We start from the raw sequence: 54,492 nt of genomic DNA on the forward strand, positions 1-54,492 counted from the left end.
TCGTCGGCACCGGCGCCGCGGTCGTCATCGCCTCTGGACGCGCAGGGAGTCGTCTGCTCGCCGCCCTCGGCGCGACGACCGTGACCGTGCCCCACCTCATCGGAGCCGCGACCATCGGACTCCTGCTCTCGGACGCGGGAGTGCTTCCGCGGCTGCTCGGCATCCCGCCCGAAGCGTGGGCGCCGTGGGTCGGCGGCCCCCTGTGGGGTGCGGCCATCGCGGAGTTCGCCTGGAAGGAGTCGGCGTTCGTCGCGCTCGTGGTCACCGGCACCCTCGCGACCCGCATCGCCACCTACGACGAGACTGCCGCGCTGCTCGGCGCGGGCCGGTGGCGTCGCTTCCGTCACGTCCTGCTGCCCTTGACCGCGCCGACCATCGTCATCTGCGCGGCGATCAGCTTCGTCTACGCGCTCGGATCGTACGAAGTGACCTGGCTGCTCGGCCGCACCTATCCCGAGCCTCTGCCCGTGCTGGCCGTTCGGCTGTTCCAGGGCGTGTCGCTGGCATCTCGTCCCGAAGCGGCCGCGGTGGCGCTCGTCACCTGCGCGATCTCGCTCGCTGTCGTGGCGTTGACCTTCGCTGCGCTCCGACGCACGGCCGTCTGGCGGTGAACGGATGACGTCGAGCACCCTCAACACCCCTCGCGGCCCCGGCCGCGTCATCCGTCTCGCCGTCACCGCACTGCTGATCGTCTGGTTCGCCCTGCCCTTCCTGCCTCTCGTGCTCTGGGCGTTCGCCGACGGCTGGTCCTTCCCGTCTCCCCTGCCCACAGCCTGGGGAGTCCAAGGCATCGAGGATGCGCTGGGCTTCGGCCTGCTTCCTGGATTCGCCCGTTCCGTGCTGCTCGGGCTGGTCGTCGCCGCGATCGCCACACCGCTCGGCGCCCTCGCCGCACGAGCGCTGACCTTCGGCGCCGTTCCCTTCCCCCGCGCCGTCTCGGCGCTGCTGCTCGCGCCCATCGCATTGCCGCCGTTCGCTGCGGTCCTCGGCGTCAACGTCCTGCTGTTGAGGGCGTACATCCCTCCCGTCCTCGGAGTGGTCCTGGTGCTCGTGGTCCTGGCACTGCCCTACACGACGTTCGTGATGCGCACAGCGTACGGAGCCTACGACCTCTCCTACGAAGAGGAGGCGCGACTGCTCGGCGCCACCCCCTCCCAGGTACTGCGCCGCGTGCACCTGCCCATGATCGCCCCCGCACTCGCGAGGGCCGGGTTCCTGGCGTTCCTCGTCGCATGGAGCGACTACATCGTGACCGTCATCGTCGGCGGAGGCGAACTCGTCACCCTTCCACTGATCGTGGCAGGAGCCGCCGCCGGACTCGGCAACGATGCCGCCGTCGCCGTCATGTCGCTCGGGGCGGTCATCCCCCCGGTGCTGCTGCTCATCTCCGTACTGGCCGTGCGCGGATCCGGCCGACCCACCGCCGGAAGGCGCCGCCGGTCATCCGCTCCCCCGGACATCGCCTCTTCCGCCTCGTCTTCCCGCCCCACGATCTCAGGAGCATCCGCGTGAGCGCCGACCTCGTCCTCGATGGACTCGACAAGAGATTCCCCGGCTCTCCCACCCCGGCACTGCGCGGGTTCTCCCTCACCGTGGCAGCGGGAACCTGCACGGCTGTTCTCGGCCCCAGCGGCTCGGGCAAGAGCACCCTGTTGCGGGTCATCGCGGGGCTGGAGGAGCCGGATGCCGGAGAGGTCCGCATCGACGGAACCGATGTCGCGGGCGTGGCGGCAGAACACCGCGGAGTCGGCATGGTCTTCCAGCGCTCACTGCTGTTCCCCCACCTCACGATCCTCGACAATGTCGCGTTCTCCGACCGGGTCTCCGGGATGAACCGCCGGGCCGCGCGTTCTCGCGCCGGCGAGTACCTCGAGATGGTGCAGCTGCAGGGCTTCGGGGATCGGCGGGTCGGCGAGCTGTCGGGCGGACAGGAGCAGCGGGTCGCGATCGCCAGGGCCCTTGCCGCCGAACCGGCGGTACTCCTGCTCGACGAGCCGTTCAGCGCGCTCGACCCCGCGCTCCGGAGCGACATGCACGATCTGCTCGACTCCGTGAGGCAGGCGGTCTCGCCCACGATCGTGCTCGTCACCCACGACCGCGACGAGGCCGCTCGGGCCTCGGATCGCATCGCCCTTCTCGAGCACGGCGTGCTCCTGCACGAAGGCACGGTGCTCGACGCGTACAGACGCCCCCAGAACGTGCGGGCGTCACAGATCATGGGGGGTCGCAACGCGGTTCCGGGCGTGGTGCGAGACGGCAGTCATCACAGCGCGCTCGGAGCGGTTCCGGTGCCGCTCGACACACCGACAGGGTCAGGGACGCTCGTGATCCGGCAGGAGGATGTGGCGGTGCTCGACGGCGGCGTCGGGCCCGCGGATACCGGTTCGATCGCCGGGGTGGTCGAGTCTGTCCGGGTGACCGGCGCGCGCTCCGAGATCGCCGTCCGCTGCGGCGACGCCCTGCTGCATGCGGAGGCGCCGCCGACGCAGCGGTGTCAGCTCGGCGATCGGATCCGTCTGATGCTGCCGACGACCGCCGTGCACATCGTCGCCGACTGATCCCGCCACCCGAGGCAGGGGATCGGCCACGACGAACCGCGCGGATCAGCGAGTGGCGGAGCGGGCCGCGCCGGTCTCCCTGACGCCCGTGAGACCCGAGGGCCGGGAGACGACCTGGGGTTCGGCACCGTCGCGGACGGAGGGGATCGGCAGTAGACGCCGCAGTTCGACGTTCTCGATCGGGTCGAGCACGGAGTGCTGCACGCACGCGGGAACCAGGCGTCCGTCCTCCGGATGCGCCATCGCGTACATGCACGAGCCGAGGCGCTCCTGAGTCTCCTTCAGCAGCGGATCGTCGGCGACGATGCCCTGTTCCATGAGCTTCCACGCCGGATCGACCTGCTCGGCATCCATGAAGTTGTGCACCACGAAGGTCTTGAAGGACACCTTGCCCCGACGCGCCTCGCGCAGCACGCGACGCAGTCCGCCCGCACGGCGGAGCACGCGTCGGGCGAGGCCGATGAGAGGAGGGATGTCACCCGGATGGCCGGCGACGGCACGGACCACCTTCACGACGAGCACCGGCTTCGGAATACCGCCGAAGATCATTCCGCCGAAGTGATCGAGGAATCGGTCGCGTGCAGCGATGTCCTTCGGATCGTCGGGGTCGAGCAACGCCGCGAACCCGCCGCCGACCCGCACGCCGACCGTGGAGCGGTTGCATCGCGGGTCGCCGAACTGGGTCGCCTGCCAGGGCAGCTTGTGACCGGCGCCCGCCTCGATCCGCTCCCACACGGCGTCGATGGTCACCTCGCCGAAGTCCTCGCGCCAGCGTCGGTCGTCGCCGATGAACGCGGCAGGCTGGAAGGACATCATGTCGAACGGCATGTCGAGCACGTCGCGGGTGACCTGCTCGACCTCGTCGACATTCGACGGTGTCACGGTCATGTTGTGCGCGAGGTAGCTGTCGACTCCGTGATCGCGCTTGAGATCGATGAACATCTGCGCGAACTTCTCGCGGAACGGATTGAGCTCGGCTTCACTGTGCGGGCGGACCGCACCCTTCCGACCTCGCATCAGCGAGTCGAAGTGTGCGGCGAAGGACACCTTGTCGAACCTCGGCTTGCGATCCTCGTCGAGCACCACATCGAGCAGATAGTCGTACTCGAAGTCGCCATGGGTCATCGACATCGGCTCGCGGCCGACCGCGCGCATGGCGAGAAGCGCCTGGGCATGATCCTCCGCCGAGAGCAGGCTGACCTCACCGCCGATCAACTGCGCATGCGCTCGCGGCCCCCGTACCTGACGCAGATAGGACATCTGACGCTCGACGTTGTCGACCGTGTGGTCGCCGTCGATGCGCACCTTGTTGGCGTCAGCCGAGTGGTAGCAGGGCGAACACGTGAGGTTGCACTTCGGGAAGACACCATGGGTTCCCTCGCATCCCACCGCACAACGACCGAGCAGCTGATTCGGCGTCTTCGCGTGCTCGGGCAACTCCGACCAGCGGATGGCGAGCGCACGTCGCGTCTCGGGATGTATCGGTCGCGTCTCGAGTTCGATCCGCTTGAGTGTCGTGGCGAGTCCCATGGCATCCTCTCGACTCCGTGAGCATCCGCATCGTCGACGGGCTCGATGTCCGAGAGTTGTTCGACGCCGACGGCATCCCGGATTGCATCGATTGTCGCACCCCTGCACGCGCGCGGCCAGAGCTTCCGATCGACCCAACGAGATCCATTCAGGCGCATCCATCCCCCCTCTTCCGGGCGTAGGCTGGAACCCTAGGACGGAGCGTCCGAGAAGATCTCCCGGCACCGCGATCGTCCGGAAGAGGAGTCACTCGTGGCTCAGTACGACGTCTCGAACCGCTCGGCGATCGTGACGGGAGCAGGCAGCGGAATCGGACGCTCGACCGCTCTGCTGCTCGCCCGGAACGGCGCATCCGTGGTCGTCAACGACCTGAACGCGGAGCACGCGAACGCGGTCGTCGACGAGATCCGCGCCGCCGGCGGCACCGCCGAGGCATCCGTCGGAGATGCGACCGACACCGCCTGGATCGCCAGCTCGATCGAGCTCGCGAACACGCTCGCCCCGCTGCGCATCGGCGTCAACAACGCCGGCATCGGCGGAGCATCCGCTCCCACCGCCGAGTACGACGACGAGGCCTGGGACAAGGTCATCTCGATCAACCTCAACGCCGTCTTCCGCAACATGAAGGCGCAGATCCCCTCGATCCTCGCGAACGGCGGCGGCTCGGTCGTCAACATCGCGTCGATCCTCGGAAGCGTCGGCTTCGCCGGCTCCCCCGCCTACGTCGCCGCCAAGCATGCGGTCGTCGGCATGACCAAGTCGGCCGCCCTCGAGTACTCCGCCCAGGGTGTGCGCGTGAACTCCGTCGGCCCCGGCTTCATCGACACCCCGCTGCTCGCCACCATGGGCGACGAGGCAAAGGACTTCCTGATCAGCAAGCACCCGATCGGACGCCTCGGCCAGGCCGACGAGGTCGCGAACCTCATCGCCTTCCTCGCGAGTGACGCCGCGAGCTTCATCACCGGCAGCTACCACCTCGTCGACGGCGGCTACACCGCCCTCTGAGGTTCGATCGCTGCGCGCGCCCGCCGCGCACAGCACACCTGCAGGACGAATGCACGGATGCAGGGCCAGATCACCGATCTCGCCCTGCATCCGTGTTTCGGCCCTGCATCCGGCACCGACCTACGCCTAGAGGCCTTCCGCGATCTCCTTGATCGCCGCCAGGCGGCGGTCCCATCCACGGCCGATCGCGTCGAGCTTCTTCGCCGTCGCCTCGAGTTCGGCGCCGATCGCGCGGAAGCGCACCTCGCGGCCGACCCGCACGGGTTCGACGAGTCCGACTTCCTGCAGCACGGCGAGATGCTTGGCGATCGCCTGGCGCGTGACCGGCAGCCGCCCGGCGAGGGCGGATGCCGAAGCATCCTCCTCACCGAGTGCGGTCAGGATGCTCCACCGCGTCTCGTCGGCGAGCGCCGCGAACATCGGCAGCAGCGTCGCGGCGGTCACGCCTCGGCCTCGACCAGCGCCACGAGCTTGTCGAGCTCGAGGTCCCAGCCGGTGCGGTGGTCCTCCATGTTCGCCGCGGCATCGGACGTGCGGTCGAACCCGGCCTCGACGACGGTCAGCAGCGTGCCGCCATCGACGGGCTCGAGCGTGAAGGTGAACACCGTGGAGGTCTCTTCGTCGAGCTCGGCCGGACGATGACCGAGCGCGTCGTCATTGCTCCAGCGGTATGAGATCAGTCGCGGCTCGTCGATCTGCTCGACCCGCAGGGGAATGACGTCATCCGGCCCGAAGGTCATCGTGCCGGTCGCGCCCACCCCTGTGCCGTCGAGCTCGGTGCGGCCGAACCACCGAGACACGTGCTCCGGCTCGGCGACGGCCCGCCAGACCTTCTCCGCCGGTGCGGCGATGCGGATCGACCGTCGGACGGTGAAACCCGCCGCGTCGATGACGGATGCTTCTTCTGTCCTGCTGGCCATGATGACTCCTTCGTCTAGCTGCGCGGTGTGGATCAGTGCAACTACAGGATTGCACTTAGTCACCACTAGCGCAACCCCCGGGTTGCAGATTTCCCGGGGCCTCCCGGTTCCCCGAACCTCTAGTCCCGAACCTTGCGCTTCTCGAGCACCCCGGCGAGCAGCACCGCGACGAGAGCGGCGGCCGGCGCCACGATCAACCCGGCCCGCAGGCTCTCGGTGTCGGCGATGAATCCGACGAACGGCGGCGAGAGCAGGAAGCCCAGACGCAGCAACCACGACACGATCGTGAGACCCACGCCCGGCTTCAGGCCCGGCAGCTCGTCGGCGGCGTGCATGGCGGCGGGGATGAGCGTCGCGATGCCGAAGCCGACGGCGGCGAAGCCCGCGATCGTTCCGGGGACGCTCGGGAAGATGAGCGCGAGGGTCATACCGCCCGCGGCGATCAGACCGCCGACCCTGGCGACCGCACGCTGGCCGAACCGGTCGGTCATGCCGTCCCCCAGCATCCGTCCGATGAACTGCGCGCCGACCAGGGCGATGAATCCGAGGGGTGCGATCGCGGCTGCGGCGCCGAGCGACTCGCTGAGGTACAGCGTGGCCCAGGAGTTTCCGGCGTCCTCGGCGATCGCGCCCGCCATCGCGATGAGCGTGAGGGCGATGACCATCATCACGGTGCGCGGGCTCACGCCGCGACGCACCGCGGTCTGCAGCTCGACGGGTTCGGCGGTGGCCTCGGCATCCGCCTCCTCGTCGCGTCCGGGCAGGCAGAACCAGAGCGCGGTGAACGCCACAGCCGCGAACACCGCGGTCGAGATGCCGAGGTGCACGCCGAGCGGCAGCTGCAGCGCGATCGCCGCCGCGGCCATTCCACCGCCGAGCACCGCGCCGATCGACCAGATGGCGTGGAACGAGTTGATGATCGAGCGCCCGTAGCGGCGCTGCACGCGAAGACCGTGCGCGTTCTGCGCGACGTCGGTGATGGCATCGGAGGCACCGCCGAGCAGCAGGGCGACGGCGAAGAGGATGCCGGAGGGCGCGACCGCGGCGGCGAGCAGACCGAGCCCGGTGGCGATCGTGCCGAACACGGCGATGCGCGCGGAGCCGAACCGACGGATCAGCACCGCGGCGAGAAGTCCGGCGGCGATCGCTCCGGCAGGGAAGGCGGCGATCGCGAGGCCGTATCCGACGTTGTCGAGACCGAGGGCGGCTTTGATCTCGGGGTAGCGCGGAAGGATGTTGGCGAACAGCGCGCCGTTCGTCAGGAACAGCGCCGAGACGGCGATGCGCGCACGTCGGGAGGCCCGATCCGGCGCGGGTCGTCGAATCGATTCGATCGAAGTCATAGCAACGACCGTACACGCCGATCGGCGGCGTCCGGAAATCGCGACGAGCCTCAGCAGGAGAGACGCGGCCCGACTGTGCCGGACTCAGCTCAGCTGCGGCTCCGCCTCCGGAGCGACCACCGTGCTCGACGCCGCCGCAGCCACGGCCGCCTTCGCCACGTCGAGGTCGTCGAAGAGTCCGACGAAGTCAGACTGCGGGCCGAAGGCGCGGAAGCCCTCGCGGGGCGTTCCGGTGATCGAGCCGAGGAACTGGCGGCGGTCATTGCCGACATGGAAGCCGGGGTCGACCTCGACCCAGAGGCCCCGAGGCCGGGATACCGAGCGGACGCGCGCGGCGGTGACGGCTTTGGCCGCATTCCTGATCCGAGTCGACATGCGTCACGCACTCATCGCGTGCAGTCTGCGAGAACCGCCGGCCGACCGCGCGAACTCCTCGCGCGTGACATCGAGACCGCCGGACGAGCTCGCGGCGTTCATCATCGCGACCACCAGGGGGCGATCGATCGGCGCCTCATCCTCGATCGCGAAACGCAGCGGGATGGATGCATGCAGCCAGAGCGTCTCGGCCACGCCGTCACCCAGGGGGAGCGTGAGCGGGAACGCCTCATTCCGCCGCAGCTTGGTCACGATCACGAGGCGCAGATGCGTCAACAGCTCGTCGTCGACCTCGATCGGTGCTGCGGTGTTGCCGTATGTCAGGTAACCCATGATCTCTCCTCAAGCCAGACTTCGCTTGATAGATAGATTACTAGGTTACCTAGCTAAATGACAGTCGGGACTCAGGGCAGGTCGCTGATCTCTTCGGTGAGCCGCCGCAGGAAGCGGGTCACTGCCTCGGTCTGCTCCGGCGTGAACTCGCTCGCGAGAGACTCGATGCGCTGGGTGAGCTCGTCGGCGGGCGAGTGCAGATCGCGCAGTGACGGGCGCAGAACCTTCGATCGGGCGTCGGCCGGATGCGGGGCGATGACGATCTGCCCACGGTCCTGCAGGCGACGCAGCAGGCTCGTGATCGCGGCCGTGCTCACATTCAGGTGTGCGGCGAGGCTGCCCGGCGTCGCCGGTGCGTCTGAGGGGGCATCGGTGATGAACCGCATGGCTTCACGATCGGTGTCGTTCGGCGCACGCATGGCGGCCAATCGACGCCCCAGCTGCGCCTCGGCGCGACGAAGCTCATCGACTCGCGCGACGAGTTCGGTGGCCGTCGTCTGCAGCTCGGTTCTGGTTGCCATGTGTCACCCCCTGACGCTCCCATGATACTCGATGGAAAGGTAACCAGGTTGGCTAGTGAAATCCAATGCGACCTGGGACTCTCTTCGGATGCGAAGATGGATACCTGCGGGAAGGACAGTCATGGTCGAGCGATTCACACTCGGGGATGCGGGGTACATCATGTACTCCGACATGCTCGACCGCCTGCGGGAACGCTTCCCGTCCGTTCCCGAGTGGCGACTCGACCAGATCGTCACCGCCGAGCACGATGCCATCACCGGCGGCATCCTGCAGATCGTTCCCGCCGAGGTCGAGTCGGGCGCGATCGAGATGCTCTCGCGCGAGACCGCCGAGCGCGAGCAGCACGACGTTCTGAGCGACGATGGCGAGGTGGCGTGATGGAGCGCTCTGAGGACTTCGGCCGATCCGGCTACTGGTACCCCGAGTCGAGCACCGCCAGCACGGTCGACGTGCTGAACATGCTGCGCCGCTACCGTGCGGCCGAGACCGCGATGCGCGCACGCACCCGGGCGTCGATGGGTATGAATGAGACCGATCTGGTGGCCCTGCGCTTCCTGCTGCGCGAGCAGCGGGCCGGACGCATCGTGCGCCCGATCGACATCGCCCGCATGCTCGACATCTCGACCGCATCGACGACCACTCTGATCGACCGGCTCGAGAAGGGCGGTCACGCGAAGCGTGAGCCGCACCCCACCGACCGACGTGCCGGCGTCGTCGTGCCGACCGTCAGCAGCGACGACGAGGTGCGCGAGACCCTCGGGGCGATGCACCGACGGATGCTCACGCTCGTCGACGAGATGAGCGACAAAGAGCGCGGCATCGTCACGCACTTCCTCGCCGGCATGACCTCGGCGATCGAAGAGGCATCCGATCTCGATCAGGAGCTGCGCGACGTCATCCGCTCGCACGAGGAGTCGGAGTCCTCCGGCGAGTGACCGCCGAGGGCCGGCCATGAATCGGCCGGCCACCCGACAGGTCGATCAGGCCTTCTCGACCTGACCCTCGGTCTGCTCATCGGCCTGCGCATCCTGCTCGGCCTGCGCAGCCAGCTCGGCCACGTACTCCGCATTCTCGAGGCGCTCGGGGAAGAGCTCGTCGAGATCGAGGTCGGGGTTCTCCTCCTGCGTCTCGACCAGCTCGACGGCCTCTTCGTGGGTCTGCACGCTCGGCATCGCACCGGGCAGCGGCCTGCGCGCCGACTCCTTGAGCACGACCACGGCGATGAAGCCGGCGATCGAGGTGCCGATCACGTAGAACGCCGGTGCGAGCGACGACCCGGTCATCTGCACGAGCGCCTCCATCACCACCGGAGCCGTACCCGCGAACAGTGCGACCGCGAGGTTGTACGAGATGCCCATGCCGCCGTAGCGGGACGAGGTCGGGAAGAGCGCCGGCAGCGACGACGCGAGGTTCGCGACGTAGAACGTCACCGGGAACGCGAGCAGCACGAGGCCGAGCAGAGTCGACCAGATCTCGCCGTGCATCATGAAGAGGAACGACGGCACGGCCAGCACGATCGCCGAGATCGAGCCGATGAACAGCACCCTCTTGCGTCCGATGCGGTCGGAGAGCTTGCCGGTGAGCGGGATGCAGAGGGCCATCGCCACGAGCACCGGGAGCGTGAGCAGCGTGCCGTGCACCTCGTCGTAGCCGAGGGTTCCGGTCAGGTACGTCGGCATGTAGGACGTGAGGGCGTAGCCGACGGTGTTCGCGGCGGCCACGAGAACGAAGGCCGTGAGCAGCTCGCGCCAGTACGCGCGGATCAGCGCGATGACGCCCTTCGGGGCATCGACGGCTTCCTTCGCGTCGTCGGCCGCGCGCTGGGCGGCATCCTGAGCCTCCTGGAAGGCGGGGGTGTCTTCGATCTTGAGTCGGAAGTAGATCGCGATCAGTCCGAGCGGCAGGGCGACGAGGAACGGGATGCGCCACGCGAAGCCCTGCATGACGTCGGCCGAGAGAGTGAGCTGCAGGATCGACACGAACGCGGCGCCGATGGCGAAGCCCATGTACGAGCCGAGGTCGAGCAGCGAGGCGTAGAAGCCGCGGCGCTTGTCGGGCGCATATTCGGTGATGAACGTCGTGGCACCGGCATACTCGCCACCGGTCGAGAAGCCCTGTGCGAGCTTGAGGACGATCAGCAGGATGGGCGCCCAGACGCCGATCACCGAGAAGTCGGGCAGCACGCCGATGAGGAACGTCGCCGCGGCCATCATGATGAGCGTGAACGCGAGCACGCGCTGGCGGCCCATGCGGTCACCGAGCTGGCCGAGCACGATGCCGCCGAGCGGGCGCGCGACGAACGTCACGGCGAAGACGCCGAGCGAGAACAGCGACTGCGCACCGGCCGATGCGTCGGGCAGGAACGCGCGCCCGATGATCACGGCGAGGTAGCCGTAGACGCCGATGTCGTACCACTCCATGAGGTTGCCGACCACGGTGCCCGCGACGGCGCGGCGGAGCATCGGACGGTCGACCACCGTGACGTCCTCGACGGTGAGGCGCCGCAGTTCATCTGCCTTGACCGGTCGTAGGCGACGGATCAGTCGCTGCCACAGGGTCAGATTCTCGGTCTTCAATGGATCGGACATGCAGTCATCTTCTCTCTCGTGCCGGATCAGCCTCGCAGGCCGGGCCGGACAGACGACGGGGAGGCGGCTGTCGCCGCCTCCCCGCACTGTGTGGCTGTTCTCAGCTGTTGAAAGCGTCCTTGACGTTCTCGCCGGCCTTCTTGACGTTGGCCTTCGCCTGGTCGGCGCGGCCCTCCGCCTCGAGCTTCTCGTTGTCGGTCACCTTGCCGGCGGCCTCCTTCGCCTTGCCGGCGAGGTCCTGTGCGGCGTTCTTGATCTTGTCATCGAGTCCCATGGGGGATCCTTTCTCTTATCAGCGGTGGTCTTCAGTCGGTCTACGAGTGCGGCTCTGCGCTCACAACGGGAGCGAGAGGATCTGCGCGATCAGCGGCAAGGTGGCGGCGGCGACCACGGCGATGAGTCCCACGATGCCCGCGGCCTGCCAGAACGGAGCGCGCGACGAGGGAGCGGCGACGCGGTCGATGCCGGTGCGCCTACCCACAGCCTCACGAGCGGACAGCGGGGTGAGGGTGACGGACGAGGCCTCAGGGCTCACGATCCGGCGCGACCGGAGATCCCGGCGCGTGGGGGCTTCTGCTGCTGTCGTCATGGCGTCTCACCTTCCTCCGCACAAAGATTACTAGGTGAACTAGTGAATTGCCACCCTAGCGAAATATTCAGGCATTCCGCTTACGCTCAAGGCATGACCGAGCTCACCCAGCCCACCGGGCACGAAGAGGCCCTGCGCGCCCTCCCCCGCGAGGACGGATCGGCGCCCCGCGCGCTCGTCCTCGGAGCCACCGGATACATCGGCGGCCGCCTCACCCCGCGCCTGCTGAACGCCGGATACCGGGTGCGAACGCTCGCCAGAGACGCCGCGCGCGCGGCATCCTTCCCCTGGGGCTCGGACTGCGAGATCGTCGAGGGCTCGGCCGACGACGCGGATGCCGTGGCCGAAGCCATGAAGGACGTCGATGTCGTCTACTACCTGATCCACTCGATGACCGCGGGCAAGGGCTTCGAAGAGAGTGACGAGCGCGCGGCGACGACGGTGGCGGATGCTGCCGCGAAGGCCGGCGTGCGTCGCATCGTCTACCTGGGCGGACTGCATCCCGAGGATGCCAAGCTGTCGCCGCACCTGCGCTCCCGCGTGCGCGTGGGCGAGATCTTCCTCGAATCCGGCGTGCCGTCGCTGGTGCTGCAGGCCGGTGTCGTGATCGGTTCGGGGTCGGCCTCCTTCGAGATGATCCGCCACCTCACCGACGTGCTGCCGTACATGCCGGCGCCGAAGTGGGTGCGCAACCGCATCCAGCCGATCGCCGTGCGCGACGTGCTGCACTACCTGCTCGGAGCCGCGCGGGTGGATGCCGACGTGAACCGCGCGGTCGACATCGGCGGCCCGGACGTGCTGCGGTACGGGCAGATGATGAACGGGTATGCGCTCGAGGCGGGTCTGCGTCAGCGGGCGATCGCCGCCCTGCCCGTGCTGACCCCCGGCCTGGCATCGCACTGGGTGAACCTCGTGACGCCGGTTCCGCGGTCGATCGCTCGTCCGCTCGTCGCCTCGCTGCAGAACGAGTGCATCGTGAAGGACCATGCGATCGACGATCTGATCCCGAAACCCGAAGGCGGGCTGACGCCCTACCGGACGGCGGTGTCGATGGCACTGGGCCGGGTCGATGCCGACACGATCGAGACGAGCTGGCAGGATGCCGAGGTCTCGGGCGCCCCGAGCGATCCGCTGCCGAGCGACCCCGACTGGGCCGGACGCACCGTCTTCACCGACACGCGCAAACTGAAGACGGCCGCACCGGTCGATGGGCTCTGGCACGTGATCATCGGCATCGGCGGATCGAACGGCTGGTATTCGTCGAAGTTCCTGTGGGCGGTGCGCGGGTGGATGGACCGCCTCGTCGGCGGCGTGGGCCTGCGCCGCGGACGACGCAGCAAGGTCGAGGCCCGGGTCGGCGACGCGATCGACTTCTGGCGCGTCGAGGCCGTCGAAGAGCCGGGGCGTGCGACCGACTCCTCCCCCGCGAGCGGCGGGCTGCTGCGCCTGCGCGCCGAGATGAAGGTGCCGGGCGAGGCGTGGCTCGAGCTGCGGGCGCTGCCGGACGGCGACGGATCACGCTACGAGCAGCGCGCCGTGTTCTTCCCCCGCGGGCTCGCCGGCCGCCTGTACTGGCTCGGCGTGCTGCCGTTCCACGGGTTCATCTTCGCGGGCATGGCCGCCAGGATCACCGACGCCGCTGCCGTTCCGGTAGAGACAGTCGCGCCCGGTGCTCCGGGTGCTGGTGCGGCCACGGCATCCGTCGCCTGAGCCGCGGCGGCCGTCCGCCCCACCGGTCCCGCCCCACCGGTCCCGCCCCGCCGGTCCCGCCCCACTGGTCCCGGAGCCGGGGCCACTTCCGCACCGCAACCCCAGCCGGGGCCACTTTCGCACCGGAAACGGCCGATTCGGATGCGCAACTGACCCCGCACCGGGCCGAAACCCGTGCGGGGCCACTTATGCACCCGGCGTCAGGACGAACGCTCGGCGAGTCCCGCGGGGTCGGCGCCGGGATCCGTTCCGGCACCCGCATCCGCACCCGCACCCGCACCCGATTCGGCATCCGAGCCCTCGATCGCCCCGGCGTCCGGGATGATGTCGATCGCCTCGGTCGCGGTCGCGTAGACCTCGGCGAGGCTGTCGTCGACGTCTGCTTCGTCGATCCAGGCGAGGTCGTCTTCGGAGTGGTCGTACTCGACCGGCACGAGGGCGAAGTCGTCGCCGTACTCCTCGAGGCCCGCCATGACGCTGTGGCGCACGGCCATGCGGGCATACCGGTCGCGCAGGATCAGCGGATCGCGCCGCAGATCCTTCATGAACGCGACCATCATGAACGCCATGATCACCGCGAACGGCAGCGCGGCGATGATCGTGACGTTCTGCAGTGATCGGAGTCCGCTGCCCTCCTCACCGGTGACGAGCAGCACGGCGGCGATGACGCCGACCAGCACACCCCAGACGACCGCGACCCAGCGCGACGGCTCGGGCCGCCCCTGCTGTGACAGCGTGCCCATCACGAGCGAGGCGGAGTCCGCTCCGGTGACGAAGAAGATCGCGATCAGCAGGATCAGGACGATGCTGGTGATCAGCGGGAACGGCAGGTTCTCGAGCACGCCGAAGAGCACTTCCTCGGGCGGATCGACCGTGAGGTTGGCGCCGTCCATCTGCTGCTGGATGGCCGTGGTCCCGAAGATCGCGAACCAGATGAGCGAGATGACGGCGGGCACGACGATGACGACCGACACGAACTGGCGGAGCGTGCGGCCGCGCGAGATCTTGGCGATGAACATGCCGACGAACGGCGACCACGAGATCCACCATGCCCAGTAGAAGATCGTCCAGCTCGACAGGAACACCTGCGCTTCGTCGCCCTGCGAGGCCGAGCGGGCGACCATCTCGGGCAGGTCGCCGAGGAACTGCACGGCGACCGAGGGGATGACGTTGAGGATCAGCAGTGTCGGGCCGACGAAGAACACGAAGAAGGCGAGCAGCAGGGCGACGACCGCGTTGATGTTCGACAGCGCGCGGATGCCCTTCGAGACGCCCGACACAGCCGATGCGATGAAGCACGCGGTGAGCACGGCGATCGCGGCGATGAGCACGCCGTTGCCGAGCTCGCCGATGCCGCTGACGATCTCGACGCCATGGCCGATCTGCAGGGCGCCGAGCCCGAGCGAGGCCGCGGTTCCGAAGAGCGTGACGATGATCGAGAAGATGTCGATCGTGCGGCCGAGGGGCCCGGTCGTGCGGCCCTCTCCGAGCAGCGGGGCGAAGATCGACGAGATCAGAGGGGTGCGACCGCGACGGAACGCGCCATAGGCGATCGCGCCACCGACGAGCGCGTAGAACGCCCAGGCCTGCGGGCCCCAGTGGTAGAGAACCTGCGCCTGCGCGGTGTGCATGGCCTCGAGTGTGTTGGCCTCGACCGTTCCGGGCGGCGGGTTCTCGAAGAAGGTGAGCGGCTCGGCGGCGCCCCAGAAGACGAGACCGATGCCCATGCCGGCGGCGAACAGCATCGAGATCCACGAGAACATCGAGAACTCGGGCTCTTCGTCGTCGCGGCCGAGCGGGATGCGCCCGTAGCGGCTGAAGCCGATGAACAGCATGAAGACGAGGATGACGGTGGCGATCGTCGTGAAGAAGAAGCCGAAGTACTCCACGACCCAGGCGAGCACGGTCGAGGTGGTGCCCGAGAGGTTGTCACCCGCGAACACACCCCACGCGATGAACGCGACGGTCAGCGCGACGGCGAGGCCGAACACGAGCGGATCGGTGCGGTAGGTGCGGCCGGTCTCTTCGACCGCGACGCCGGGAACGAGCGCCGGATGCACGCCGCGCGGCGGCACGGCGGCGATGTCACGGACGATCTTCTGGGCGGTCTCGGTGGCCTTCGCGGCCTGCCGGACTGCGGCTGTGGTGGTCTTCGGAGCGTCGTTCCTCGGGGGCGTCTTATCGTCCGGAGTGTCCATGAGAACCCATTCTCCCATGCCGGCATACTGCGGCCGGGACGGGAAAACCCAGATCACTCGGTCGATCCGCGGCGCGTCGGGGTCGGACGCGCCGCGCCGATGCCGGACGCTCCGGGTTTTCCGGGCGCGTCAGCGCGGGCCGGCCGCGGGGGCGGGGCGGGACGTGCGGGCGCTCGTCAGCGCGAGCGACGCCCACCGAAGACCGCGTGCAGCAGGGGCAGGGCCGAGACGCAGAGGAGGGTGATGCCGAGGGGCGGGATCGAGGGGACGAGCAGCGCTCCGCCGACGAGCATCGCGGCGAACAGCACGCCGGATCCGATGCGGCGGGCGATGCCCTCGAGCCGGTCGAGGCGACGCTCGAGGCGCGACGTGTCGAAGGTGACGTTGCCGTCGTCGACGCGGGTGATGATCGCGTCGATCCGCTTGGGAAGACGGTAGGTGACGGCGGCGGTCTCCATGGCCTGCTGGGCCATCTCCTGCATGAGGTTGCCCGACTCGTCGCGCAGCAGACGCCCGGCGTAGGGCTCCGCGGCATCCCACACGTTGAAGGTGGGATCGAGGCTCGAGCACATGCCCGAGGTCAACGAGACCGCGCGGATCAGCAGCAGCATGTTCTCGGGCAACTGCAGCGGGAGCGAGCGCACCATGTCGCCGAACTCGTCAGCGAAGTCCGCGAACTCCCGCGGGTCGACGGTGCTGAGCTCCGCGAAGCCCATGCCGCCGAACCGGGCGAAAAGCGCCCGCAGTGCCCGCTCGAGCTCGGCGGTGTCGGCCGACGGCAGCAGAACCCCGATCTCCTGCGCGGCGGCCACGAGCCCCTTGCTGTCTCGGCCGGCGACCGCGATGAGCAGTGTGCGCAGACCGTCGCGGAGGCTGGCCGGCACCTCGGCCATCATGCCGAAGTCGATGAAGGTGAGCCGGAAGTTCCGGCCGGTGGTGGATGCGGGTTCCGGCGTCACGAAGATGTTGCCGGGGTGCGGGTCGGCGTGCACGAAGCTGTGCGTGAACACCTGGTCGAACATGACCTCGGCGAACACGTCGGCGACCTCCGACGGATCGATGTCCGCTGCGCGCAGAGCATCCGTGTCGTTGATCTTGATGGCCGTGACGTCCGACAGCGTGAGCACGCGGCGGGTCGAGCGCTCCCAGACGATCTCGGGGGCGTCGACGCGGGCGTCTCCCGCGAAGTTCTCACGGAACCGCTCGGCGCTGGCCGCCTCGTGCAGGTAGTCGATCTCCTCGAGGCTCGTCTGCGCGAACTCCTCTACGAGGCCGGGGGCGTCGACGCGGTCGGCGACCAGGCGCACGCGCATCGCCCAGCGGGCGACGCGGCGGAGCGCCGCGAGGTCGACCGCGACGATCTCGTCGATGCCGGGGCGCTGCACCTTGACGACCACGTCGCCGAGTCCGGTGTCGACGGCATCCTGAGCCGAGAGCCGGGCGCGATGCGCCTGCCCCAGGGATGCCGCGGCCACCGGCGCCTCGTCGAACCAGGCGTAGGCCTGCTCGAGCGGCATGCCGAGCTCGGACTCGGCGGCCGCCCGGATGCCGGCGAACGGCACTGCGGGAACCTCGTCCTGCAGGCCCTCGAGCTCTTTCGTGATCTCGGGTGGCAGCACGTCGAGGCGCGACGACATGAACTGGCCGACCTTGATCATGAGGCCACCGAGCTCGACCGCGAGCACGTGGAACCGCTTCGCGAAGCGTTGCATGCGCGGCGCTCGGGTGCGCTCCGAGACGGAGCGCAGACCGAACTTCGGCAGGACGAGCTCGAACCACCAGATCTTGAGGAATTCACGCGCCGCGAACGAGAGGATGCGGCGGTACCGGGCACGATGGGCGCCCTGCGCCGCAGCATCCGTCATGTGTCGTCCCTGGGTCGTGTGCGATCAGTCCTGAGCGAGGATCGAGTACAGCCTACGACGGGCGTCATCGAGGATCTCGATCGCCGCCTGCACCTGCTCAGGCGATCCGCTGCGGCCCACCTGCGCGGCTGCCGCTGCGAGGTCGACGCCCGCCTTGGGCAGAGTCGTGAAGCGGGGATCGTTGCGGTGACCGTCCTTCGTCGAGCTCGACTCCCAGGGTGCCGGTGCCTCGGTGGTCTCGGTCGCGACCGCACGACCGGCCTCGGTGAGCGAGTAGGTCTTGCGACCGTTCTGCTCTTCGGCCTCGATCAGGCCCTCGTCGGCGAGCAGCTGCAGCGTCGGGTAGACCGAGCCTGCGCTCGGCTTCCACGAGCCGCCACTGCGCTCGGCGATCTCGTTGATGATCTGGTAGCCGTGCATCGGCTTCTCGGCGAGGAGCGAGAGCACCGCCGCGCGAACGTCGCCCTTGGCCATGCGGGTGCCGCCGGACGGACGCTGCTCGAACGACTTGCGCAGTTGGTCGAGTGCGTCGAAGAGGGTGCCGGCCGGGCCGTTGGATCCGCCGAAGCCGCCGGATCCGAAGATGCCGCCCAGCGGGTTGTCGGTGTTGCCTGCGCCGTTGCCTGCGCCGGTGCCGAAGGGGAATGCGTTGTTCATGATGACCTCCCGGAAGTGGTGAGCGATAGTCAACGATATATCGTTAAGGCTGAGTGGCGGGNNNNGATTCGAAACCGGGTGGGAGATTTCTTCGGCGGATGTGTCGATCGACCTGATACTCGATCGTCATCCCTCTGTACGCTGACCGTCGAACAGTGAGGAAGAGACCATGCGCTACACACTGCTGTTGCACTACGAAGAGCTCGACGCCGAGACTCTGGGCGCCGACGCGCTCGCAGAAGGACAGGCCGCATTCGCGAGCTACGCCGCCACCCTGCAGTCGGCGGGGGTGCTGATCTCCGCCGAGGTCCTGCAGCCGTCGACCGTGAGCACCACGGTGCGGGTGCGCGACGGAGAACTGCAGGTGCAGGACGGCCCGTTCGCCGACACCAAGGAGCAGCTCGGTGGGACGGTCGTGATCGACGTCGCCGATCTCGACGCGGCGATCGGGTTCGCCCGACAGGCGCCTCCCGCATTCTGGGGCACGGTCGAGGTGCGGCCCGGCGCCGTCTTCACCGTCGACGGCGTCTGGATGCCGAACCGATGATCCCCGAGGAGGTCCGGGCCGCCGCCGAGAGCGCGGCGCGGACCTCCTATGGCCGGCTCGTCGCGCTGCTCGCTGCCCGCTCGGGTGACCTCGCACTCGCGGAGGACTCCCTGTCGGGAGCGTTCGAAGAGGCATTGCGACGCTGGCCGGATGCCGGCGTGCCCGACAACCCGGAAGGGTGGCTGTTGACCGTGGCCAGGAACAGACTGCGCGACGTGTGGAAGTCGGCTGCGGCGAAAGCATCCGCTCCTCTCGACGAGGAGAGTGCCCGCGACGATCCGTTCGCCGAGCACGATCCGCTGGCGATCGGCGACAAGCGGCTCGAGCTGCTGTTCGTGTGCGCGCATCCGGCGATCGATCCGGCGATGCGCGCTCCGCTGATGCTGCAGGCCGTGCTCGGCTTCGACTCGGCCGACATCGCCCGCGCGTTCGCGGTGCCGCCCGCCGCGATGGCGCAGCGGCTGGTGCGGGCGAAGAGGCGCATCAAAGACGCCCGCATCCCGTTCGCTGTTCCCGATCGGCGAGCGATGCCCGAGCGGCTGCCCGCGGTGCTCGAAGCCGTATACGGGTGCGCCGCGCTGGCGTGGAGAGGAGACAGCGATTCGCTCGCGGGCGAGGCGCAGTATCTCGCCGCGACCCTCGCCGGACTGCTCGAGGACGAGCCCGAGGCGTGGGGTCTCGCGGCTCTCACGACGCTGACGCTGGCGCGGCGATCGCCGGAGTTCGTGCCGCTGGACGAGCAGGATCCCGGGTCGTGGGATGCCGCACTGATCGCCGAGGGCGAGGCGTATCTGCGGCGAGCGCAGCCTGCGGACGCGCCGGGGAGGTTCCAGCTGGAGGCGGCGATCCAGGCGGTGCACTGCGACCGTCGCCGAACGGGCCGCACCGATTGGGAGGCGCTGCGGATGCTGTACTCGGCGCTGCTCGCGGTCGCGCCGACTCTCGGAGCCCGGGTGGCGGCCGCCGTGGTGACGGCGCGCATCGAGGGGCCCGAGTCGGGACTCGACGCGCTTCCGCCCGATGCCGAGGGGTTCCAGCCCTACTGGGCGGCGAGAGCGGAGCTGCTCGCAGAGGCGGGCCGAGATGCGAGGGATGCGTACGCGAGGGCGATCGCACTCGCCGACGATCAGGATGTCGCGGCGTTCCTACGTTCTCGCGCAGAGGCGCACGAACGCGGCCACTGACTCTCCCTGCATGCATTCGCGCCTGAGCGCAAGCCCCGTGCACCGCATAGCTCTCAGTGTTTGACTGCCGTCGATGTCGAATTCGTCTGCCGTTCCGCCCGCGTCCACTTCGATCCGAGTGAGCGTGGTCGTCCCCGTGTTCAAGCCGGGTGCGGCGTTCGACGAACTCATCGCCTCGTTCGACGCCCAGACGCTCGATCACTCGCGGTTCGAGGTGCTGCTGTGCGACGACGGATCGGGCAAGGAGACCGCAGCGCGGCTGGTCGAGGTCGCCCGCGATCGGGACTACCTGCACGTGGCGTTCCTGCCGCATTCCGGATGGCCGGGAACGCCTCGCAACCACGGCATCGATGAGGCGCGAGGGACCTACATCCAGTTCGTCGACCAGGATGACTGGCTGTACCCCGGTGCGCTCGAGGCGCTGTGCGACTACGCCGACCAGCATGCATCCGACGTCATCGTGGGCAAGGAGGTCGGGATCGGGCGCCCGCTGCCGAGCCGGATCTTCCGTCGCGATGTGCCCCGGGCGAAGCTCGGCGAGGATCCGCTGCTCGAGATGCTCACGCCGCACAAGATGTTCCGCACCTCGTTCCTGCGCGAGAATCGCATCCGCTTCCCCGAGGGCAAGGTGCGCCTCGAGGATCATCTGTTCGTCATGCGCGCGTACTTCGAGGCGTCGACGATCTCGATCCTCGCGAGCCAGCCCTGCTACGCGTGGGTGAAGCACGCGGGCAGTGCGAGCTCGTCGCGGATCGATCCGGAGTCGTACTTCCCGCATCTCGAGGCCGTGCTCGACCTGGTCGAGCGGTACACGGAACCCGGGAGACTGCGCGATCGGCTGCTGCGGCACTGGTTCCGCGGCAAGATCCTGAAGCGGCTGACGGGTAAGAAGTTCCTCGCGTACCCCGACGAGTACCGCGAGCGGCTGCTCGATGTGGTCGGCCCGCTCGCGCAGCGCCGCTTCGGACCGGGAGTCGACGGAGGCCTGTCGTTCCCGAATCGGATCAGGGCCGCGCTGCTGCGGGCCGACCGCCGTGCGGATCTCGTGACGTTCGCGCGGTTCGAGGTCGAGACGACCTGCCGCGCCGTCGTGACGTCGGCACGCTGGTCTCGGGGCGGAGGGCTGTATCTGACGGTCGCCGTGTCGATCACCCGCGATGGACAGGATGCTCTCGTCGTCGAGCCCGGCACCGGTGTGCTGACATCGCTTCCCGTGGCGATGGACGGCCTGCCGACCGGCCTGCTCGAAGCCGGCCGCGAACTGCAGAACGACCGGGTCGAGCTGGTGCTGCGCGACAAGGCCGCGGGAGTCGAGCGCCGCGTAGCGCGCGTGAAGCCTCGGAATCTCGGCTCGATCGCTCTCGCGATCGATCCGCTGAAGGTCTTCGGTCCCGATGACGAGTCGCGCGGCGCGAGGCTGTTCGTGACCGTCCGGAGGGCCGGATGGACGTTCGACGTTCCCCTCACGGCGGATGCGGCGACGCTCGCCGCCGCCGGACACTCCCCGCTGCTCGCCGGGCGCACCTGCACTCCGGTCGCGGGCCGCGGCGGCGCGGTCGAGCTGCGGCGGCAGTGGCCCGGCGGACGGTTGAAGGATCTCGCCGGGCGCGCGGTGCGTCGGGTGCGGGGTGGTTCGCGGAGCGCCTCGCGCACGAAGTGAGCCTGCGATTCTCGGCGGTCGCGGGCGTGTGCCGGCTCGTCGTCAGCGCGGGAGCGTGAGGATCTCTGCTCCGTCTTCCGTGATCGCGATCGTGTGCTCGGTGTGGGCGGTGCGGCAGCCGGTCGCGCTGCGCAGAGTCCAGCCGTCGGCGTCGGTGATCAGCTCGTCGGTGTCGGCCATGACCCACGGTTCGAGGGCGAGCAGCAGGCCGGGGCGCAGCTTGTAGCCACGACCGGGGCGTCCGTCGTTCGCGACGTGCGGATCCTGGTGCATGGTCGAGCCGATGCCGTGACCGCCGAACTCGAGGTTGATCGGGTATCCGGCGGCGGTCAGCACCGTGCCGATCGCGTGCGAGAGGTCGCCGATGCGAGCGCCAGGACGGGCGACGGCGATGGCCGCGGCGAGCGCGCGTTCGGTCGCGTCGATCATCGCGAGATCCTCCGGCGCCCGGGTGGTTCCGACCACGAAGCTGATGGCGGCGTCGGCCGAGATCCCCCGCAGCGTGACGGCGAGGTCGAGTGTGAGCAGGTCGCCGTCGGCGAGGGCGTAGTCGTGCGGCATCCCGTGCAGCACCGCGTCGTTCACGGCGGTGCAGACGTAGTGACCGAAGGGTCCACGGCCGAACGACGGGGCGTAGTCGACGTAGCAGGACTCGGCTCCGGCATCCTCGATCATCTGCTTCGTCCAGCGGTCGAGGTCGAGCAGGTTCACGCCGACCTTCGTGCGCTCCTTCAGAGACTGCAGGATGCTGCCGACGAGCGCGCCGGCATCCCTCGCCCTGGCCAGTTCGTCGCTGGTGAGGATCTCGATCATGGTGCTCTCCGCATCCGGCTCCGCGCCGTTCCAATAACTATCCCGGTAATACTATCCCGGTATTAGAATCGGCACATGATGGTTCGGATGCCGCTCACCCCCGCCGAGGTCGAACGAGGCGAGCGTCTCGGCGCGCTGCTGCGGCGGGCACGTGGCGAGCGGTCGATGCTGAGCGTCGCACTCGACGCCGGGGTCTCGCCCGAAACTCTGCGCAAGATCGAGTCGGGTCGCGTGGCGACTCCCGCGTTCTCGACGATCGCGGCGATCGCGGGCGTGCTGCACATCTCGCTCGACTCCGTGTGGGCAGAGATCGAGCCGCCGGTGCGCACGATCGGACGAGTGCAGGTCGCGTCCTGAGATGGCGCATGCACTGATCACGGGCAGTTCGCGCGGCATCGGTCGCGCCGTCGCGCAGGCATTCGCCCGCAGAGGCGATCGGGTCGTCGTGCACTACGGCCGCGATCGCGCCGCAGCCGAAGAGACGCTCGCCTCGCTCGAGGGCTCGGGACATGTTCTCGTGGGCGGCGACCTCGGCGATCCGGCCGAGGCGCAGCGGGTGGTCGACGAAGCCATCGCCGCCCTGGGCTCGCTCGACATCCTGGTGAACAACGCGGCCGTCGCGCCGAGCGCCGCGAACGAGCATCGCGTCGATTCGACGTCGTTCGCCGAGTGGCAGGCCGCGTGGTCGGCGATGGTCTCGGTGAACCTGCTCGGAGCGTCGAACGTGACGATGCTGGTGGCGCAGCACATGATCGAGCGCGGCGCCGGTGGAGCGATCGTCAACGTCGGCTCGCGCGGTGCGTTCCGCGGCGAGGCCGATCACCCCGCGTATGCCGCGACGAAGGCGGGACTGCAGGCGTTCGGCCAGTCGATGGCGTTGGTGCTCGCCCCTCACGGCATCTCGGTCACGTCGGTCGCACCGGGAATGGTCGCGACCGAGCGCCAGTCGGCGAAGCTCGAGGGAGAGCAGGGCGACAGCATCCGCGGGCAGAGCCCGTTCGGTCGCGTGGGCACTCCCGAAGAGGTGGCGGATGCCGTCGCCTACCTCACCTCGCCCACCGCCGTGTGGGCGTCGGGCACGGTGCTCGACCTCAACGGGGCGTCGTACTTCCGCTGAGCTGTTCGCCGGAGCACCCCTCCTGGGAGAGTCGTCTCGCGACGTTTCGACTCAGTCGACTTCGTCGTCTTCGCTCAACGACCGGAACCCGACCCCGCTCGTTGAGTGAGGCCCGCGAAGCGGCCCGAGGCGAAACGCTCCGCGCCCCGCGCATACACCCGGGAGGAGATCTACCCTTCGGGAGGAGGATTCCCGAGAATTCCTCCTCCCCAGGCGCAGTTCTCCTCCCGGGTGGCGAGCGCGCTCCGACCCCCGTGCGTACCTTCGCGACCTAGCCCCGCAGCACCGAGTCCAACAGCCCGGGGAACAGCGAGTCGAGATCGTCGCGGCGGAGCGTCAGCATCCGTCGTCGCCCGTTGGGCTCGTTGCGGATGACACCCGCTTCGCGCAGCACCTTCATGAAGTGCGACTTGGTCGACTTGGGGAGGTTCGGGTCGGTCGCGTGGCATGCGGCCATGTCGAGCGGACCATCGACGAGCTGCCGAGCGATGGCCAGGCGCTCGGGGTCGCTGAGCGCGAAGAGCACGTCGGTGAGTTGGATCTCGGAACGATCCGGATGCGGGAGGTCGCCTGGCATGGTTCGAGAATAGTTGAACAATCGCGGGAAGGCGAGTACGCTCCGATAGTTCGATGATTCTCGAACCCAACTCGTTCGAGACCTTTCTGACCCGACCCCACACCTGCGGGAGCCTGCATGACCACCACGTCACCGATCGCCACCACCGCGTCGACGGCGCCACCGATCCGCCGCCCGCGCTTCGGCTTCGCGCTGGCGATCGTCACGCAGATCGCGATGATGATGGGTGCGAGCGCGCCGTCGCCGTTCTACCCGGTGCTCGCGGCCGAGATCGGGTTCGACGCGATCGTCATCAGCGCTGTGTTCGCCGTGTACGCGATCGCCCTGCTGCTCGCGCTGCTCACCGCCGGGTCGCTCTCCGACCACGTCGGACGCCGTCCGGTCGCGATCGGCGGACTCCTCTTACTCGCCGCGAGCATGCTGCTGTTCTGGCATGCCGAAACCGTCGCGACGCTCATGCTCGCGCGCATCCTGCAGGGCGCCGCGAGTGGCGTGCTGATCGCCGCGCTCTCGGCCGCAGCACTCGACCTGGCTCCCGGAGGACGCTCGAGGGTCGCCGCCCTATGGAACGCCCTCAGCCCCGGCATCGGCCTCGCTCTCGGCGCGCTGATCTCGGGCATCGCGCTCGACGTGACCGGCGAACCGCTGCTCGACGTGTTCGCACCGCTGACCGTCGTCTACGTCGTGCTCGCCGCGCTCTTCTTCCTCGCGCCCGAGACCGCACCGCTTCGGCCGGGAGCACTGGCGTCGCTGAGCTTCCGCCTGTCGGTGCCGGCCGGCATCCGCTCGGACTTCTGGCGGGGCGCGCCCGCGATCATCGCCGGGTGGGCGACCGGTGGACTCTTCCTCTCACTCGGCGCGAACATCGTCCGCACCGAGCTCGGCGGAGAGGCGCACGTCTGGCAAGGGCTCGCGGTCGCGATGCTCGCGGGAATCGGCGCGATCACCGCGTTCATCTTCCGCAACCGGATGCCGCGCACCTCTGTGATCTTCGGCACGGCGGCGCTCGCGACGGGAACCGCCCTGTCGCTCTGGGCCCTCTCGGCCGAGTCGCTCCCCTTCTATCTCGCCGCGACCGCGATCACCGGCATGGGATTCGGCACCGCCTTCTCGGGGGTCGTCGCCTCACTCGCGCCGCGCATCCCCGCGACCGACCGGGCCGACACGTTCGCCGTGATCTACCTGCTCGCCTACCTCGCGTTCGGAGTTCCCGCCGTGGTGGCCGGGACGCTGGTCGGGGTGTTCGGGCTCGGAACCGTGTGCGTCGGATACGGGGTCGTGGTCATCGTGCTCGCGCTCGTCGCGCTGGTACTGCGGGTGCGCCGGGCGGAGTAAGCGAATGCCAGATGCCGTGGCGACCTACCGCTCCGCGAGCAGCTCCCGCAGCCGCGCGGCCTCTGCCTCGGGCATCCCGTATCCGTGCTCGGGCGCGGGGTACACACCGTCGCGCACCTCGTCGGCGTACGCCTGCACCCCGGCGACCGACACTCCCCGCACATCGGCATAGCGCTTGACGAACTTGGCGACGCCGCCGGCGTAGATGCCGAGCAGGTCGTGGAAGACGAGCACCTGGCCGTCGGCATCCCCTCCCGCTCCGATGCCGATCAGCGGAATGCGCAGCAGGGGTGCGAGGGCCGCGGTGACCTCCGACGGCACGGCTTCGATGACGAGCACCGAGACTCCGGCATCCTGCAGCGCGAGGGCGTCGTCGATCACGGCGAGCGCGGCATCGGCGGTGCGTCCCTGGGCGCGGTATCCGCCGAGGGATGTCGCGGTCTGCGGGGTCAGTCCGACGTGTCCGACCACGGGGATGCCGGCGTTCACCAGCGCGCGGGCACGGTCGACCGTCGTGCCGCCGCGCTCGATCTTGATGAGGTCGACGCCCGCCTCCTTGATGAAGCGCTGCGCGGTCGCGAGGGCGAGCTCGTCCGACGCCTCATACGACCCGAAGGGCAGATCGCCGACGAGCAGCGGCTTCTCGAGTCCACGGCGCACGGCCTTCGTGAGCATGAGCATCTCGTCGATCGTGACGGGCACGGTGCTGTCATAGCCGAGCACGGTCATCGCGGCCGAGTCGCCGACGAGCACCATATCGACGCCGGCCTCCTCGACGATCTGCGCGCTCGGGAAGTCATACGCGGTGACCATGACGATCGGCTCGCCGGACTGCTTCTTCGCAGCCAGATCACCCAGGTTCAGGCGCTTGGTCGGGGCGGCGTGGGCGCTCATGCGGTCTCCACCAGTTCTCCGACGGCGTCGTCGACGCGGACGATCGCGTTCGACCGATCGACGTGCACGACGACGGGTTCGTAGTCGACGAGATCCTCGGGCGAGTAGTCAGCGTAGGAGATGACGATGATCGTGTCGCCGGTGTGCACGAGGCGGGCGGCGGCGCCGTTGACCTGGATGATGCCAGACCCGCGTTCGCCGATCAGCGTGTACGTCTCGAAGCGGGCGCCGTTGTCGACGTCGACGACGTGCACCTGCTCGTGCGGCAGGATGTCGGCGGCCTCGAGCAGGTCGGGATCGACGGTGATCGAGCCGACGTAGTGCAGATCGCTGCCGGTGACGGTCGCGCGATGGATCTTCGACTTCAGCATGGTGCGTCGCATCAGGCGTCGCCCTTTCCGTCGGTGGTCTTGTGTGTCTCGATGGCCGTGCTGGCCTGGGTGTTCGGGCCGCTCTCGGCCCCTCTGAGCAGGTGGTTGTCGATCAGTCGGGCGGCGCCCACGCGGGCGGCGACGAGCAGAAGCGCGTCACGGTCGACGACCGTCACGGGCTGCAGGGTCTCGGCATCCCGGAGTTCCAGGTACTCGGCATCGACCCCCGCCTCGTCGAGAACAGCCTGAGCAGCAGACAGGATGCTCTCCCCCGATCGGTGCGCCGCGTCGGCGGCGTCGAGGGCGCGGTTGAGCGCGGTCGCCTGGGCGCGAGCATCGGCGTCGAGGTAGACGTTTCGCGAGCTCATGGCGAGTCCGTCGGGTTCGCGCACGATGGGGCAGGCCTCGATGCGCACGTCGAGGTTCAGGTCGCGGACGACGCGGCGGACGACGAGCACCTGCTGCGCATCCTTCTGTCCGAAGTAGGCGACGTCGGGCTGCACGATGCCGAACAGCTTGGTGACGACGGTGGCGACGCCGTCGAAGTGGTGGGGTCCGCGGCTCGCGCCGTCGAGCACCTCGGTGATGCCCGCGACGTGGATGTTCGTGGCGAAGCCGTCGGGATAGATCTCGGCGGGCTCGGGTGCGAACAGGATGTCGACGCCCTCGGACTCGGCGAGCGCGGCATCGCGGGCCTCGTCGCGTGGGTAGGTGCTGAGGTCTTCGTTCGCGGCGAACTGGGTCGGGTTGACGAAGAGCGAGACGACGACGAGGTCGTTCTGCTCGCGCGCGGCGCGCATGAGCGAGAGGTGCCCCTCATGGAAGGCACCCATGGTGGGGACGAGTCCGACGGATCGGCCCGCTGCTTTGGCCTCACGGACCGCGGCTCGCACCTCGGCGATCGTGCGCAGGGTTCTCATGCCGGGGGCTCCTCGGTGGTGGCCGCGTGATCGGCGGTGGTCGCATGTGGAGCGCGCCCGGCGATCGCACGGGTGGCGGTGGCGAGTGCGTCGAAGAGGTCTCGATAGTCGGCGGATGCTGCGCGCTGCCGCGCCACGGTGGCCTCGTCGCCGCGAACGATCGGCCCGGTGAGAGCGGGTGCCGCGCCGGATGCCGCCCAGTTCTCGACCGTCTGCCGCACGAGCGGTGCGAGGTGGGCGCGGTCGACCCCGGCGTCCTTCGCGAGGTGTTCGGCCGCATCGAGCACGGTGAGCACGAAGTTCGAGGCGAAGGATGCGGCGGCGTGATACTCCGCACGGTGGGCGTCTCCGACGCGGAAGGGGTTCGCGCCGAGCACCCGCGCAAGCTGCTCGGCCGCCTCGAGCGCCTCGGGTGTGCGGCCGTCGATGGCGACGCCGATTCCGCGGAACACCTCGGGCGTCTCGGTTCCGGTGAAGGTCTGCAGCGGGTGGAGGCTGAAGTCGACGTCGGCGAGAGGCGTCGCACCCGAGACATGCGCGACGAGCCGCGCGTGCGGTCGAACCGCGAACGCCACGGCGGGGATCGCGGAGTCCGGAACGCAGAGCAGTGCGATGTCGGCATCCGGAGCTCGGTCTTCGCGGCGCAGGGGTCCGATGACGACGAAGCCCGCTGCCCGCAGGGCCCGTGCGAGTACGCCACCGAGACGGCCGGCGCCGACGATGGCGATGGTCGTGTCAGGGGCGAGAGCAGAGGTGCTGTGCATGTTGATTCCCCGGCCGAGACGGTCGGCGCGGGTGGGATGAGTATCCGCCCGAGACGGGGTGCGCGCAAAATCTTGGAGCAGAGTGCACATTTACATACAACTCGATGCGCGCACAAAGAATACATGCGACAAACGCTGGTTGTCATATTGTTCCTCGACCGTAACCGCTCAGACCAGGGCGCACCGGGCAACTTCGCGCATTGCGGGTGTGACGACGCCGAACTGCTTCGGCCCCGACAGTGACGCGAACCCCTCCATGAGCCGCGTGATCTCCTCGCTCTTGTCACCCACGTCGTCGCCGATCCCGGAGGCGAGGATCATGTCGAATCGATCGCTGCCGAAGATGGAGTCGGTTGGATCGAGAAGGGCGGCTCCCGCGGCGACGTGGCTCACGAGCTCATCGAGATTATGTGCGGTTCCGTCGGCGATCGCGAGAAGAGCGAGCGCCCCCTCGGCATCCCGTCGCGGGAGCGGCATGCCGAAGCGCTCGCGAGTCGCCGTACCGATCTTGCCTGCCAGCGCCACCAGCGTGCCTCGCGTGGGCTGGACGAAGTTCTTGGCATACGTCGTCGCCACGACCCGGCCCTTCAGTCGCCGGATCAGTTTCGCGCGACGGGCGAACCTGACGACGACCTCACCCCATTGGTACGGATCGTCCGGCCCACCGTTCCACCCCAACGATCGCGTGAGCCGTTCCACGTCCGAGTCGGAGATCCATCCGGTTACCGGGTCCTGGGCGACGCCCGTTCCTCCGAGGAACCTCACCAGTCCGGCAAGGGGAGCGACAGCAGTCTCGACCATCGCACGGTCGGGCACACTCTCACGAAGCAGACCGATGGCATCGATGTGCGCGAGCAAAGCCAACCGCCGGGCCGGGGTGAGCCCACTGAGAAGTGTGGCGATTCTCGACGAGCGACGGATGCGGGGATCGACGTCCCTCATGTCGCGGTCGTCGAAGTAGGGCATGACCACACCGTGTCGGCGCATCAGCTCGCGGTTCACGTCGTCTTCCCGGAATGGCGCCGCCTGCGTCAGCCAATCCCCCTGCGCGGCGGGCGACGTCGTCGATGAGCTTGCCGCGACCAACGGGGCACCCAGCGGCGGGGCATCCACCGTGCGCACGATGACGTCGGGCCGGTGATCGAGCGCGGGCATCGCCATGCGCCATCGGTCGAGGGACTCCGGAACCGGGCGTGGGCGCTCGTAATAGTCGTCCGAATCATCGTCGAACTCGGGGTTCTCGCTGGGCTCCCGCCCGATGCTCAGGAGGTAGGCGTCGACGATCCATTCCATCGGGGCCGTCTGGGGCATGGTGATCGCTCGATCGAACTCTGGATGATCGGCAGTCGTGAATTCGACGCGCATGAATGAGGTGACGTGGACAGGGATCTGGATGCTCATGCGAGCGAGGCTATTGAGCCGCCCCGACACCCACGGACCTGAATCCCACGTTCTGTTCAGAACCCCGTTCGGGTGTCGGCTGTGGAGGGAGAGGTGCACCGGTTCCCCGCAGGGCACGACCAGCCAGGCTTCGCCGACGCCGGGGTGACGTGTATAAAACGGAGCAGATTCTCTACACGTCTACCGGTCATTCCAATCGGCTTTACATGTCGCAAGGACGGCGCGCGTCCGCGTCCGCCGCACCCTCAGCTGTTCTGTCCCTTCCCCCGGGCATGACCCGTCCAGTGGACGCGAAGGCTTGACGATCCGGGCGCAGCCCCATGGACTAGATGGATGCTGTCGACACCTGTTCCCGGCGAGGCCCCCGTAGAGCTCGTCATCTTGCCGGAATGGGCTAGCTCGCAACGGGTGGCAGGCATATTCTCTCCCCGTCTGTCGAGAGAACTTCAGGCACGTATCCGCACGTGGAACGACGAGTGGAAGTTCACGCTCAACCCACAGAAGACGATCCGCTGGCCTGACCCCGAGATAGGGCACCGCTGGATAGAGGAAGGGAACGCTCTCGTCGAGGCGATCCAGGCAGAGCTCGGGTCGAGGTTCCACGTCGTCGGCGGGTTCTCTGACTACGCCCCGGAGCCCTGACCCCGCATCGACCGCTGGCCGGAAGGACAGACCCCGGGGCCTCGACAGGCTTCCCCCCACCGCCGCTCACGACCGACACGAACGGCAGCCCCCAGCATCCGCCGTACCCTTAACTGTTCTGCCCCATCCGGGCACCTTCTCTGGAGCATCCCCATGTCTGCAACTGCGGTCGACGATCGTGCCCGTTATCGGGCGAATCCCACCGTCCTCGAAGCGCTGAAGAGTCCGCGGATGCTGACGCGCGAGGTGCTCGCGGGTCTGGTCGTGGGGCTCGCGCTGATTCCCGAGGCGATCGCGTTCTCGGTGATCGCGGGCGTCGACCCGAAGGTGGGGCTGTTCTCGTCCTTCATCATGGCGGTGTCGATCGCGTTCCTGGGCGGGCGTCCGGCGATGGTGACCGCGGCGACCGGAGCCGTCGCGCTCGTGATCGCACCGGTCGCGCCGACGTACGGGATGGACTACTTCATCGCGACCGTCATCCTCGCCGGCATCTTCCAGGTGCTGCTCGGGGTGCTGGGCGTCGCGAAGCTGATGCGGTTCATCCCGCGCAGCGTCATGGTCGGCTTCGTCAACGCGTTGGCGATCTTCGTGTTCAGCTCGCAGTTCCCGCAGCTGATCGACGTGCCGTGGCTCGTGTATCCGCTGGTCGCGCTGGGAATCGTCGTGATGATCGTGATGCCCAAGATCACCAAGATCGTTCCTGCGCCGCTCGTGTCGGTGATCATCGTGACCGGTGTGGTGCTGGCGTTCGCGATCACCGTGCCGACGGTCGGCGATCAGGGCGAGCTGCCCAAGAGCCTGCCCGAACTGTTCATCCCGAACGTGCCGCTGACGTGGGAGACGTTCACGATCATCGCGCCGTTCGCGCTCGGGGTCGCGCTGGTCGGACTCATGGAATCGCTGCTCACCGCGAAGCTCGTCGACGAGATCACCGACACCCACTCGAACAAGACGCGGGAGTCGTGGGCTCAGGGCGTCGCGAACATCCTCTCCGGAACCTTCGGCGGCATGGGCGGATGCGCCGTCATCGGCCAGACCATGATCGGCGTCAAGGCCTCAGGCGCCCGCACCCGCATCTCGACGTTCTGCGCCGGCATCTTCCTGTTCCTGCTGGTCGTCGTCTTCGGCGACTTCGTCAGCACCATCCCCATGGCCGCCCTCGTCGCGGTGATGATCATGGTCGCGATCGGAGCCTTCGACTGGCACAGCGTCAAGCCGTCGACCCTGAAGCGGATGCCGAAGAGTGAGACGTTCGTGATGGTGTCTACCGTCGTCTTGGTGTTGCTGACGCACAACCTCGCGATCGGTGTTGTCGGTGGGGTGCTCGTCGCGTCGGTGCTGTTCGTGCGGCGGGTGGCGCACTTCGTGTCGGTGTCTCGGAAAGTTTCGCCTGCCGGCGATTCCGTCACGTATGTCGTGAACGGGGAGCTGTTCTTCGCGTCGAGCAACGACCTGACGACGCTGTTCTCGTACTCGGACGACCCGGACTCCGTCGTTGTCGATCTGACGGGATCGCACATCTGGGATGCGTCGACCGTTGCCGCACTCGATGCGATCGAGACGAAGTATCAGGCGCTCGGGAAGAGCGTCGAAATCATCGGGATGAACGAGAGCAGTCAGCGTATGCGGGGAAGATTGACCGGCGGGTTCGAGTAGGCAATCCAGCTCCATCGCGGGCGATTGCCGTCCACTTAGGATGTGGGGATGTTCACAGCGCTCGCGCCAGCGACACTCGCCCTTCCGGATCTGTCCTCCGCCTCCGTTGCTGTGGGCGCATTTCTTGGTGCGGCGCTGTCGATATTCACCAGCGAAGCCATCAAGTTTGCCATCGCGCGTCGAACCAAGCGCGACACGCTGCGGCTCGATGGTCTCACCGAAGCGACGGTGGCCGTTTCAGACGCAGCCCGCACGATGCTCCACATCGCGGGAAGCACGGGGGCAGTCACCGATGATCTGGCTGGGCTGAAGAGTGCACACCAGTCGCTTCGAATCGGTTTGGCTCGCCTGCAGATGCTCGCTGGGCCAGGGGTCCAAACGGCCGCTTACTTGGTCCGGCACCACCTGTACGCCATACGCAAGATTGCGGAAGGCGCGGACGACCCCTTCCCCCTACACGAGTTGTCAGCGTACAAGCGGGCGGAACAATCAATCGAGTACCTGCTCGAAGAGGCTCGGAAAGAGATCGGGGTATCTGGTCGGGTGGTCGCGAAGCCAGATGTGTACGCGTTAACTCGATCCGTCACAGCGAAGCGTGACAGCGCACCGATGAGTTCCTTCAAGTAGCCCTGCAGCATCGCGCGGGTATCGGCCGCGACGCCCGCACTGGGCAAGACAGTGAGGGCGCGCCCGACCCGCGTAGGGTCGTGGCATGACCGAGCCGACGATTCGACCGCCGAAGCAGGCCCGCACGAGCGTCGTCTTCGGTGCCGCGATCGGAGCGGTCGTCGCAGCTCCGCTCACAGCGCTGGTTCTCGAGAATCAACTGCTCGGACTAGGCATCGGCGCGGTGATCGGCGGATGCATCGGCGGTGCGGTCCTCGGACCATTCATCGGCCGCAGAAGCCGCGACTGAGGCAACGAGCGATTCAGTCGATCGCCGCCTGGATCTGCCCAGCGAGCTTCTCGACAGCCTTCTTGTTCTTCACGCCGTCCATGAGTGCCGGCGGACGGTTGTGGTGCACATCGAGCGACAGGTGCACGTCAGAGCCGAGTTCCGCGGGGGTCGTAACTGCCCGGCCGAGGAGCTCCCAGTTGAACAGTGTCTTCTTGGTCTGGAAGTCGATCGTGGTGCCGTCGGGCGCCTGCCCTAGGATCTTGGCCTTGTTGTCGGCGAGCACTTTCTGCACGGCAGCCGCCGTGGTCGCGGCGTCGGCGTTCGAGTGGAAAGTGGTGGTTGCAGCAGAAGACATCGTGATCCCCCTCAGGTCATGGTGTGCGCTTCACCCTAGCGAAGTGGTGTTCCGGCTCACGTAAGAGGCAGGCTCCGCCGCAAGGCGGAGCCTGCCTCTCGGGCACTACCTGCTCAGTATCCGACGGCCGCGAGACCGAACTCGATCTCGGCGGGCAGGAAGCCTTCGTACGCCATCTGGTCGTACAGCCCCTGTCGCGAGAACGACGTGTAGTCGAGGTACTGCTGCGCAGTCTCGGCAGCTTCGGCGTTCCAATCTGCACCCGCGTTGTCCACGGCGAACGTCGCGTCCTCGGTGCTGAAGCCCTCGTACTCGAGCTGGCCGATCAGACCCGTACGTGAGAAGCCGCTGTAGCTGAGGTAGCTCTTCGCCGAGTTGATCGCGTTCTGCTGCCCGAGTGTGAAGACAGGCTTCTCTTCGAGGGTGAGAGTGATCTCGGTTCCCTCTTCGACCTCGGTGCCTGCCGCGGGGCTCGTCGACAGCACCTTCGCGAGCGGATCAGCGAGAGCCGTGAGCACCGGGGGATTCAGGCCCGCGGCCGTGAGCGTGACGAGCGCCTCGGTCGCGGTCTGCCCGGTGACGTCCGGAACTGCGACCATCACCACGGGCTCTTCGACCGGCTCTTCCTCTACGGTGACGGTCGACGCTGCGGGCTTCTCGTCTGCGACCTCGGTCTTGCCGCCGCCACCCATCGCACTGGCGACGCTGCTGATCAGGATGACGCCAGCGGCGATCGAGCCGCCGATGATCCACCCCTTCTTCTTCGACTTGCGTGCGGGAGCTGACGGAGCTGCAGCAAACCCGGCGGGCGGGGGCGCGTCGAACCCCGCGGAGGCACCCGTGGGGCTGGGCGGCATGCTCGGGTAGCCAGGGGCTGCCGTGTCGACCAGGTCGGCGGCCGAGGGCGGCCCGGCGGGGAATGCGACAGTCTGCGCATCTGCGGGCGACCCAGTTCCCGGGAACACCTGAGTGGGCGCATCCGACGTCGACGGCGTCGCGGGAAACGTGACCGTCGCTGCATCGGCAGCCGCTGCCGGAGCCGCGGGCGGCTGCGGCTCAAGCCACTGGATGCCGTCCCAGTAGCGCTGTTCGTTGTTCGCGTGCGGCGCGGGGTACCACCCCGGCGCCGGATTCTGATCGGTCACCTTGCTTCCCCTTCTGATGGCGTTGCCGCCCGTCAGCTCCCCCAGCGGCAGCCGAACGTGGTGTTCCGCGAGCGTCGGTGCTCACGGGGTACTGCTTCGGTGGTGCGACCCGATGCGACATCGGGACACCGCACGCCTACTGCGCGGAGTTGACCACGCCGCGGGTCGCCTCGACCTGTGCTCGGACGACCTCTACCGCGGCAAGGATCGTCGGACCGTCCTGTGTCGAGACAGCGTCGCTGAGCGCGTCGAGAGTCGTGTCGAGCGCCACCAGGGATTCAGGCCAGGTGACGGCGACGTTCGCGGGAACGTCCAGCGCCTCGAGCTGACCGAAGTTGAAGGCGAGCTCGCCGCTGTTGCTCAGCAGGCGCCAGAATCCGTTCTCCTGCACCGTGACGATGATGTCATCCAGGTCTTTGTTCATATCGTCGAGGTGCGATCCGGCCTGGGCGCGGAAGGCCACCGCATCGACGACCTCGACTTCTGCCGACGCAGTCGGCGTGGGGGTCGGCGTCGGTTCTGCCACGGCAGGCTCTTCCGTTTCGACGACCACGGGCGCGGTGCTCGCCTGCGGCGCCTCATCGCGGTCACCACCAGCTCCGATTGCTGCGCCGACGGATCCGACGACGATCACGCCGGCCGCAATCGCACCGCCGATCAGCCACTTCTTTTTCGAACTCGAGGGCGTTGCGGCACTGGGCACCGCAGTCGGCACGGGAGGCGGCGGAAGGACCGGAATGGTCGCATCTGCGGGAGCGGGGCCCGGCGAAGGAGCTGAACCAGGAGCCGGTGCAGAGAAAGCGGGACCACTCGGAGCCGGCGCCGAGACAGGTGCCGAGGGTGCCGGGGCGGGCGCGACGGCCGGTGCACTGTGCTGTGTCCACTGCACCCCGTCCCAGTAGCGATTCAGCTTCGGGTCTTCGGGGCTCGGATACCACCCGGCGGGGACGTTGCTCACATCTGCTCCATGCTGCTGAGATGCCCCCAGTTGGGCTCGATCTGACACTAGCGATTCCATGCGGTCGCATGTTCCTTATAACGTCACGATTGGGTGACGAGCCGTTGCGAAATGCGCAGCTCGGGAGGCCGCGTACTGGGATACTCATGCTCAGGACTCCGCTCAGGAAGGAAAGCAGATGGCAGAGGTCGCAGCTGGCTGGTACGACGACGGTTCTGGTCGCCAACGGTGGTGGGACGGAACCACCTGGACCGAGCACTACCTCGATGCACAGCCCGGCCAGGCGCCCGCCGTGGCCGAAGCCCGGGGCGGAGCTGTCGCCGATTGGGCGAAGAATCAAGCCCAGCGCCTGACAGCCAAGCACGATCTGGCCAATGACGAAGACGCCATCTGGACAGCCGTCGGGAAGCCACTCACCGGCCTCGGCGCGGGACGCTACAAACTCACCGCCGAGTACCTGGTGTTCGAGACGGGCACGCTCTCGTCGAAGGGTCAGCAGATCAGAGCCCGCGAGATCCACGACGTCGACTCGTCGCAGACCATGGCACAGAAGGCTCGCGGCGTGGGGAACATCACTCTGCTGGCGCGTCGGCCCTCGGGCGACGAGAAGGTCGTCATGCAGGACATCCCGAACTTCCGGGAGGGAGTCGTCGCGATCAACCGCGTTGCCGACGAGGCCCGGCACGCGCAGCACCTGCGAGAGAACACGTCGCGTTCGTCGATCGAGTACTCGGGTGCCGTGCAGACCGTCGCACCGGCCTTCGCCCCAGCGGCATCCGCAGCACCGGCCGTATCTGCCGCCGGCGATCTGAACTCCGAGCTCGAACGTCTCGCAGGGCTGCGCGCCCAGGGCATCCTCGACGACGAGGAGTTCACGGCGGCCAAGCGCAAGCTCCTCGGCCTGTGACGCTAGTGCCCCGCTCTCGGCCGTCCGGCGCCGTTCATGCGAATATGAACGCGTGAGCGAGCAAGCACCAGCGGGTTGGTACCCGGACGGCAGTGGCAGCGAGCGGTATTGGGATGGAGCGGCGTGGACCGCGCATGTCCGGGCTCCTCAGCCGGCACCACCCGCGCCGCCCACCGACGAAGCGGCGAACGTATTCTCCAAGCTCGGCACAGCCGTGAAGAAGGCGGCGTCGGACAAGAAGGCTTCGAAGGATGAGGCGCTGCGTCTTCACGAGGAGCGCGCCGTTGCCGCGGGAAGGCTCGTCACCAGCGGCATCTTCGGCACGTCGACGATCGAGATCTACGAACACGGCTTCGTTCGCGTGGCGCCGGGCGGCGAACGGTACGCCGAAGCCGAGAAGATCACGAAGAAGACGCCGTACGAGAGGCTGCGATCAATCGCCTTCGGTGTTCCCGAAGCCGAAAGAGCTCACGATACGGAAGGCCCCGGGAGCCCCATCGAGGGCGCAGTGATGCAGGCGATGTCCGGGATCGTTCGTGGCGGCAAGCTGCTGACAAAGGGCACTGCCGTCGGCATCGCCGCCACGGGGGTGGCGCACCTGGCATCGAACTCGGCCAGGAAGTCGAACCTCGTGATCGCCACCGACAAGACGATTCATACGCTGACCAATCAGAAGCACAATGGCTTCATTCAAGTGAGCCAGAAAGAGCACAACGCGGTCGCGGTCGCGCTGGTCGAAGCCGGAAACGCCGTTCTGGGAATTGAGCCCGTCGCTGTCGCGCAGCCCTCGATCTCGGCACCACCGGATGCCGCTCCCCCAGCACAGATCAGCGTGGCTGCCGTTGCGGTCACTCCGTCATTGTCCGACCGCATCCGAGAGCTGTCCGAATTGCACCGCGAGGGCATCCTGTCGGACGACGAGTTCTCGGCTGCTAAGGGCAAGCTGCTCGCGGGGCTGTAGGCGTGCGGGCTCTCGAAGTCGTCCGATGAGCTCGGTGACCTACCTGGCGCAGTTCGCCATGCCGAAGCCCGTTCGCATCAGCGGACGCAGTTCGAGCATCACGAACTCGTTCGTGAACGGGGTCATTCCCGTGATCGTCCCGTCAGAGGCGGAAGTCCGGGATGCACTGCAAATCCTCGGGATGCTCGACCACGTCACCTGCTCCTATTGCGGCGACACGAGCACCGAGTGGGATCATCTTCGCCCTCTCGTCGAAAAGCAGAGACCGACGGGGTACATCTCCGAGATTCACAACCTCGTGCCCGCGTGCGGCAAGTGCAATCAAAGCAAGGGCAACAAGCACTGGCTCACGTGGATGCGCAGCACCGCTCGGCTTTCACCTGCCGCGCGGGGCATCGCTGACATCGAGGATCGGATCGCGCGGCTGCAGGAGTACGAGGACCGTGTCGTGCCGACGAGGATCGACTTCGAGGCGGCTGTTGGGGCCGAGCTCTGGGAGAAGCACTGGGCTCACCACAAGAAGCTGTTGGAGCTCATGCGTGTGGCCGATACGGAGGCGCAGGAGATTCGAGCACGGGTGCGAGATGCCCACGCCAAGCAGCGCGCCATGCTCGACTGACCAACACCCGGGGACCGCCCCGAACACTCGAGCAATGTCGCGCGTTCGGAGCTGCCCGAGCTGACCAGGCGCCGCAAGCATCACGGGATGACGATGACCTTGCCCGCGATCGGCCCCTCAGCCGCCTCCGCGTGCAGCGCCTGAAGCTCGGTCAGTGGGATACGACGCGTGACCTCCAAAGTGAGCGCCCCGCTGTCAACCAGCGAAACGAGCTCGGCCAGCTTCTCCGCATCACTCCGAACGAACACCACCACTGACCGCACTTCACGCTCGGCGTCATCCGGCGCCGGCATCCAGGCGGTGGTGCTCACCACGACTCCCCCGTCGCGAACGAGCCGCACCAGGGCGGTGAACTCGTCCGGCGCGATGGGAGCCAGGTTGAGCAGGAGATCGACCTGCTCGGTGACGGCATCCAGGACGTCGGTCTCGGTGCGGTCGATGATCTCGTCGGCACCCGCCGCACGCACGGCATCCGCACTCCGAGGACTGGCCGTCGCGATGACGTACGCGCCCGCGCGCTTCGCCAGCGCGATCGCGTACTTGCCGACGACTCCGCCGGCACCGATGATGAGCACTCGCTGCCCTGCCTCGAGGCCGCCGTCATCGAAGAGCGCCTGACGCGCGGTCAGCGCGACCGACGAGAACGCGGCGGCATCTGCGAGCGGCACGCTGGTCGGCGCAGTAACGAGTGCATCCGCCGGGGCGATGACGTACTCCGCAGCTCCGCCGTCGGTCGCCATCGGCAGGAAGGCGATCACCGCGTCACCCACCGAGAAGCCGTCGACTCCGTCGCCCAGGGCGTCGACCGTTCCCGAGACGTCGTAGCCGGGGATGTGCGGGAGCACCACCGGGATCGGCAGGAAGCCCGCGCGCATGCCGTTGTCGGCGGCGCTGAACGCGGATGCTGCAACCCGTAGCCGCACCTGACCGGCACCCGGGGTGGGCTGGTCGATCTCCTCGTACTGCAGAACCTCGGGGCCGCCCACTTCGTGGAACCGTACTGCCTTCATGATCTTTCCTCTCGTCAGGTGCTTCGAATTCGAAGCAATAGGTTGAAGGTAGCACTGCTTCGAATTCGAAGCAACACGTATACTGGTTCCATGAGCACACGCCCCCTTCAGCTCTCCCCGACGGAGCTCGCGGCCTACTTCGCCTTCACCGAGGTGAGCAGCCTGCTGCGGCATGCGGTGGAGAAGCAGCTGCGCGGCGTCGGCAAGCTCAGCTACGTGCAGTTCCAACTGCTCGCGCGGCTCGGCGACGCTCCGAACGGTTCGCAGCGGATGACAGATCTTGCGGATGGTGTCGTGTACAGCCGGAGCGGGTTGACGTATCAGGCGCAGTCCTTGGAGGAGCGTGGGCTCGTCACGCGTGGGCCGTCACCGGAGGATGAGCGCAGCACTATCGTCGCGATCACAGACGAGGGGCGGGATGTGTTGGCGAAGGTATTCCCGGGGCACATCGAGGCGGTGAAGACGCATCTGTTCGAGTCACTCAGCGCGGAGGATGTGGAGATGCTCGCGCGCGTGATGACGCAGGTCCGGGGGCACCTCAGGGCGGAGCCGCCTCGGAGTGCGGTGCCACGGAGCGGCCGTCCACCCATTCCGAGTGAACCGCGGGCAACCCGTCATCGCGGGCTCGACCTCCGGCCGGCGGACTGACCTCCGGAGAACCGGTCACGGCAGGTCGACGCCCTTCACCGACCGATGCAAGTCCAGTGCAGCGGGGCGACTTGCAGCCTTCAGTCGCGCGAGCAGTTCCGCGTTCTTGGCGGCAAACTCTTCGTCGGAGAGAATGCCCTCGTCGCGCAGCGAGGCGAGCTTGGTGAGCTGCTCGGTGATATCTGTCTGAGAAGCGGCGGAACTTCGCTTACCGACTACTGCCGGCTCCTGGGCTAACCCATGGGGAGTGGTGCAATCCGCTCGTGCCCGCCGCGCGAACGTCGGAGCGTGACGACAGACTACGCTGACACGGAGTCAGGCATTCGACACGTGCTCGGGACAACGCTCCCGACAGGCGCGCGACAGCCGCACCCAAACCGACCTGTGAGGAACCGATGGCCGCTACGCTTGAGCAGCTCGTCATGGCATACCGCAAGGCAAAGGCGGACCTCTACTTCTCGGTCGACTCGAGGGAACTTGACCTGCTCGAGTATGAAGAGGATCTCGAAGCACGCCTTGGCGCACTCTTGGCCCTGATCAACGGTGATTCCACGGAATGGGTGACGCAGCGCCCCTTTACCGGGAGATACTCGATCGTTCCAAAATCGCTCGCCTTCGGAAACCAGGGATACAACGCGAGCAATACCCTTTGGTCGGATCCCGACAGCCAGTTCCGCGCGCGCGCCGCAGCGGATAAGGTCACCGCCACTTTCCGAATCATTTCTCAGTGCAGCATCGATATGCACGTGCTGTCATCACTTTGGATCATGACCGTTGGCGCCGCGTTTGACGCAGAGCTATCAAGTGCCTCGATGGGAAATCGTCTACGCAGACGACTGGATAACACTTTCAATGACCTAGCCGTCGGGAGCTTCAAGCCTTACCTCGAGCCCTTCAGGAGGTGGCGAGAGGATGGGCTGAAAGCGATCGAGCGCGCCCTCGACGACGATAAGCAAGTCGCAGCCGTAACTGGGGACGCCACCTCTTACTACCACCAATTGACGCCGGACTTTCTGCTCGACGACCACTTCATATCTGCGGTACTAGAGGCCGATCTGTCGGAAAACGAAAGACGCATCAATGAGTTGTTTGTAAACTCCCTCAAAGCGTGGAGCAGCGAAACTGCAGACTCGCTGCAATCACTGCCGGCAGGCCTCCCTGTCGGCCTACCCGCTAGCGCCGTCGTCGCAAACTTGGCACTCGTAGAGTTTGATCGTTTCGTTGAGCGCGAACTCACCCCGCTCTATTACGGGCGTTACGTCGACGACTTTTTCCTCGTTCTCGAGGGTGGGTCGAGCCTCACCACAGCTCTCGAAATATGGGATTGGATCACCGCGCGGGCAGATCCCAAGCTGGGCCTGTCCGCCTCTGCCGAGGGCCTAGTATTTGCTCCGCCCTACCTCGCTAACTCCAGTGTGAGGTTCGAGAACCGCAAGAATCGAACCTTTAATCTAAGTGGGCGCAGTGGAAAGGCGCTGATATCCTCACTTCGCCGCACGATCGCCGAGCAAGGAAGCGAGTGGAGGGCTCTACCTTCCCTGCCCGCTACAAATGTTGAAATTGGTACGCGAATGGTGATTGCCATGCAAGCCGATGGCGACCCCGCGGATAATCTTCGTAAGGCCGACTCGATATCAGCGAGGCGCGCCAAGTTCGCACTCCAACTAAGAGATTTTGAGGCTTTCCAGAGAGATCTAGATTCCGAAGATTGGTCCGACTACCGAGAAGCCTTTTTCGAATCAGTTTGCGACCATGTCCTGACCCCTGAAGGATTCTTCGAACTCTGGACCTACTTGCCGCGGCTCTTGCGTCTCGCCCTCGTGTGCGATGATCTCGCGTTGTTTTCGCGAATGATCAGCCGTCTCGCTGCCCTCCTCGAGTCCGTCGATCTCTCCACCAGCCGCAGGATCGCCGGACTCGATAACGCTGTGACCGACCCCATGACATCATGGCGAGAACAGGTGACAAGCGTTGTCCGGCGAGCCATCGCTTCGACTACCTCCGCGCCGCTCTCTTCGAGCGCGCAAGCCGAGCTCGCGGACGCCGTTAGCCCGCTTGACCTCGCACTTGCCGAATGGGTCCGAGTCGCAGATCTCGCGGAGTTGGGCCGTCGTCTCTTTGCGCATGACCTCGGCCATTTACCCGCACGATTCGCGGTTCTGCCACAGGAGATCACGCCTCGGGGTGGCGCCGAGCTGCCCCTCGTGCGGGACGAGCCGACACTTCTCAGAGCCCTCCCGCAAGCTGTCCAAGTTGGCTTCGAGTCCCTCGCATCTCTCGTCCGCCACAAGGATTTCAACGCGATCGCGTACGCGTTTATGTTCCCTACGCGCCCACCGAATCTCCTTGAGTTGTTCATCGTCGGCGACCCCTTCGAGTCAGAGTCTCAACGCGAGGTCCAGGATGCGACGCAACTTATCGCTAACTCCGTGCTCGCATTGCGAGGGTTTCGCATCCACGATGACATGCCAGGGCAAGTCGGCGACGGCGCGAGCGGTTCGTTCATCTCGGTGCGGAACTCGGCGCCGCGCCAGGGTGGTAGACGTCGGATCGCAATCGGTTCACTCGAGACTCTTGAGTCGCAGTCCACCCGAGCAGCCATGGGCAGCCCTGACCTAGGTCTCGCGCGGTACCGGCGTATTTCGACTCTTGTCAATGAGCTAATCTCGCGACGCGGTGCCGCGGACTACCTTGTACTTCCGGAGCTGAGCCTCCCATCACGTTGGTTCGTACGCGTGGCGCAGAAACTCGGAGCCCAGGGCGTGAGCCTTGTTGCCGGGCTCGAGTACGCGCGGAATGGGCTTTCGGTTCGGAACCAGGTCTGGGCATCTCTGCTCCATAATCACTTCGGGTTCCCCTCGCTGCTTGTGTATCGACAGGACAAGCAACGGCCGGCACCCGGAGAGAACGTGACCCTCTCGGGGTTGGCCGGGCTGCAACTCGCTCCAGTGCAGAAGTGGTCCTCACCTCCCATCATTTCCCACGGAGGATTCTTCTTCGCAATCGTAATTTGCAGCGAACTTACCAACATCGGCTATCGAGCATCTCTGCGAGGGAGAGTTGACGCGCTATTTGTACCCGAGTGGAATCGCGATATCCACACATTCGAAGCTTTGGTGGAATCCGCCGCGCTAGATATTCATGCCTTCATCGTGCAGGCGAATAACCGCGCTTACGGTGACAGTCGGATTCGTGTTCCCGCAGTGAATGAGTGGGAGAGGGATTTGATTAGACACCGGGGCGGACTGCACGACTACACAGTGGTGGGCGAGATCAACTTCCATAAACTTCGAGAGCATCAGAGCGTGTTTCGAGCAGCGAAGCCGTTGTTTAAGCCCTTGCCCGACGGTTTCGTAGTAAGCGATCAGCGATTCCGACTCCCGCCAAAAGAAAAGTGACTCTAGCGGGAGGCGTCCGTCAGTAGGAGTTCTTTGAATAAGAGTCGTTGCCAAGACATTCGCGAGACCTCGCGAATTCTCCTGCTAGCACGTACCCAGGCAATAATTCGGCACGGTAGACCGAGACCCGCGTTCCGACCAGAGCATCGAACACGATGTTGACTCACCATGCCTCCGTCGGGTCTCGAGTTCGGCCGGCATCGTTCATCGGCGTTCTGATCGCGGGGAGCGCGCGGCCTGGTTCAGTTGTCGAGGCCGAACGCCTCGGTTACCTGTTCGATCGTGAACTTCTGGCGTAGCTTCGCGGCCGTGTTCTGGTTCGCGAACATTCCGTTTCGCCAGATGGCCTCCGCGCGAGAAACTGCATGTGTCCAGGCGATAGGAACAGCCCATTCGGCTTTTTCGTCCGCGACATCGCCTTCGTGGCGGTAGGTTCCCTCAAGCGGAAGAGTGTGCAAGAGGGTGGCGACGCCGCCCACATCGACCATGGTCTGGTCGAATCGCTGAGCTTCGCCGATGACAGTACCGACACCGACGTAACCGGTCTTTGGAATATGGACGAAGACGCGAGCGCCGATCGGCAGGTTCTTGAGTGTCTGGGAGAACCACTTCCCGCCGCCACCTGATATGAAGCCGTACCTGAGCCCGTCTGCCCACTGGCGTCCGCCGCTGTCCTCGCCAAACGAGACGTACCAGTCGCTGCCGTTCCAGGGCTCACGCGTCTTGGTTTGATGACCTGGCACGCTCGTTCCAGCCTGCTGACCCTCGTGCTCGACGAGCCAGGTACGGGCCAGGTACTTCGCCCCGTTGTCCTCGAAATGACGGAAGAAGATCACGTTGATCGGTACCGCGAAGCCCTCGTTGAGGAACCGCACGATTCGCTCGGTGGCCGCATCGACCTTCGCAGCGACGATGGTGAGGGTCTGCGAGCTATTGACTTCTTCGGGAAGGGTCTCATTGAAGCACTCGGCGAACGCCTCCTCCAGCGCGACGCCAGGCTTGTAGGCCTCGAATATTGCATGAACGTCGGCTCGCCCGAGCCCTGCGACCCAGGAGCCGTAGTCGAGGGCTTGGGCTGTGACGTCGCGTGGGGTCTTGTCGCGCTTCAGCTCGATAACGTGCACAGCAGCGGTTTCATCGAGAGCAAGCAGATCGATGAAACCGCCGAAGGCTGTCGGCACCTGCCTCCCGATGACTAGTAGCACTTCCCCGAGCATCGATGGGTCGGACTCGATGTACCCCTCGAGTTCAGACTCCAAGCCGATCGCGGTCGGAACGATCCGATTGAGCTTGTCGCCCTCTGCGCGCCAGAGGCCCATCTCAACGGGCATCATCGCTCCGCTCTACGAGGTCCTGCTGAGCTTTGTCGAAGACGTACTGTGTGATCTCGCCGGACATGATCATGGCGATGGCCTTGTTGATCGTCACTAGCGGCACGATGAACCATTCGGATGGGTCGTAATCGCGGCCGTTTCGGTCGATCTGCGTCAGGTCGAGGCGGACATCGGCGAAGACTCGGTGCAGCAGTGCTTCCAGTGCCGACGCCTTGAGGTTGTACACCCTGTAGTCGGCGACGATCTTGACCGGGGCCATGAGGTATGTCGGAGACGTGGATGCGCCCCTCACGCGCTGCTCGACACTCGTGGTCGAGAAGCCGATCTTGTGCAGGTCCTTCATGTTTGCGAGCAGCGGGTCGGTGCTCATGGACTGCAGTACGTAGATGTGCCCGCTCTCGATGTCCGCGTCCAGGATGCCGCCCTCATCGTGCCCCGTGCGCGCCAGCACCTGTCCCTGGGCCTCATACATCCGTGTCATCAAACTCTGCTTGTACATAGCCGACTCGGTGCCGTTCTCGAACACCACACGCAGTCTCTGCTTCTGCGTGCGCTTCCCACCCACAACGAGGTCGACGTTCTCGCCGACCTCCGCGACGAAACACATCACGCCATTGAGGACGAAGAACACGCCCTCGCGGATCAAATCCATCCCCGTGAACGGCTTCAGCGCGCAAGTGCCATCCTTCAGCTCAGCGTGCTTCACTTTGAAGAGCGGCTCGAACTGCTCGAACTCCTTCGCCTTCACACGCTGGGCCACGGACTCGGCCGACTCCGGGCGCTTGACCACGGGCAGATCCGACACGTCGAGGATCCCGGACTCGTCGCCCAATAGCTCGTCGAGGTCGTCGCTCTCCAGCAGGTCGTCAATGGACGTCGGCGCTGCGGGAGCTTCCAGCATTCCAAAATCGTCCAGGTGCTTCACGGCCCCGGCCTTGGCGTCGTTGGTGAGGAAGCCGTCCAGGCGCGCGCCGAGCTTGCGTTCGGCGATCTCGCGGGTCTGGGAGCTGGGCAGCCGTCCCTCGGCGCGTCGGAACTCGACGATCTCAAGGAAGGCCCTCTGGAGCCGGTCCGACGAGGTGAGCTTCTTCGGCTTCTCCGGCGCTGTGAGCAACTCGTCGTCGAGGATGTCATCGAGGCTCAGCGGCGCCTCGGACTCGAAGGCTTCGTTCTCGCTCATTCGACCACCGTCTCCGTCGAGGCCTTCTCCGCCTTGCGCTGTGCCGCGAGCTTCTGCAGAAACAGCAGGGCAGCGGCCAGCCGTTTCTCGGTCGGATCCTCGGAGCGGATGTCCGGGTTCTTGCCGTGGACCTGCTTCCACGTCTTGATCTTCGGGAACAGGGACAGCGCCTCCTCCTCGGAGAGCTCGACCTTCGTGGACGTGATCGTGTCCTGGATCAGGCGCAGCACCGAGGGGGTGACCGACTTAGACAGCACCTCGAACGCTCGTTGGAAGGGGTTGACCGAGTCGATGAGGTTGATGTTCAGCTCGTCGATGTTCACGAACTTCTCGGCCATCTTGATGAAGCGCTTGTCGCCGACCTCGCGTACCTCGCCGTTTTTGATGACCGAGTCCACGACAACCTGCTGGCGGACCTCTTCGACCTGTTCCTCGTTGAGGTCCGGGTACTTCTCCCGGATGATTTTCGGGATCAACACTCTGTTGGTCGTCTCGGCATCGACCGAGCCGGCCGCGGCCCGGGCGAAGGTGTCGTCCTGAAGGATTGTCGCCTTCAGGTCGTTCAGGTCCGTCGCGACGATCTGCATCACGCGGTCGCTGGAGGGCTCTTTGAAGCCCTTAATCTTCAGCTCGCCCCTCTTCGCCGGCGCGTCATCGTCAAATTTTTTCGTCTTGAAGTTGAAGTTCGGCGCGAGCACCTGCTCCATGAGTAACGAGGCGGTGATCGCCTTGAGCATGTTGTTCACCGATACCTTGACCTCGCCTTGCGAGGCGTCGGGCTCGGCGATGAGGTTCGTGAACTGCGCGTGCGACTTTGCGGGGCTGTCACGAGTCACGCGCCCGATGATCTGGATCACCTCGGTGAGAGACGCCCGGTAGCCGACTGTCAGCGCATGCTCCGCGAAGGGCCAATCGAAGCCTTCCTTAGCCATGCCCAGCGCGATGATGATGTCGACGCCGTCGCGCTCCTTCGATGCAGTGTGCGACAGGTAGTGGAGAGTGTCGCCGCGCTTCTTCTGGTCGGTGTCGTCGACGAGGTCGGCGACTCGCACGATCTCGCCGGTGTCCTGGCGTCGCATGCTGATGATCCCCGTGTCGGGATCGGTTGACTCGACGTGACCAATCGCGTCGATGATGCGTCCGACCTCTTCGATCTTGTCTTTCGTGGACTCGCCGGAGTTCACGCTCGGGATGTGCACGATGGTCTTCTTGTCGAGGTCGAGAACTTCGTGGATCGCGTCGGTGTACCGGCCTTGGTAGAAGTGGTGCCCGATGCCCAGGGACCGCAAGTGTGCGTAACCGTTGAGCTGGTCGTAGTAGTTGAAGGTCACCGGGGTGAACTTCGCCTCGTCCTCGGGCGACAGCACTGGCACTGAGTCGCCACGGAAGTACGACCCGGTCATGGCCACGATGTGCACGTCGGAGCCCTTCATGACATCGCGCAGTAGCGCGCCAAGACGTGACGTCTCTGTGTCGGCCGAGACGTGGTGGAACTCGTCAATTGCCAGCACCGCGCCATTGAACGACTCCGGGGCCAGCTTTTCGAAGGCGAACCGCAGCGTCGCGTGCGTGCACACGAGTACCGCGTCGGGCCCTTCCAGGAATTCGATGAAGGCATCGACCTTGCCCGCCGACGAGCCCGGGTCGCAGAGGTTGTGCTTGTCCTTGACCTCCCAGTCCGCCCAGAAGCCGTGCGTAGTCAGGCTGGTCGAGGCGAACGAGGCCCCGATGGACCGCTCGGGCACGGCGACGATGATCTTCTTGCGGCCCTGGTTGTATAGCTTGTCCAGTGCTACGAACATCAGTGCGCGGGACTTTCCTGATGCGGGTGGAGCCTTCACCAGAAGGTGCCGGGCGTCGCGCTGCTCGAAGACGCGTTGCTGCATCTCGCGCATCCCCAGCGCGTCGGTGTTCACCGACGCCTTCGTCTGTGCGTACGTGACGTTGACGATATTTACGGGCTTGTTGATCGCGTTCACTCCGCAGTCCTCAGGATCCTCTTCGTCGGGACCTTCGCGGCCTCCGCGGCGGTCATGCGCTCGTACAGCGCGAACAGGTCCGACAGGCGCTGCTCGTCGGTCTCGTATGGCTTCTTCGAGTAGATCGAGTCGACGAGCGCATCGACCGCCGCATGGGCCTCGCGCAGGTCTTTCGGCATCTTGTCTGGGTCGTAGAGCTCGGCGAGCATCTGCTCGCAGTGGTACTCGCGGACGTCAAGCACGCGTAGTGCGGCGATTGTCAGGTTCTCCTTTATCGCCCCCGACATCGGTGGGACGGGGAAGTTGTTATAGACAATAGTGTTCGAGTAACGGAAATCGGTCTTCATCTTCCCGCCCACGGCCCGGGCCCACGCCATGTGCATGCGAGACGTGAGAATCGCGAAAAGCCATGGCTGAGCGTCGTAGACCGCGTACGCAAGGTTGGAGACTACGGTTTCAGGTCCCAGGTAGCCGACCGGAACGTATTCTCGACGTTCGGATGAAACGCTTGGCACGATAATCGCATCGGTGGGCTTATATCTCACCTCGCCGAAGCGGTGAGAAACGGCTGAGAGCCTCTTCGTCGAATCTCTCTTGCTTCTGGAGCGATGCTCACGCACATGCTCGACGCGCCTCGAGATCTCGGGAATCGCCATGGTCGCTGTCAGGTCGGCCGCGTCGATCCAGAGTGCGAAACGCTCAGTGCCGGAGATGAACTCGCTCGCGCCTAGGAATCGTTTCACGAAGCGAACTGCGTCTGGATGAGAAGCGATCAACTGCTCCCGTTCCTCGTTCGACAAGACGAGACCACCATTGTCGTTGGGCATGCTGCCGAATGACATCTCCGGCAGCGCTGATATCGGCTTCGTCCGCTTCGTCACGAACACGTTGTCACCGTCAGCGAGGTAGCCGTTGATGTTGTCCGCCTGGATCTTCAGGTCATCGGTGTAGATGAACTTCTCGCTTGGTCTGATCATGCGAAGACCGATCACGACTACGGTCACACCGGCGTTGCGTTTGGCGTTGTTCTCCCACTTGAATGACGTGTAGGCAAAGCCAATCTCAATCCCTTTGGCGAAGATAGTCGGAAACATGAGGCCGACGTGCTCGCCCTGTGCCACCGAGTTCGTCGTGACAAATGCGAGTTCTGCCCGGGTTCCCTCCATGTAATCAGCTCCCTTGATGAACCAGAGCGCGATGTAGTCGAGGTTCTTCGAGTAAGGGCGTTGTCCGAACGCGTGATCGAAGTCGGACTTCTGCTCTTTCGTCTGTACCCTCGCGCCGACGTAGGGCGGGTTGCCAATCAGATAGATCTCGGAGTGGCCGTCGTTCGGACAGACCGCGTCCCAGTCAACCCGCGCCGCGTTGCCTGGTTGGACTTTGCCGCTCTCCTTGAGCGGAATCAACGGGATCTCGACGCTGAACTTCTCTCGGAACTCTCGGTTCATCTGGTGCTTTGCGATCCAGAGAGACAGGATGGCGACCTCTACAGCAAAGTCATCTATCTCGATGCCGTAGAAGTTCTCGATGTTGATCTTTGAGTCAGCCCAGAGCACTTGGTGCGAGGGACTCAGTTCAGCGAGCCGCTCGAGGATCGCGTGCTCGATCTTGCGAAGCTCCTTGTAGGCGATGACGAGGAAGTTGCCCGAACCGCAGGCGGGGTCGAACACCTTGATGGCCGCGATGCGTTCTAACAGGCGGACCAGTCGACGCTCGCTGTCCTGGCCCTCATTGAGTTCAGCTTTCAGGGCGTCCAGGAACAGCGGCTCAATTGTCTTCAGGATGTTCGGCACCGAGGTGTAGTGCTGGCCAAGGTCGCTGCGCTTGCCGGGGGTGACGATGGCTTGGAACATCGAGCCAAAAATGTCGGGGTTGATGTCGCGCCAGATGAGCGTGCCCGAGGCAATGAGTTCCTCGCGTGCTCGCTTTGTGAAGCGGGGCACGGTCTGGTCGTCGGTGACGGTGAACAGGCGACCGTTCACGTAGGGGAACTCGGCGAGGTGCGTCGGCTTATCGGCGGGGTCGGCCGTGTCGAGCGCCTTGAAGAGTACGGTGAGGAACTCTGCCATGTCTAAGCCGTCGGGCTGCGTCTGGGATCCGACCGCGTTCGTGAACTGGTTGTGCGTGAAGATACCGGTGTCTTCGGCGAAGAAGCAGAACAGAAGGCGTGAGAAGAAAATGTTGAGGGAGTGTCGACCTTGCTCGTCGTCAAAGATCCCGGGATTGGCGTTCAGCAGTTCGTCGAAGAGCTTGCCCATGCGTTCGGCGGCTTTGACGTCGGCACGGGATTCAGCGACGTACTGTGCCTTCTCCATGCCGGCCCAGGGCAGGAAGAACGTGAAATGCTGGTCGATCTCCCTGATCGGGAACCCGATGGTCTCGTTTGTCTTGCTGTCGTGTGCCACCACGTCGGCATAGTCGGTGACGATGACGAAGCGTGTGCTGAAACGGACGACGGCCGGCGACGCCTTAAGCTCCTCGAGGACCGCCAGCGGGTCACCGTCGGTCTCCTTGAAGTACACGACATTCTTCTGCGCGACCTCCGTTGTCGGCTCGATAGCGACGTTCAGCGACCCGTTGCGCAGCCGAGTGACGTTTCCCGCCGGCTTCCCGTAAGCGAGCAGCAAATCGAAGATGAACTCTCGGTCGTAGTTCTCTCGGCCGGCCAGAGGGGCAACGCGCTCCTCCACCGCTTTGAGGCTGAGTCTCGCCATGCAGGTGTCCCACTCTCAAACGTGCTGCGGAAAGCAGCAGTCGTAGCTCATTTGCCGCGCCCATGAGGGAATGCGTCTCGACAAGAACATCCTATTGGCGGGGTCCGTCACCGCTGACCTGTGGCAGCGGTCACCACTCTTTGATCTGACACCATGACCCGCCCTCAGGACCGAAAGAGAACGCTAGACTGCCCATAAGTAGACGCACCGTTGCGAAACCCAAGCCTCAAGGAGCACCCATGGCCCTCACCGCACACTCCACCATCGGCGACTGGCTGAACGACCCGACCGGCGGGCCACTCATCCGCGCACTCTTCGAGCAGACGGGCGCCGACCCCGAGCTCCTCGCCCCCGTGCTCGGACTGCCGCTGCAGCAACTCGTCGCGATGAGTCAGGGCGCACTGCCACAATCGGTCGTCGACGACCTCGTCCGCGCAGCCAACGGCGGTGAGATCCCCGAGGCCGACGAGTCCGAGGGTTGGACCGAGAGGCCCACCACCGGGCGCTTCTCCGGCAAGACCGTGATCGTCACGGGCGCAGCATCCGGAATCGGCAAGGCCACCGCCTCCCGCATCGCCCGCGAAGGCGGACGCGTCATCGCCTCCGATATCGCCGCCGACAAGCTCGATGCTCTGAAGGCCGAACTGCCGGATGCCGACATCACCACCGTCGCCGGTGACCTAACCAAGCAGGACGCGATCGACGCCGTCATCGCCGCCGCGGGCGACCGCATCGACGCCCTCGCGAACGTCGCCGGCATCAACGACGACTTCTCCCCCGCGGGCGAGACGACGGATGCCGTCTGGGACCGCGTCATCGCCATCAACCTCACCGCCCCGTTCAAGCTCATGCGCGCAGTGCTGCCGATCATGGAGAAGGCCGGTCGCGGTTCGATCCTCAACGTCGCCAGCGAGGCAGGTCTGCGCGGCAACGCGTCGGGCAACGCCTACACGGCCAGCAAGCACGGCATCATCGGCGTCACGAAGTCAGCGGCGTTCATGTACGGGCCGAAGGGCATCCGCGTCAATTCCGTCGCACCGGGCGGCGTCGCCACCGGCATCCCGATGCCCCCGAACATGTCGGAGTACGGTTCGGGTCGCCTGGCCCCGTTCCAGCAGGCGATCCCGACGGTCGCGACCGCCGAACACCTCGCCGCGTCGATCACGTTCCTGCTGTCGGACGACGCCGTGAACATCAACGGTGCCGTGCTGGCATCCGATGGTGGATGGTCGGTGCAGTAAACGTCAGTCTTGGAGGCCGGCACGGCTGCCGTGCCGGCCTCCAAGCTCTCCGATAGTGCGCAGCTCGATGCCAGGCCGACCTCGCGCCGTTCAGCGGATGAACAACGCGACCATCGCTGCGCCCACGGAAACAACGGAGACGGCTAGCGAGCTCCATGCCATCCAACGTGTGAATCGCTCAGATCTTTCTGCGTCTGCACGTGCAGCCTGCGTCAGCCTCACCTGAGCTTCAGAAGCTGCCAACTGGGCGCGCGATAGCCGCAGCATTTGCTCCACGCTCCGTGCGGTCTCCTTCGCGGAATCAGCGGATTGTTTCAACGACCGCTCGTTACGACGATCCTGCGACTTCTCAGTAATCGATCGGGGATCAGGCATGACCACAGGATTACACGGACTGCAGACGCCCGCGTGGATCCGATAAGTGAGCGAGACCCGCGAGGCAACATGAACGCAGTCGCACATCAAGCTCGGGCTGCGGGTACCCGGTGTACTCGCAAGCTGCAGCTCGCCCTCCCGAGTCTCCACAGGTGGCACACGATGAGGTCAGATCTGTGGCCGACATGAATCGGCTCATTGGCGGCCCCGCAGAATTGGTCACGCTCCGCGACTCATGGATCGCCTCCTTCGTCGGCCACCAGCGGTAGATCGTCTACCCGAACACTGCTTCGGTCTCGACGAGTCCAGCTATCAAAGCTCTCCGCGTTCGCCAGCTTCCGGATCTTCGTGGCGCAGCACGCGGAGCTCACGATCGCGTAACTCGTGCTGCAAGCTATGCTCCGGGCAGTACCACCCTTCCTCGAAACGCCGCGCACCCTCGGTCGTCCCACACTTCCTCTTCGAGAGTCGATCCACCTCCTCGCAAGGATTCCGCTCAGGGGGTTGCAACTCTTCCGGCGCGAGGTGACTCCATGGAGACCAAGAGCGCTTCGGATGCTCTGAACATCTCCATTGCCATTTGCCGCCCTGTTCATGCACTCCGACGGCATCGGGCCGATACACGGAATCTGCTGTCCAGATCCGATACACGGTAAGTTCCGCGATCGGATGCCACTCATCGCCGTTCTGCACGCCGCAATAGGTGCAGTGACCCGAGTCCTCGTTACCCGATCGCACTCGTCGGTCCGCAACGTTAGCCAACGGGTACGGCGTCTCAATCAGCATGTCTTGATATCGCACGTTCATTCCCCTGCTCTGTCGATCCAGGTTCGAGATTGCTCAGCTAGCGCGCTCTGCGCGGCGAAGCAGCTTGGCAACCTCAGGGGTCATCGAGTACTTCTCGCCATCCCAGTCCCAGACGTAGTGCCACTCCGTTCCTTTTGGAGTGCGGTACATCGGAAGCTGCGCGCGACGGATCGCCTTGCCCACCCCTCCGAGAATGCCGGCGACACCCGAGACACCGTTGGGGTGGTTGAGCGCCGAGGCCAGTTCGTCCGGAGTGAAGTGGGCCGTTTCGCGCGTCGCAGATCGGCTGAGGAAGGTGAGCACCGAATGACCAGGCCCCGAAACTCCGTCCCAGAGCCGTGCAGCGATTTCCTGCGCGTTGTCCGCCACTGCCCAAGAGGGAACGGTTCCAGATTCGAGCCGCACCGGGTCAGCGGAATCAGGGATCTCGGCAACGAACTCACCAAAGCGAATGTAGAACTCTTCGACACGTCGCTCAGGAACGTGAACTGTGATCGGAATCAAGGGAACCTCCAAGGTGGGTTGCAAGGTACGTTGAAGCCAGTACACATCACCACAATCGAAAGTGCAAGATACCTTGTAAATTATCTTGTGCCCCTCTGGAGGGTGACAGACTGGCACCATGCCTGACCGGCCCGAGATCGTGTGCATCTGCGGTTCCATGCGGTTCATCGAGGACATGCGCGTGGTGAGCCAGTCCTTGACACTCGCTGGCGTCATCGTCCTCATGCCGGCCGAGGTCGACACCACGATCACCGAGGAGCAGAAGGCAGCTCTCGGCGAGCTGCACCTGCGCAGGATCGACCTTGCCGATCGAGTGGTCGTCGTCAACCGGGGCGAGCACTACGGCGAATCGACGCTCCGCGAGATCGCCTACGCAGAAGCCGTGGGCAAGCCCGTGACCTTCGTCGGCCCTGCCTGGGGCTCGCTGTAGTCCTCACATCCGCGTCACCTACCCTGGCTGTCATGAAGAAGCTCCCCGCGCTCGCGACGCTCGCCGTCGGCATCCTGCTGCTCTCCGGATGCTCTCAGGCGTCGACCATCGCTGCGTGTGGACAGGTCGCAGCCCAGGCCGCGCAGGTGACCGGCGTGATCGGCAGCGTCAGCTCGCCGACTCCCGAGGCCGCGCAGGCAGCGCTCGACGAAGTGCGAAGCGTCGCCGAAAACATCCGCGGTGTCGACGGACCCGACGAGTTCGTCACGCTCCGCGACTCGTGGACGACGAGCATCGACGCGTTCGTCGCCGAGGGCGAGAAGGCCATCACCGGCGACGTCACGGGCCTGGATGCAGCATCGACCGAGATGCGCACGGCGACCGACGCGATGCTCGCCTACTGCACGCCGTAATCGGCGCCCGTCACTCGTCGTCGGGAACGCTCATCGCGATCTCGAAGCTGTCGCCGATCACGCGACCTCCGTCGAATACAGGTTCTTCGTCGAGCGTCTCGAGGACGCGAGCGTCCTGCGTGGCGGCAGCCGTCCCCCGGTCGCGAGCCTCGCGCGATGGCCATGTGATCACCGAGACCACGACGGACTCCCCGGCACTCGCTCCGGCGAGGTCGGCGATGCTCGAGAGCTCGCCCGGTTCGTACGACGCCCCGTCGGCATGGAAGTCGGCCTGCTCGGCTGAATCGCTCGACTGCCAGTAGTCGACGACGCTGATCGCACCGTGGTCGCGGTAGACCGCGGCCATCCGCTTCGAGAAGTCCAGGTAGGCAGCCCTGCGTTCGGTTGGCACCGGAACGACCGTGATGTCTGCGATGACCATGCTCGGCTCCAGTCCTCGGCTTCGCGTGTTGATCGCGCGGATATCCTCCGCCGATCCCCTCCACCCTGGCTGGGCGGGGCCTACCGCGCAATGCCTCGGAGCAGCCGCGTCACCGTCTCCT

The 54,492-nt window shown here is 66.2% G+C and carries 57 protein-coding genes and 1 pseudogene (2 of these 58 only partly in view); 25 read left to right on the forward strand and 33 right to left on the reverse strand.

The features are described from left to right. The 3 genes in view from ASF80_RS10195 to ASF80_RS10205 are tightly spaced (at most 4 nt apart) and all read left to right on the forward strand, a layout consistent with a single transcriptional unit that may run on beyond the window. Nucleotides 1-611, forward strand: partial view of an ABC transporter permease gene (locus tag ASF80_RS10195; RefSeq protein WP_056310425.1) — the 3' portion only. Its footprint begins 265 nt before the window's first position; only the last 611 of its 876 coding nucleotides appear in the window; its start codon lies beyond the left edge, outside the window; it ends in the stop codon at nucleotides 609-611. A gap of 4 nt (nucleotides 612-615) precedes the next feature. Beyond that, entirely contained in the window at nucleotides 616-1,512 is an 897-nt protein-coding gene (locus ASF80_RS10200; protein ID WP_082488264.1) for an ABC transporter permease, read from the forward strand. Beyond that, nucleotides 1,509-2,558, forward strand: a complete 1,050-nt coding sequence (locus tag ASF80_RS10205) for an ABC transporter ATP-binding protein (RefSeq protein WP_056310428.1) — start codon at nucleotides 1,509-1,511, stop codon at nucleotides 2,556-2,558. The genes ASF80_RS10200 and ASF80_RS10205 overlap by 4 nt, the downstream gene beginning before the upstream one ends. Before the next feature lie 45 nt (nucleotides 2,559-2,603). Here the strand turns inward: ASF80_RS10205 and ASF80_RS10210 are convergent, their stop codons facing one another. Then, a complete protein-coding gene (locus tag ASF80_RS10210) occupies nucleotides 2,604-4,088 on the reverse strand; it encodes a hypothetical protein (RefSeq protein ID WP_200934764.1) in 1,485 nt (494 codons plus the stop codon). Nucleotides 4,089-4,340: 252 nt separating this feature from the next. Between ASF80_RS10210 and ASF80_RS10215 the strand changes: the two genes are divergently transcribed. Continuing rightward, nucleotides 4,341-5,093 carry an SDR family NAD(P)-dependent oxidoreductase gene (locus ASF80_RS10215; RefSeq protein ID WP_056310430.1) on the forward strand — a complete coding sequence of 251 codons (753 nt, stop codon included), beginning with the start codon at nucleotides 4,341-4,343 and terminating at the stop codon, nucleotides 5,091-5,093. A gap of 126 nt (nucleotides 5,094-5,219) precedes the next feature. Here ASF80_RS10215 and ASF80_RS10220 read toward each other — a convergent pair whose 3' ends face one another. The 6 genes from ASF80_RS10220 to ASF80_RS10245 all read right to left on the reverse strand — a co-directional run bounded on the left by ASF80_RS10220 (nucleotide 5,220) and on the right by ASF80_RS10245 (nucleotide 8,585). Continuing rightward, complete coding sequence (locus ASF80_RS10220) at nucleotides 5,220-5,537, reverse strand: ArsR/SmtB family transcription factor (protein ID WP_235559935.1); 318 nt, start codon at nucleotides 5,535-5,537, stop codon at nucleotides 5,220-5,222. After that, nucleotides 5,534-6,013, reverse strand: a complete 480-nt coding sequence (locus ASF80_RS10225) for an SRPBCC domain-containing protein (protein WP_056310432.1) — start codon at nucleotides 6,011-6,013, stop codon at nucleotides 5,534-5,536. The genes ASF80_RS10220 and ASF80_RS10225 overlap by 4 nt, the downstream gene beginning before the upstream one ends. Before the next feature lie 119 nt (nucleotides 6,014-6,132). Next, the gene (locus tag ASF80_RS10230; RefSeq protein ID WP_056310434.1) at nucleotides 6,133-7,356 is read right to left on the reverse strand and encodes an MFS transporter; all 1,224 of its coding nucleotides are present in this window, start codon (nucleotides 7,354-7,356) and stop codon (nucleotides 6,133-6,135) included. An 84-nt stretch (nucleotides 7,357-7,440) separates the two neighbouring features. Continuing rightward, nucleotides 7,441-7,731: a hypothetical protein gene (locus ASF80_RS10235; protein WP_056310436.1), complete on the reverse strand. Its 291-nt coding sequence runs from the start codon at nucleotides 7,729-7,731 to the stop codon at nucleotides 7,441-7,443. Between the two features lie 3 nt (nucleotides 7,732-7,734). Continuing rightward, a complete protein-coding gene (locus ASF80_RS10240) occupies nucleotides 7,735-8,064 on the reverse strand; it encodes a hypothetical protein (RefSeq protein WP_056310438.1) in 330 nt (109 codons plus the stop codon). Nucleotides 8,065-8,135: 71 nt separating this feature from the next. Then, the gene (locus tag ASF80_RS10245) at nucleotides 8,136-8,585 is read right to left on the reverse strand and encodes a MarR family winged helix-turn-helix transcriptional regulator (RefSeq protein WP_056310441.1); all 450 of its coding nucleotides are present in this window, start codon (nucleotides 8,583-8,585) and stop codon (nucleotides 8,136-8,138) included. Between the two features lie 121 nt (nucleotides 8,586-8,706). Here ASF80_RS10245 and ASF80_RS10250 point away from each other — a divergent pair, with 121 nt between their 5' ends. After that, nucleotides 8,707-8,964, forward strand: coding sequence for a hypothetical protein (locus tag ASF80_RS10250; RefSeq protein WP_056310443.1), 258 nt, complete (start codon nucleotides 8,707-8,709; stop codon nucleotides 8,962-8,964). After that, on the forward strand, nucleotides 8,964-9,521 hold the full coding sequence (locus tag ASF80_RS10255; protein WP_056310445.1) for a MarR family winged helix-turn-helix transcriptional regulator: 558 nt from the start codon (nucleotides 8,964-8,966) through the stop codon (nucleotides 9,519-9,521). The genes ASF80_RS10250 and ASF80_RS10255 overlap by 1 nt, the downstream gene beginning before the upstream one ends. 45 nt (nucleotides 9,522-9,566) lie before the next feature. Here ASF80_RS10255 and ASF80_RS10260 read toward each other — a convergent pair whose 3' ends face one another. The 3 genes from ASF80_RS10260 to ASF80_RS10265 all read right to left on the reverse strand — a co-directional run bounded on the left by ASF80_RS10260 (nucleotide 9,567) and on the right by ASF80_RS10265 (nucleotide 11,763). Beyond that, the gene (locus ASF80_RS10260) at nucleotides 9,567-11,174 is read right to left on the reverse strand and encodes an MFS transporter (RefSeq protein ID WP_082488266.1); all 1,608 of its coding nucleotides are present in this window, start codon (nucleotides 11,172-11,174) and stop codon (nucleotides 9,567-9,569) included. Nucleotides 11,175-11,274: 100 nt separating this feature from the next. Further along, complete coding sequence (locus ASF80_RS18730; RefSeq protein WP_082477872.1) at nucleotides 11,275-11,448, reverse strand: CsbD family protein; 174 nt, start codon at nucleotides 11,446-11,448, stop codon at nucleotides 11,275-11,277. A gap of 60 nt (nucleotides 11,449-11,508) precedes the next feature. Beyond that, nucleotides 11,509-11,763 (reverse strand): hypothetical protein, encoded by a 255-nt coding sequence (locus tag ASF80_RS10265; protein WP_056310448.1) that lies wholly within the window; start codon nucleotides 11,761-11,763, stop codon nucleotides 11,509-11,511. Between the two features lie 93 nt (nucleotides 11,764-11,856). Here ASF80_RS10265 and ASF80_RS10270 point away from each other — a divergent pair, with 93 nt between their 5' ends. Next, a complete protein-coding gene (locus ASF80_RS10270) occupies nucleotides 11,857-13,473 on the forward strand; it encodes an SDR family oxidoreductase (RefSeq protein ID WP_056310450.1) in 1,617 nt (538 codons plus the stop codon). 200 nt (nucleotides 13,474-13,673) lie between these two features. On the opposite strand, the gene ASF80_RS10275 is transcribed toward ASF80_RS10270, so the two are convergent. The 3 genes from ASF80_RS10275 to ASF80_RS10285 form a co-directional block, all read right to left on the reverse strand. Continuing rightward, nucleotides 13,674-15,671 carry a BCCT family transporter gene (locus tag ASF80_RS10275; RefSeq protein WP_235559936.1) on the reverse strand — a complete coding sequence of 666 codons (1,998 nt, stop codon included), beginning with the start codon at nucleotides 15,669-15,671 and terminating at the stop codon, nucleotides 13,674-13,676. Nucleotides 15,672-15,847: 176 nt separating this feature from the next. Next, nucleotides 15,848-17,536, reverse strand: coding sequence for an ABC1 kinase family protein (locus ASF80_RS10280; protein ID WP_056310452.1), 1,689 nt, complete (start codon nucleotides 17,534-17,536; stop codon nucleotides 15,848-15,850). A gap of 24 nt (nucleotides 17,537-17,560) precedes the next feature. Then, nucleotides 17,561-18,193, reverse strand: coding sequence for a PadR family transcriptional regulator (locus ASF80_RS10285; RefSeq protein ID WP_082488374.1), 633 nt, complete (start codon nucleotides 18,191-18,193; stop codon nucleotides 17,561-17,563). A 169-nt stretch (nucleotides 18,194-18,362) separates the two neighbouring features. On the opposite strand from ASF80_RS10285, the gene ASF80_RS10290 reads away from it, so the two are divergent. The 3 genes from ASF80_RS10290 (at nucleotide 18,363) to ASF80_RS10300 (ending at nucleotide 21,584) form a co-directional block, all read left to right on the forward strand. Continuing rightward, nucleotides 18,363-18,740: a YciI family protein gene (locus tag ASF80_RS10290; protein WP_056310454.1), complete on the forward strand. Its 378-nt coding sequence runs from the start codon at nucleotides 18,363-18,365 to the stop codon at nucleotides 18,738-18,740. Further along, a complete protein-coding gene (locus tag ASF80_RS10295) occupies nucleotides 18,737-19,924 on the forward strand; it encodes an RNA polymerase sigma factor (protein WP_056310456.1) in 1,188 nt (395 codons plus the stop codon). The genes ASF80_RS10290 and ASF80_RS10295 overlap by 4 nt, the downstream gene beginning before the upstream one ends. Before the next feature lie 118 nt (nucleotides 19,925-20,042). After that, on the forward strand, nucleotides 20,043-21,584 hold the full coding sequence (locus ASF80_RS10300; protein WP_056310458.1) for a glycosyltransferase family 2 protein: 1,542 nt from the start codon (nucleotides 20,043-20,045) through the stop codon (nucleotides 21,582-21,584). Nucleotides 21,585-21,626: 42 nt separating this feature from the next. Here ASF80_RS10300 and map read toward each other — a convergent pair whose 3' ends face one another. Further along, nucleotides 21,627-22,397, reverse strand: coding sequence for a type I methionyl aminopeptidase (map, locus tag ASF80_RS10305; RefSeq protein ID WP_056310460.1), 771 nt, complete (start codon nucleotides 22,395-22,397; stop codon nucleotides 21,627-21,629). 78 nt (nucleotides 22,398-22,475) lie between these two features. Here map and ASF80_RS10310 point away from each other — a divergent pair, with 78 nt between their 5' ends. Together ASF80_RS10310 and ASF80_RS10315 are read left to right on the forward strand one after the other, a co-directional pair. After that, on the forward strand, nucleotides 22,476-22,754 hold the full coding sequence (locus tag ASF80_RS10310) for a helix-turn-helix domain-containing protein (protein ID WP_056312001.1): 279 nt from the start codon (nucleotides 22,476-22,478) through the stop codon (nucleotides 22,752-22,754). 1 nt (nucleotide 22,755) lies between these two features. Beyond that, nucleotides 22,756-23,514 (forward strand): SDR family NAD(P)-dependent oxidoreductase, encoded by a 759-nt coding sequence (locus ASF80_RS10315; RefSeq protein ID WP_056310461.1) that lies wholly within the window; start codon nucleotides 22,756-22,758, stop codon nucleotides 23,512-23,514. A 271-nt stretch (nucleotides 23,515-23,785) separates the two neighbouring features. Here ASF80_RS10315 and ASF80_RS10320 read toward each other — a convergent pair whose 3' ends face one another. Continuing rightward, complete coding sequence (locus ASF80_RS10320; RefSeq protein WP_056310464.1) at nucleotides 23,786-24,091, reverse strand: ArsR/SmtB family transcription factor; 306 nt, start codon at nucleotides 24,089-24,091, stop codon at nucleotides 23,786-23,788. 117 nt (nucleotides 24,092-24,208) lie between these two features. Here ASF80_RS10320 and ASF80_RS10325 point away from each other — a divergent pair, with 117 nt between their 5' ends. Further along, nucleotides 24,209-25,426: an MFS transporter gene (locus ASF80_RS10325; protein WP_056310466.1), complete on the forward strand. Its 1,218-nt coding sequence runs from the start codon at nucleotides 24,209-24,211 to the stop codon at nucleotides 25,424-25,426. Between the two features lie 24 nt (nucleotides 25,427-25,450). Here the strand turns inward: ASF80_RS10325 and panB are convergent, their stop codons facing one another. The 5 genes from panB to ASF80_RS10350 form a co-directional block, all read right to left on the reverse strand. After that, on the reverse strand, nucleotides 25,451-26,320 hold the full coding sequence (panB, locus tag ASF80_RS10330) for a 3-methyl-2-oxobutanoate hydroxymethyltransferase (RefSeq protein ID WP_056310468.1): 870 nt from the start codon (nucleotides 26,318-26,320) through the stop codon (nucleotides 25,451-25,453). Further along, complete coding sequence (gene panD, locus ASF80_RS10335; protein WP_056310469.1) at nucleotides 26,317-26,703, reverse strand: aspartate 1-decarboxylase; 387 nt, start codon at nucleotides 26,701-26,703, stop codon at nucleotides 26,317-26,319. The genes panB and panD overlap by 4 nt, the downstream gene beginning before the upstream one ends. Next, a complete protein-coding gene (panC, locus tag ASF80_RS10340; protein WP_056310471.1) occupies nucleotides 26,703-27,611 on the reverse strand; it encodes a pantoate--beta-alanine ligase in 909 nt (302 codons plus the stop codon). Before panC ends, panD begins: the two co-directional genes overlap by 1 nt. Continuing rightward, nucleotides 27,608-28,375, reverse strand: coding sequence for a Rossmann-like and DUF2520 domain-containing protein (locus tag ASF80_RS10345; protein WP_056310473.1), 768 nt, complete (start codon nucleotides 28,373-28,375; stop codon nucleotides 27,608-27,610). The genes panC and ASF80_RS10345 overlap by 4 nt, the downstream gene beginning before the upstream one ends. Nucleotides 28,376-28,543: 168 nt before the next feature. After that, a complete protein-coding gene (locus ASF80_RS10350; protein ID WP_157521023.1) occupies nucleotides 28,544-29,776 on the reverse strand; it encodes a hypothetical protein in 1,233 nt (410 codons plus the stop codon). Nucleotides 29,777-30,109: 333 nt separating this feature from the next. Here ASF80_RS10350 and ASF80_RS10355 point away from each other — a divergent pair, with 333 nt between their 5' ends. The 4 genes from ASF80_RS10355 (at nucleotide 30,110) to ASF80_RS10370 (ending at nucleotide 32,990) form a co-directional block, all read left to right on the forward strand. Next, on the forward strand, nucleotides 30,110-30,418 hold the full coding sequence (locus ASF80_RS10355) for a hypothetical protein (protein ID WP_056310478.1): 309 nt from the start codon (nucleotides 30,110-30,112) through the stop codon (nucleotides 30,416-30,418). A 153-nt stretch (nucleotides 30,419-30,571) separates the two neighbouring features. Continuing rightward, on the forward strand, nucleotides 30,572-32,074 hold the full coding sequence (locus ASF80_RS10360) for a SulP family inorganic anion transporter (protein ID WP_056310481.1): 1,503 nt from the start codon (nucleotides 30,572-30,574) through the stop codon (nucleotides 32,072-32,074). Nucleotides 32,075-32,122: 48 nt separating this feature from the next. Further along, nucleotides 32,123-32,701: a hypothetical protein gene (locus ASF80_RS10365; protein WP_056310483.1), complete on the forward strand. Its 579-nt coding sequence runs from the start codon at nucleotides 32,123-32,125 to the stop codon at nucleotides 32,699-32,701. Between the two features lie 85 nt (nucleotides 32,702-32,786). Further along, complete coding sequence (locus tag ASF80_RS10370; RefSeq protein ID WP_056310485.1) at nucleotides 32,787-32,990, forward strand: hypothetical protein; 204 nt, start codon at nucleotides 32,787-32,789, stop codon at nucleotides 32,988-32,990. A 13-nt stretch (nucleotides 32,991-33,003) separates the two neighbouring features. On the opposite strand, the gene ASF80_RS10375 is transcribed toward ASF80_RS10370, so the two are convergent. The 4 genes and pseudogenes from ASF80_RS10375 to ASF80_RS19335 form a co-directional block, all read right to left on the reverse strand. Then, nucleotides 33,004-33,327, reverse strand: a complete 324-nt coding sequence (locus tag ASF80_RS10375) for a hypothetical protein (protein ID WP_056310488.1) — start codon at nucleotides 33,325-33,327, stop codon at nucleotides 33,004-33,006. A 113-nt stretch (nucleotides 33,328-33,440) separates the two neighbouring features. Then, nucleotides 33,441-34,472: an Ltp family lipoprotein gene (locus ASF80_RS10380; RefSeq protein ID WP_056310491.1), complete on the reverse strand. Its 1,032-nt coding sequence runs from the start codon at nucleotides 34,470-34,472 to the stop codon at nucleotides 33,441-33,443. 136 nt (nucleotides 34,473-34,608) lie between these two features. Continuing rightward, entirely contained in the window at nucleotides 34,609-34,998 is a 390-nt protein-coding gene (locus ASF80_RS19330) for a hypothetical protein (RefSeq protein WP_235560003.1), read from the reverse strand. Between the two features lie 327 nt (nucleotides 34,999-35,325). Next, nucleotides 35,326-35,490: pseudogene (locus tag ASF80_RS19335) on the reverse strand (DUF2510 domain-containing protein); the annotation flags it as partial. Between the two features lie 118 nt (nucleotides 35,491-35,608). Between ASF80_RS19335 and ASF80_RS10390 the strand changes: the two are divergent. The 3 genes from ASF80_RS10390 to ASF80_RS10400 are packed head-to-tail and all read left to right on the forward strand — an operon-like array spanning nucleotide 35,609 to nucleotide 37,917. Beyond that, nucleotides 35,609-36,337: an SHOCT domain-containing protein gene (locus ASF80_RS10390; protein ID WP_056310495.1), complete on the forward strand. Its 729-nt coding sequence runs from the start codon at nucleotides 35,609-35,611 to the stop codon at nucleotides 36,335-36,337. Between the two features lie 52 nt (nucleotides 36,338-36,389). Further along, on the forward strand, nucleotides 36,390-37,298 hold the full coding sequence (locus tag ASF80_RS19340) for a DUF2510 domain-containing protein (RefSeq protein ID WP_082488269.1): 909 nt from the start codon (nucleotides 36,390-36,392) through the stop codon (nucleotides 37,296-37,298). Nucleotides 37,299-37,323: 25 nt separating this feature from the next. Continuing rightward, a complete protein-coding gene (locus tag ASF80_RS10400) occupies nucleotides 37,324-37,917 on the forward strand; it encodes an HNH endonuclease (RefSeq protein WP_200934765.1) in 594 nt (197 codons plus the stop codon). 80 nt (nucleotides 37,918-37,997) lie between these two features. On the opposite strand, the gene ASF80_RS10405 is transcribed toward ASF80_RS10400, so the two are convergent. Next, entirely contained in the window at nucleotides 37,998-38,927 is a 930-nt protein-coding gene (locus ASF80_RS10405; RefSeq protein WP_056310498.1) for an NADP-dependent oxidoreductase, read from the reverse strand. 90 nt (nucleotides 38,928-39,017) lie between these two features. On the opposite strand from ASF80_RS10405, the gene ASF80_RS10410 reads away from it, so the two are divergent. Next, nucleotides 39,018-39,575 carry a MarR family winged helix-turn-helix transcriptional regulator gene (locus tag ASF80_RS10410; RefSeq protein ID WP_082488270.1) on the forward strand — a complete coding sequence of 186 codons (558 nt, stop codon included), beginning with the start codon at nucleotides 39,018-39,020 and terminating at the stop codon, nucleotides 39,573-39,575. 15 nt (nucleotides 39,576-39,590) lie between these two features. Here ASF80_RS10410 and ASF80_RS19585 read toward each other — a convergent pair whose 3' ends face one another. Next, nucleotides 39,591-39,755: an SHOCT domain-containing protein gene (locus ASF80_RS19585; RefSeq protein WP_082488376.1), complete on the reverse strand. Its 165-nt coding sequence runs from the start codon at nucleotides 39,753-39,755 to the stop codon at nucleotides 39,591-39,593. Nucleotides 39,756-39,997: 242 nt separating this feature from the next. Here ASF80_RS19585 and ASF80_RS10420 point away from each other — a divergent pair, with 242 nt between their 5' ends. Then, nucleotides 39,998-42,973, forward strand: coding sequence for an RNA-directed DNA polymerase (locus tag ASF80_RS10420; protein WP_157521024.1), 2,976 nt, complete (start codon nucleotides 39,998-40,000; stop codon nucleotides 42,971-42,973). A gap of 242 nt (nucleotides 42,974-43,215) precedes the next feature. Here the strand turns inward: ASF80_RS10420 and ASF80_RS10425 are convergent, their stop codons facing one another. From ASF80_RS10425 to ASF80_RS10440, 4 genes are read right to left on the reverse strand one after another with little or no spacing between them, the layout of a single operon-like run. Continuing rightward, nucleotides 43,216-44,307, reverse strand: a complete 1,092-nt coding sequence (locus tag ASF80_RS10425) for a hypothetical protein (protein WP_235559937.1) — start codon at nucleotides 44,305-44,307, stop codon at nucleotides 43,216-43,218. Next, complete coding sequence (locus tag ASF80_RS10430) at nucleotides 44,294-45,487, reverse strand: GIY-YIG nuclease family protein (protein ID WP_056310505.1); 1,194 nt, start codon at nucleotides 45,485-45,487, stop codon at nucleotides 44,294-44,296. The genes ASF80_RS10425 and ASF80_RS10430 overlap by 14 nt, the downstream gene beginning before the upstream one ends. Next, nucleotides 45,484-47,466: a DEAD/DEAH box helicase gene (locus ASF80_RS10435; RefSeq protein ID WP_056310507.1), complete on the reverse strand. Its 1,983-nt coding sequence runs from the start codon at nucleotides 47,464-47,466 to the stop codon at nucleotides 45,484-45,486. The genes ASF80_RS10430 and ASF80_RS10435 overlap by 4 nt, the downstream gene beginning before the upstream one ends. Then, nucleotides 47,463-50,180, reverse strand: a complete 2,718-nt coding sequence (locus tag ASF80_RS10440; protein ID WP_056310509.1) for a DNA methyltransferase — start codon at nucleotides 50,178-50,180, stop codon at nucleotides 47,463-47,465. Before ASF80_RS10440 ends, ASF80_RS10435 begins: the two co-directional genes overlap by 4 nt. 239 nt (nucleotides 50,181-50,419) lie before the next feature. Here ASF80_RS10440 and ASF80_RS10445 point away from each other — a divergent pair, with 239 nt between their 5' ends. Beyond that, nucleotides 50,420-51,421 carry an SDR family NAD(P)-dependent oxidoreductase gene (locus ASF80_RS10445; protein WP_056310511.1) on the forward strand — a complete coding sequence of 334 codons (1,002 nt, stop codon included), beginning with the start codon at nucleotides 50,420-50,422 and terminating at the stop codon, nucleotides 51,419-51,421. Nucleotides 51,422-52,636: 1,215 nt separating this feature from the next. On the opposite strand, the gene ASF80_RS18895 is transcribed toward ASF80_RS10445, so the two are convergent. After that, nucleotides 52,637-53,152 (reverse strand): hypothetical protein, encoded by a 516-nt coding sequence (locus ASF80_RS18895; protein ID WP_157521025.1) that lies wholly within the window; start codon nucleotides 53,150-53,152, stop codon nucleotides 52,637-52,639. Nucleotides 53,153-53,225: 73 nt separating this feature from the next. Between ASF80_RS18895 and ASF80_RS10455 the strand changes: the two genes are divergently transcribed. Together ASF80_RS10455 and ASF80_RS10460 are read left to right on the forward strand one after the other, a co-directional pair. Continuing rightward, nucleotides 53,226-53,537 carry a hypothetical protein gene (locus ASF80_RS10455; RefSeq protein WP_056310514.1) on the forward strand — a complete coding sequence of 104 codons (312 nt, stop codon included), beginning with the start codon at nucleotides 53,226-53,228 and terminating at the stop codon, nucleotides 53,535-53,537. A gap of 32 nt (nucleotides 53,538-53,569) precedes the next feature. Continuing rightward, a complete protein-coding gene (locus ASF80_RS10460; protein ID WP_056310517.1) occupies nucleotides 53,570-53,950 on the forward strand; it encodes a hypothetical protein in 381 nt (126 codons plus the stop codon). Between the two features lie 10 nt (nucleotides 53,951-53,960). On the opposite strand, the gene ASF80_RS10465 is transcribed toward ASF80_RS10460, so the two are convergent. After that, nucleotides 53,961-54,371: a DUF1428 domain-containing protein gene (locus ASF80_RS10465; protein WP_056310519.1), complete on the reverse strand. Its 411-nt coding sequence runs from the start codon at nucleotides 54,369-54,371 to the stop codon at nucleotides 53,961-53,963. 80 nt (nucleotides 54,372-54,451) lie between these two features. Further along, on the reverse strand, nucleotides 54,452-54,492 hold the 3' portion of the coding sequence (locus tag ASF80_RS10470; protein ID WP_235559938.1) for a TetR/AcrR family transcriptional regulator. It continues 529 nt past the right edge of the window; 41 of the gene's 570 nt are visible here — the last part of the coding sequence; its start codon lies off the right edge, out of view; it ends in the stop codon at nucleotides 54,452-54,454.

It is taken from the genome of Microbacterium sp. Leaf159, assembly GCF_001423615.1.
Taxonomy (GTDB): Bacteria; Actinomycetota; Actinomycetes; order Actinomycetales; family Microbacteriaceae; genus Microbacterium.

Bases quoted from the DNA above. Each gene is read 5' to 3' on its own strand.
- ASF80_RS10200 (WP_082488264.1), top strand. From the start codon at position 616: ATGACGTCGAGCACCCTCAACACCCCTCGCGGCCCCGGCCGCGTCATC.
- ASF80_RS10210 (WP_200934764.1), bottom strand. From the start codon at position 4,088: ATGGGACTCGCCACGACACTCAAGCGGATCGAACTCGAGACGCGACCG.
- ASF80_RS10225 (WP_056310432.1), bottom strand. From the start codon at position 6,013: ATGGCCAGCAGGACAGAAGAAGCATCCGTCATCGACGCGGCGGGTTTC.
- ASF80_RS10230 (WP_056310434.1), bottom strand. From the start codon at position 7,356: ATGACTTCGATCGAATCGATTCGACGACCCGCGCCGGATCGGGCCTCC.
- ASF80_RS10235 (WP_056310436.1), bottom strand. From the start codon at position 7,731: ATGTCGACTCGGATCAGGAATGCGGCCAAAGCCGTCACCGCCGCGCGC.
- ASF80_RS10240 (WP_056310438.1), bottom strand. From the start codon at position 8,064: ATGGGTTACCTGACATACGGCAACACCGCAGCACCGATCGAGGTCGAC.
- ASF80_RS10245 (WP_056310441.1), bottom strand. From the start codon at position 8,585: ATGGCAACCAGAACCGAGCTGCAGACGACGGCCACCGAACTCGTCGCG.
- ASF80_RS10250 (WP_056310443.1), top strand. From the start codon at position 8,707: ATGGTCGAGCGATTCACACTCGGGGATGCGGGGTACATCATGTACTCC.
- ASF80_RS10255 (WP_056310445.1), top strand. From the start codon at position 8,964: ATGGAGCGCTCTGAGGACTTCGGCCGATCCGGCTACTGGTACCCCGAG.
- ASF80_RS10260 (WP_082488266.1), bottom strand. From the start codon at position 11,174: ATGTCCGATCCATTGAAGACCGAGAATCTGACCCTGTGGCAGCGACTG.
- ASF80_RS18730 (WP_082477872.1), bottom strand. From the start codon at position 11,448: ATGGGACTCGATGACAAGATCAAGAACGCCGCACAGGACCTCGCCGGC.
- ASF80_RS10265 (WP_056310448.1), bottom strand. From the start codon at position 11,763: ATGACGACAGCAGCAGAAGCCCCCACGCGCCGGGATCTCCGGTCGCGC.
- ASF80_RS10270 (WP_056310450.1), top strand. From the start codon at position 11,857: ATGACCGAGCTCACCCAGCCCACCGGGCACGAAGAGGCCCTGCGCGCC.
- ASF80_RS10275 (WP_235559936.1), bottom strand. From the start codon at position 15,671: ATGGACACTCCGGACGATAAGACGCCCCCGAGGAACGACGCTCCGAAG.
- ASF80_RS10280 (WP_056310452.1), bottom strand. From the start codon at position 17,536: ATGACGGATGCTGCGGCGCAGGGCGCCCATCGTGCCCGGTACCGCCGC.
- ASF80_RS10285 (WP_082488374.1), bottom strand. From the start codon at position 18,193: ATGAACAACGCATTCCCCTTCGGCACCGGCGCAGGCAACGGCGCAGGC.
- ASF80_RS10290 (WP_056310454.1), top strand. From the start codon at position 18,363: ATGCGCTACACACTGCTGTTGCACTACGAAGAGCTCGACGCCGAGACT.
- ASF80_RS10295 (WP_056310456.1), top strand. From the start codon at position 18,737: ATGATCCCCGAGGAGGTCCGGGCCGCCGCCGAGAGCGCGGCGCGGACC.
- map (WP_056310460.1), bottom strand. From the start codon at position 22,397: ATGATCGAGATCCTCACCAGCGACGAACTGGCCAGGGCGAGGGATGCC.
- ASF80_RS10310 (WP_056312001.1), top strand. From the start codon at position 22,476: ATGGTTCGGATGCCGCTCACCCCCGCCGAGGTCGAACGAGGCGAGCGT.
- ASF80_RS10315 (WP_056310461.1), top strand. From the start codon at position 22,756: ATGGCGCATGCACTGATCACGGGCAGTTCGCGCGGCATCGGTCGCGCC.
- ASF80_RS10320 (WP_056310464.1), bottom strand. From the start codon at position 24,091: ATGCCAGGCGACCTCCCGCATCCGGATCGTTCCGAGATCCAACTCACC.
- ASF80_RS10325 (WP_056310466.1), top strand. From the start codon at position 24,209: ATGACCACCACGTCACCGATCGCCACCACCGCGTCGACGGCGCCACCG.
- panB (WP_056310468.1), bottom strand. From the start codon at position 26,320: ATGAGCGCCCACGCCGCCCCGACCAAGCGCCTGAACCTGGGTGATCTG.
- panD (WP_056310469.1), bottom strand. From the start codon at position 26,703: ATGCGACGCACCATGCTGAAGTCGAAGATCCATCGCGCGACCGTCACC.
- panC (WP_056310471.1), bottom strand. From the start codon at position 27,611: ATGAGAACCCTGCGCACGATCGCCGAGGTGCGAGCCGCGGTCCGTGAG.
- ASF80_RS10345 (WP_056310473.1), bottom strand. From the start codon at position 28,375: ATGCACAGCACCTCTGCTCTCGCCCCTGACACGACCATCGCCATCGTC.
- ASF80_RS10350 (WP_157521023.1), bottom strand. From the start codon at position 29,776: ATGAGCATCCAGATCCCTGTCCACGTCACCTCATTCATGCGCGTCGAA.
- ASF80_RS10355 (WP_056310478.1), top strand. From the start codon at position 30,110: ATGCTGTCGACACCTGTTCCCGGCGAGGCCCCCGTAGAGCTCGTCATC.
- ASF80_RS10360 (WP_056310481.1), top strand. From the start codon at position 30,572: ATGTCTGCAACTGCGGTCGACGATCGTGCCCGTTATCGGGCGAATCCC.
- ASF80_RS10365 (WP_056310483.1), top strand. From the start codon at position 32,123: ATGTTCACAGCGCTCGCGCCAGCGACACTCGCCCTTCCGGATCTGTCC.
- ASF80_RS10370 (WP_056310485.1), top strand. From the start codon at position 32,787: ATGACCGAGCCGACGATTCGACCGCCGAAGCAGGCCCGCACGAGCGTC.
- ASF80_RS10375 (WP_056310488.1), bottom strand. From the start codon at position 33,327: ATGTCTTCTGCTGCAACCACCACTTTCCACTCGAACGCCGACGCCGCG.
- ASF80_RS10390 (WP_056310495.1), top strand. From the start codon at position 35,609: ATGGCAGAGGTCGCAGCTGGCTGGTACGACGACGGTTCTGGTCGCCAA.
- ASF80_RS10400 (WP_200934765.1), top strand. From the start codon at position 37,324: ATGAGCTCGGTGACCTACCTGGCGCAGTTCGCCATGCCGAAGCCCGTT.
- ASF80_RS10405 (WP_056310498.1), bottom strand. From the start codon at position 38,927: ATGAAGGCAGTACGGTTCCACGAAGTGGGCGGCCCCGAGGTTCTGCAG.
- ASF80_RS10410 (WP_082488270.1), top strand. From the start codon at position 39,018: ATGAGCACACGCCCCCTTCAGCTCTCCCCGACGGAGCTCGCGGCCTAC.
- ASF80_RS10420 (WP_157521024.1), top strand. From the start codon at position 39,998: ATGGCATACCGCAAGGCAAAGGCGGACCTCTACTTCTCGGTCGACTCG.
- ASF80_RS10425 (WP_235559937.1), bottom strand. From the start codon at position 44,307: ATGATGCCCGTTGAGATGGGCCTCTGGCGCGCAGAGGGCGACAAGCTC.
- ASF80_RS10430 (WP_056310505.1), bottom strand. From the start codon at position 45,487: ATGAGCGAGAACGAAGCCTTCGAGTCCGAGGCGCCGCTGAGCCTCGAT.
- ASF80_RS10440 (WP_056310509.1), bottom strand. From the start codon at position 50,180: ATGGCGAGACTCAGCCTCAAAGCGGTGGAGGAGCGCGTTGCCCCTCTG.
- ASF80_RS10445 (WP_056310511.1), top strand. From the start codon at position 50,420: ATGGCCCTCACCGCACACTCCACCATCGGCGACTGGCTGAACGACCCG.
- ASF80_RS10455 (WP_056310514.1), top strand. From the start codon at position 53,226: ATGCCTGACCGGCCCGAGATCGTGTGCATCTGCGGTTCCATGCGGTTC.
- ASF80_RS10460 (WP_056310517.1), top strand. From the start codon at position 53,570: ATGAAGAAGCTCCCCGCGCTCGCGACGCTCGCCGTCGGCATCCTGCTG.
- ASF80_RS10465 (WP_056310519.1), bottom strand. From the start codon at position 54,371: ATGGTCATCGCAGACATCACGGTCGTTCCGGTGCCAACCGAACGCAGG.